The 57,129-nt window shown below is 66.3% G+C and carries 49 protein-coding genes, 3 tRNA genes and 1 pseudogene; 23 read left to right on the forward strand and 30 right to left on the reverse strand.

What is annotated here, in order from left to right; all coding sequences use genetic code 11:
- The 5 genes and pseudogenes from ftsY to ASD86_RS23480 all read left to right on the forward strand — a co-directional run.
- Window positions 1–887: pseudogene (gene ftsY / locus ASD86_RS28065) on the forward strand (signal recognition particle-docking protein FtsY); the annotation flags it as partial.
- 6 nt (window positions 888–893) lie between these two features.
- Window positions 894–2,198, forward strand: a complete 1,305-nt coding sequence (locus ASD86_RS23465; protein ID WP_056116678.1) for a hypothetical protein — start codon at window positions 894–896, stop codon at window positions 2,196–2,198.
- Window positions 2,199–2,219: 21 nt separating this feature from the next.
- Window positions 2,220–3,305: an A/G-specific adenine glycosylase gene (gene mutY, locus ASD86_RS23470; protein ID WP_056116680.1), complete on the forward strand. Its 1,086-nt coding sequence runs from the start codon at window positions 2,220–2,222 to the stop codon at window positions 3,303–3,305.
- A 67-nt stretch (window positions 3,306–3,372) separates the two neighbouring features.
- Window positions 3,373–3,642 (forward strand): oxidative damage protection protein, encoded by a 270-nt coding sequence (locus tag ASD86_RS23475; RefSeq protein WP_056116682.1) that lies wholly within the window; start codon window positions 3,373–3,375, stop codon window positions 3,640–3,642.
- A 136-nt stretch (window positions 3,643–3,778) separates the two neighbouring features.
- Window positions 3,779–4,048, forward strand: coding sequence for a DUF6289 family protein (locus tag ASD86_RS23480; RefSeq protein ID WP_056116684.1), 270 nt, complete (start codon window positions 3,779–3,781; stop codon window positions 4,046–4,048).
- 78 nt (window positions 4,049–4,126) lie between these two features.
- Here ASD86_RS23480 and ASD86_RS23485 read toward each other — a convergent pair whose 3' ends face one another.
- The 3 genes from ASD86_RS23485 to ASD86_RS23490 form a co-directional block, all read right to left on the reverse strand.
- Window positions 4,127–4,636 (reverse strand): N-acetyltransferase, encoded by a 510-nt coding sequence (locus tag ASD86_RS23485; RefSeq protein ID WP_056116687.1) that lies wholly within the window; start codon window positions 4,634–4,636, stop codon window positions 4,127–4,129.
- A 59-nt stretch (window positions 4,637–4,695) separates the two neighbouring features.
- Window positions 4,696–5,025, reverse strand: a complete 330-nt coding sequence (locus tag ASD86_RS27070) for a hypothetical protein (RefSeq protein ID WP_157477069.1) — start codon at window positions 5,023–5,025, stop codon at window positions 4,696–4,698.
- A 564-nt stretch (window positions 5,026–5,589) separates the two neighbouring features.
- Window positions 5,590–5,665: transfer RNA gene (locus ASD86_RS23490), tRNA-Phe, on the reverse strand.
- Between the two features lie 168 nt (window positions 5,666–5,833).
- On the opposite strand from ASD86_RS23490, the gene ASD86_RS23495 reads away from it, so the two are divergent.
- Together ASD86_RS23495 and ASD86_RS27075 are read left to right on the forward strand one after the other, a co-directional pair.
- Window positions 5,834–6,298, forward strand: coding sequence for a DUF6491 family protein (locus tag ASD86_RS23495; protein ID WP_056117352.1), 465 nt, complete (start codon window positions 5,834–5,836; stop codon window positions 6,296–6,298).
- A gap of 464 nt (window positions 6,299–6,762) precedes the next feature.
- A complete protein-coding gene (locus ASD86_RS27075) occupies window positions 6,763–7,278 on the forward strand; it encodes a hypothetical protein (RefSeq protein ID WP_157477070.1) in 516 nt (171 codons plus the stop codon).
- A gap of 796 nt (window positions 7,279–8,074) precedes the next feature.
- Here ASD86_RS27075 and ASD86_RS23505 read toward each other — a convergent pair.
- Window positions 8,075–9,466, reverse strand: a complete 1,392-nt coding sequence (locus tag ASD86_RS23505; RefSeq protein ID WP_056116690.1) for a S8 family serine peptidase — start codon at window positions 9,464–9,466, stop codon at window positions 8,075–8,077.
- A 271-nt stretch (window positions 9,467–9,737) separates the two neighbouring features.
- Between ASD86_RS23505 and ASD86_RS23510 the strand changes: the two genes are divergently transcribed.
- The 11 genes from ASD86_RS23510 (at window position 9,738) to ASD86_RS23560 (ending at window position 24,005) form a co-directional block, all read left to right on the forward strand.
- A complete protein-coding gene (locus ASD86_RS23510) occupies window positions 9,738–10,613 on the forward strand; it encodes a DUF6689 family protein (RefSeq protein ID WP_056116693.1) in 876 nt (291 codons plus the stop codon).
- A 78-nt stretch (window positions 10,614–10,691) separates the two neighbouring features.
- Window positions 10,692–11,693, forward strand: coding sequence for a GAF domain-containing protein (locus ASD86_RS23515; RefSeq protein ID WP_056116694.1), 1,002 nt, complete (start codon window positions 10,692–10,694; stop codon window positions 11,691–11,693).
- Window positions 11,690–15,043, forward strand: coding sequence for a serine/threonine-protein kinase (locus ASD86_RS23520; protein ID WP_235567880.1), 3,354 nt, complete (start codon window positions 11,690–11,692; stop codon window positions 15,041–15,043). The genes ASD86_RS23515 and ASD86_RS23520 overlap by 4 nt, the downstream gene beginning before the upstream one ends.
- Window positions 15,040–15,756, forward strand: a complete 717-nt coding sequence (locus tag ASD86_RS23525; RefSeq protein WP_056116696.1) for a sensor histidine kinase — start codon at window positions 15,040–15,042, stop codon at window positions 15,754–15,756. The genes ASD86_RS23520 and ASD86_RS23525 overlap by 4 nt, the downstream gene beginning before the upstream one ends.
- A gap of 82 nt (window positions 15,757–15,838) precedes the next feature.
- A complete protein-coding gene (locus ASD86_RS23530; protein ID WP_056117358.1) occupies window positions 15,839–16,486 on the forward strand; it encodes a response regulator transcription factor in 648 nt (215 codons plus the stop codon).
- Window positions 16,487–16,770: 284 nt separating this feature from the next.
- Complete coding sequence (locus ASD86_RS23535; protein WP_056116698.1) at window positions 16,771–17,253, forward strand: LEA type 2 family protein; 483 nt, start codon at window positions 16,771–16,773, stop codon at window positions 17,251–17,253.
- Between the two features lie 133 nt (window positions 17,254–17,386).
- A complete protein-coding gene (locus ASD86_RS23540) occupies window positions 17,387–19,177 on the forward strand; it encodes an acyl-CoA dehydrogenase C-terminal domain-containing protein (RefSeq protein ID WP_056116700.1) in 1,791 nt (596 codons plus the stop codon).
- 509 nt (window positions 19,178–19,686) lie between these two features.
- The gene (locus ASD86_RS23545) at window positions 19,687–20,199 is read left to right on the forward strand and encodes an HNH endonuclease (RefSeq protein ID WP_343123614.1); all 513 of its coding nucleotides are present in this window, start codon (window positions 19,687–19,689) and stop codon (window positions 20,197–20,199) included.
- Window positions 20,200–20,340: 141 nt separating this feature from the next.
- The gene (locus ASD86_RS27575; RefSeq protein ID WP_056116701.1) at window positions 20,341–21,564 is read left to right on the forward strand and encodes a hypothetical protein; all 1,224 of its coding nucleotides are present in this window, start codon (window positions 20,341–20,343) and stop codon (window positions 21,562–21,564) included.
- A 241-nt stretch (window positions 21,565–21,805) separates the two neighbouring features.
- Window positions 21,806–23,713, forward strand: a complete 1,908-nt coding sequence (dxs, locus tag ASD86_RS23555) for a 1-deoxy-D-xylulose-5-phosphate synthase (RefSeq protein WP_056116703.1) — start codon at window positions 21,806–21,808, stop codon at window positions 23,711–23,713.
- 13 nt (window positions 23,714–23,726) lie between these two features.
- Entirely contained in the window at window positions 23,727–24,005 is a 279-nt protein-coding gene (locus tag ASD86_RS23560; RefSeq protein ID WP_056116705.1) for a hypothetical protein, read from the forward strand.
- 39 nt (window positions 24,006–24,044) lie between these two features.
- On the opposite strand, the gene ASD86_RS23565 is transcribed toward ASD86_RS23560, so the two are convergent.
- From ASD86_RS23565 to ASD86_RS23575, 3 genes are read right to left on the reverse strand one after another with little or no spacing between them, the layout of a single operon-like run.
- Complete coding sequence (locus ASD86_RS23565; RefSeq protein WP_056116707.1) at window positions 24,045–24,377, reverse strand: DUF3325 domain-containing protein; 333 nt, start codon at window positions 24,375–24,377, stop codon at window positions 24,045–24,047.
- Between the two features lie 11 nt (window positions 24,378–24,388).
- Window positions 24,389–25,969, reverse strand: a complete 1,581-nt coding sequence (locus tag ASD86_RS23570; RefSeq protein WP_082578663.1) for a PepSY-associated TM helix domain-containing protein — start codon at window positions 25,967–25,969, stop codon at window positions 24,389–24,391.
- Window positions 25,970–25,988: 19 nt separating this feature from the next.
- Entirely contained in the window at window positions 25,989–26,339 is a 351-nt protein-coding gene (locus tag ASD86_RS23575) for a hypothetical protein (RefSeq protein WP_200957298.1), read from the reverse strand.
- A 257-nt stretch (window positions 26,340–26,596) separates the two neighbouring features.
- On the opposite strand from ASD86_RS23575, the gene ASD86_RS23580 reads away from it, so the two are divergent.
- Window positions 26,597–27,613, forward strand: coding sequence for a TraB/GumN family protein (locus tag ASD86_RS23580; RefSeq protein ID WP_056116712.1), 1,017 nt, complete (start codon window positions 26,597–26,599; stop codon window positions 27,611–27,613).
- 242 nt (window positions 27,614–27,855) lie between these two features.
- Here the strand turns inward: ASD86_RS23580 and ASD86_RS23585 are convergent, their stop codons facing one another.
- The 13 genes from ASD86_RS23585 to thrS all read right to left on the reverse strand — a co-directional run bounded on the left by ASD86_RS23585 (window position 27,856) and on the right by thrS (window position 40,642).
- Entirely contained in the window at window positions 27,856–29,469 is a 1,614-nt protein-coding gene (locus tag ASD86_RS23585; RefSeq protein ID WP_200957299.1) for a glycosyl hydrolase family 28-related protein, read from the reverse strand.
- Between the two features lie 470 nt (window positions 29,470–29,939).
- On the reverse strand, window positions 29,940–30,533 hold the full coding sequence (locus ASD86_RS23590; protein ID WP_056116716.1) for a class I SAM-dependent methyltransferase: 594 nt from the start codon (window positions 30,531–30,533) through the stop codon (window positions 29,940–29,942).
- 907 nt (window positions 30,534–31,440) lie between these two features.
- Window positions 31,441–31,707 (reverse strand): hypothetical protein, encoded by a 267-nt coding sequence (locus ASD86_RS23595; protein ID WP_056116718.1) that lies wholly within the window; start codon window positions 31,705–31,707, stop codon window positions 31,441–31,443.
- Window positions 31,708–31,981: 274 nt separating this feature from the next.
- A tRNA-Pro gene (locus ASD86_RS23600) sits at window positions 31,982–32,058 on the reverse strand.
- Window positions 32,059–32,206: 148 nt separating this feature from the next.
- Window positions 32,207–32,563 (reverse strand): MerR family transcriptional regulator, encoded by a 357-nt coding sequence (locus tag ASD86_RS23605; RefSeq protein WP_036101932.1) that lies wholly within the window; start codon window positions 32,561–32,563, stop codon window positions 32,207–32,209.
- Entirely contained in the window at window positions 32,544–32,858 is a 315-nt protein-coding gene (locus ASD86_RS23610) for an integration host factor subunit alpha (RefSeq protein ID WP_036101930.1), read from the reverse strand. Before ASD86_RS23610 ends, ASD86_RS23605 begins: the two co-directional genes overlap by 20 nt.
- A 57-nt stretch (window positions 32,859–32,915) precedes the next feature.
- Window positions 32,916–35,345, reverse strand: coding sequence for a phenylalanine--tRNA ligase subunit beta (gene pheT / locus ASD86_RS23615; protein WP_056116719.1), 2,430 nt, complete (start codon window positions 35,343–35,345; stop codon window positions 32,916–32,918).
- Between the two features lie 132 nt (window positions 35,346–35,477).
- Entirely contained in the window at window positions 35,478–36,488 is a 1,011-nt protein-coding gene (pheS, locus tag ASD86_RS23620) for a phenylalanine--tRNA ligase subunit alpha (protein ID WP_056116721.1), read from the reverse strand.
- A 15-nt stretch (window positions 36,489–36,503) separates the two neighbouring features.
- Entirely contained in the window at window positions 36,504–36,902 is a 399-nt protein-coding gene (locus ASD86_RS23625; protein ID WP_157477072.1) for a hypothetical protein, read from the reverse strand.
- Between the two features lie 174 nt (window positions 36,903–37,076).
- Window positions 37,077–37,436, reverse strand: coding sequence for a 50S ribosomal protein L20 (rplT, locus tag ASD86_RS23630; protein ID WP_036101921.1), 360 nt, complete (start codon window positions 37,434–37,436; stop codon window positions 37,077–37,079).
- A gap of 12 nt (window positions 37,437–37,448) precedes the next feature.
- Complete coding sequence (gene rpmI, locus ASD86_RS23635; RefSeq protein WP_027083463.1) at window positions 37,449–37,646, reverse strand: 50S ribosomal protein L35; 198 nt, start codon at window positions 37,644–37,646, stop codon at window positions 37,449–37,451.
- A gap of 496 nt (window positions 37,647–38,142) precedes the next feature.
- The gene (infC, locus tag ASD86_RS23640; RefSeq protein WP_198339052.1) at window positions 38,143–38,667 is read right to left on the reverse strand and encodes a translation initiation factor IF-3; all 525 of its coding nucleotides are present in this window, start codon (window positions 38,665–38,667) and stop codon (window positions 38,143–38,145) included.
- 73 nt (window positions 38,668–38,740) lie between these two features.
- Window positions 38,741–40,642: a threonine--tRNA ligase gene (gene thrS / locus ASD86_RS23645; protein WP_056116725.1), complete on the reverse strand. Its 1,902-nt coding sequence runs from the start codon at window positions 40,640–40,642 to the stop codon at window positions 38,741–38,743.
- Between the two features lie 658 nt (window positions 40,643–41,300).
- Here thrS and ASD86_RS23650 point away from each other — a divergent pair.
- Both ASD86_RS23650 and ASD86_RS23655 read left to right on the forward strand, forming a co-directional pair.
- Window positions 41,301–43,091 (forward strand): ABC transporter ATP-binding protein/permease, encoded by a 1,791-nt coding sequence (locus tag ASD86_RS23650; RefSeq protein ID WP_235567881.1) that lies wholly within the window; start codon window positions 41,301–41,303, stop codon window positions 43,089–43,091.
- Window positions 43,088–44,221, forward strand: coding sequence for a hypothetical protein (locus tag ASD86_RS23655; protein ID WP_056116730.1), 1,134 nt, complete (start codon window positions 43,088–43,090; stop codon window positions 44,219–44,221). Before ASD86_RS23650 ends, ASD86_RS23655 begins: the two co-directional genes overlap by 4 nt.
- Window positions 44,222–44,410: 189 nt before the next feature.
- Here ASD86_RS23655 and ASD86_RS27085 read toward each other — a convergent pair whose 3' ends face one another.
- Entirely contained in the window at window positions 44,411–44,578 is a 168-nt protein-coding gene (locus ASD86_RS27085; RefSeq protein WP_157477074.1) for a hypothetical protein, read from the reverse strand.
- Between the two features lie 895 nt (window positions 44,579–45,473).
- Here ASD86_RS27085 and ASD86_RS27090 point away from each other — a divergent pair.
- Window positions 45,474–45,680 carry a hypothetical protein gene (locus tag ASD86_RS27090; protein ID WP_157477075.1) on the forward strand — a complete coding sequence of 69 codons (207 nt, stop codon included), beginning with the start codon at window positions 45,474–45,476 and terminating at the stop codon, window positions 45,678–45,680.
- Here ASD86_RS27090 and ASD86_RS23660 read toward each other — a convergent pair.
- From ASD86_RS23660 to ASD86_RS23695, 8 genes are all read right to left on the reverse strand, one after another.
- A tRNA-Val gene (locus ASD86_RS23660) sits at window positions 45,651–45,725 on the reverse strand. The genes ASD86_RS27090 and ASD86_RS23660 overlap by 30 nt on opposite strands.
- 107 nt (window positions 45,726–45,832) lie before the next feature.
- Window positions 45,833–47,863, reverse strand: a complete 2,031-nt coding sequence (uvrB, locus tag ASD86_RS23665; protein WP_056116731.1) for an excinuclease ABC subunit UvrB — start codon at window positions 47,861–47,863, stop codon at window positions 45,833–45,835.
- 164 nt (window positions 47,864–48,027) lie between these two features.
- On the reverse strand, window positions 48,028–48,465 hold the full coding sequence (locus tag ASD86_RS23670) for a type IV pilin protein (protein ID WP_056116733.1): 438 nt from the start codon (window positions 48,463–48,465) through the stop codon (window positions 48,028–48,030).
- Window positions 48,466–48,477: 12 nt separating this feature from the next.
- A complete protein-coding gene (locus ASD86_RS23675) occupies window positions 48,478–52,281 on the reverse strand; it encodes a PilC/PilY family type IV pilus protein (RefSeq protein WP_056116735.1) in 3,804 nt (1,267 codons plus the stop codon).
- Window positions 52,282–52,291: 10 nt separating this feature from the next.
- Entirely contained in the window at window positions 52,292–52,813 is a 522-nt protein-coding gene (locus tag ASD86_RS23680; protein ID WP_056116737.1) for a PilX N-terminal domain-containing pilus assembly protein, read from the reverse strand.
- Window positions 52,814–52,821: 8 nt separating this feature from the next.
- The gene (locus tag ASD86_RS23685; protein ID WP_056116738.1) at window positions 52,822–54,048 is read right to left on the reverse strand and encodes a PilW family protein; all 1,227 of its coding nucleotides are present in this window, start codon (window positions 54,046–54,048) and stop codon (window positions 52,822–52,824) included.
- Window positions 54,045–54,530, reverse strand: a complete 486-nt coding sequence (gene pilV / locus ASD86_RS23690) for a type IV pilus modification protein PilV (RefSeq protein WP_056116740.1) — start codon at window positions 54,528–54,530, stop codon at window positions 54,045–54,047. Before pilV ends, ASD86_RS23685 begins: the two co-directional genes overlap by 4 nt.
- On the reverse strand, window positions 54,527–55,045 hold the full coding sequence (locus tag ASD86_RS23695; RefSeq protein WP_056116743.1) for a GspH/FimT family pseudopilin: 519 nt from the start codon (window positions 55,043–55,045) through the stop codon (window positions 54,527–54,529). Before ASD86_RS23695 ends, pilV begins: the two co-directional genes overlap by 4 nt.
- 225 nt (window positions 55,046–55,270) lie before the next feature.
- On the opposite strand from ASD86_RS23695, the gene ASD86_RS23700 reads away from it, so the two are divergent.
- Window positions 55,271–55,804 carry a GspH/FimT family pseudopilin gene (locus ASD86_RS23700; protein ID WP_056116745.1) on the forward strand — a complete coding sequence of 178 codons (534 nt, stop codon included), beginning with the start codon at window positions 55,271–55,273 and terminating at the stop codon, window positions 55,802–55,804.
- Window positions 55,805–56,366: 562 nt separating this feature from the next.
- On the opposite strand, the gene ASD86_RS23705 is transcribed toward ASD86_RS23700, so the two are convergent.
- On the reverse strand, window positions 56,367–57,023 hold the full coding sequence (locus tag ASD86_RS23705; RefSeq protein WP_056116746.1) for a hypothetical protein: 657 nt from the start codon (window positions 57,021–57,023) through the stop codon (window positions 56,367–56,369).
- Between the last annotated feature and the right edge of the window lie 106 nt (window positions 57,024–57,129).

A 57,129-nucleotide genomic window follows, 5' to 3' on the forward strand; every position in this document is an offset into this window, starting at 1 on the left:
GCAGCGCGTTCGCGCGCAGCTTCGGCGGCCTGTTCTCGCGCAATCCGCGCCTGGACGACGACCTGCTCGACGAAATCGAGACCGCGCTGATCACCGCCGACGTCGGCGTCGGCGCGACCACCGCGCTGATCGAGAACCTGCGCAAGCGCATGAAGTCGCGCGAGTTCGCCGATGCCAACGCGTTGCTGGCGGCGTTGCGCACCGACCTGATCGCGATGCTGCAACCGGTGGCCAAGCCGCTGGTGATCGACGTCAACGCCAAACCCTTCGTGCTGCTGACCGTCGGCGTCAACGGTGTCGGCAAGACCACCACGATCGGCAAGTTGGCCAAACGCTTTCGCGACGAAGGCCGTCCGCTGATGCTCGCCGCCGGCGACACCTTCCGCGCCGCCGCGGTCGCGCAGTTGCAGGCCTGGGGCGAACGCAACGGCGTGCCGGTGATCGCCCAGGGCCAGAACGCCGACGCCGCATCGGTTGCGTTCGACGCGCTGCAGGCGGCCAAGGCGCGCGGCACCCAGGTGCTGATCGCCGACACCGCCGGCCGCCTGCATACACAGACCGGACTGATGGCCGAACTGGGCAAGATCCGCCGCGTGCTCGGCAAGGTCGACCCGACCGCGCCGCACGAAGTGTTGATGGTGATCGACGGCACCACCGGGCAAAACGCCTTGTCGCAACTGCGCCAGTTCCATGCCGCGGTCGGCGTGACCGGGTTGGTGGTGACCAAGCTCGACGGCACCGCCAAGGGCGGCGTGGTGTTCGCGCTGGCGCGCGAGTTCGGCATTCCGATCCGCTTCGCCGGCATCGGCGAACGTCCGGAAGACCTGCGCGTGTTCGACGCCGAAGCCTTCGTCGACGCACTGTTGCCCGAAGCGCTCGGCGGCTGAGGCGCGATGCCCGCGGACACGACGGCGCCGCCCGCGCCTCGCCCGCCGCGGCCGCGACGCTGGCGCAGGAAACTGCTGATCGTCGCGGCGCTGCTGTTGCTCGCGCTGATCGCGCTGCGCTGGGTGTCGCGACCCAGCCAGGTCAGCTGGATCGTGCTCGGTCAGGCCGGCAAGGCGCTCGGACTGGAGATCACCGCCAGCGGCGCCAGCGAATACCGCCTGCGCGGCACGCCGATGCTGGAAGTGCGCGATCTGGTCGCGCGCGAACCCGGCGCGGCCACACCGCTGCTGCGCGCCGAACGCGTGTACCTGTCGCTGCCGTGGAGCACGATCCGCGCCGCCGGCGCGGCGCTGGACGTGGAACGCGTCGAACTCGATGCGCCGCAACTCGATATCGCAGCGCTGCAACGCTGGCTGGCGACGCGTCCGCCGTCGAGCGAGCCGCTGCGCCTGCCGTCGTTGAGCGATGGCTTGCGGGTGACGCGCGGCCGGGTCGCCGGCGCGGGCTGGTCGATCGACGACATCGCGATCGACGTCGCCGAACTGCATCCCGACCGGCCCTTGCGCGGACGTCTGCAAGGCCGCGTGCAAAGCAGCGGCGTGCAGGTGCCGTTCGATCTGGCCGCGACCTTGCAACGTCCCGCCGCCGCGCGCGGCCTCGGCCTCGCCGGCCGGGTCGCGGTCGACGCCAAGGACTGGAACCTGCCGATGCGCATCCGCCTGGGCGCGTTGCTGCATGCCGGCGACGACGGCCTCGGCCTGGACCGCATGCGTCTGGCCGCGCAGGCACGCTACCTCGCAGGCGACACCGACTTGCCGTTTGCATTCGGACTATTCGCTCCGCTGCGCTATCGCGACGGCGAAGTAAGTCTGGCGCCACTGGGCGCAGCCGTGCGCGGCGCCGGGGTGATACCTAACTTCGATGCAGCCGGGCGCTTCGCGTTCGGCGACACGATGCAACTACACCTCGACGGCCGCTTGGCCGCATGGCCGGAAGCATGGCCGGCGCTGCCGCCGCCGCTCGGCCAATCGCAATCGCCGCTACCGTTCGTACTCGATTACCGCGGCGCGGCCGATTTCTCCGGCGACACCGCGCTGCGACTGAGCCGCGACCAGACCCGTTTCGACGGCCGCTTCCGTCTGCCGCAGATGCTGCAATGGGTCGACGCGGGCGCGCAGGGCGCGCTGCTGCCCCCGCTGAGCGGAACCCTGAGCACGCCGAAGATCGAAGTCTCCGGCGCCAGTCTGGAAGGCGTCGAGATTCAGATCGAACAAGACGACCCGCCACCGGCGCCGAGCCCGACGCCTTAGCCGTTCACCACATCCGATTCAATGAAAGCCCCCAGCCATAGCGCCAAAAGCAACACCGACGACACCGACGCCTTCGCCGGCAAACTGCTGGCGTGGTTCGAGGTCAGCGGCCGCCACGACCTGCCGTGGCAACACCCGCGCTCGCCGTATCGGGTGTGGCTGTCGGAAATCATGCTGCAGCAGACCCAGGTCAAGACCGCCGCGCCCTACTTCGAACGCTTCGTCGCCGCATTGCCGACCCTGCCCGCACTCGCCGCCGCGCCGATGGATACCGTGCTCGGGCTGTGGTCGGGACTGGGTTACTACGCTCGCGCGCGCAATCTGCACGCCGCGGCCAAGCTGTGCGTCGAACACCACGGCGGCGACCTGCCGCGCGATCTCGATGCGCTGACCGCGCTGCCCGGCATCGGCCGCAGCACCGCCGCGGCGATCGCCTCGCAGGCCTGGGGCGATCGTCACGCCATCCTCGACGGCAACGTCAAGCGCGTGCTCAGTCGCTATCACGGCATCGCCGGTTATCCCGGCGTGCCGGCGATCGAGCGGCAATTGTGGGCGTTGGCCGAATCGCATCTGCCGCACGCGCGCATGGTCGATTACACCCAGGCGCAGATGGATCTGGGCGCGACCTTGTGCACGCGCACCGATCCCGCGTGCATCCTGTGCCCGCTGCAACACGAGTGCGTCGCGCGCATCGAAGGCCGCGTCGCCGAATTGCCGACACCCAAGCCCGGCAAGGTCGCGCCGCAACGGTATGCGCAAGTGCTGTGGCTGCTCGACGCGGACGATCGCGTGCTGCTGCAGCGGCGTCCGCCGGTCGGCATCTGGGCCTCGTTGTGGACCCTACCGCAGGCCGACGACGAAGCGCAGGCCGCGCACTGGTTCGCTGCCCACACGGCCGGCAGCGAGTTCGACGCCGGCGAAACCTTGCCGCCGATCGCGCATGCGTTCAGTCACTACAAACTGGAATTGCAGCCGCGACGCTGGCGTCGGGTCGCCTTGCGCGGCGCGGTCGGCGACAATGACGACCTGCGCTGGTACACCCGCGCCGAACTCGCCGCGCTCGGCATCCCCGCGCCGATCCGCAAACTGATCGAAGCGGCGAATTGATTTCCACTCGCAAACCTTGCCGCCCTCGCCGCGCGAGCGGCTCTCTTTCTCCAACCAGGACCATCCCATGAGCCGCAGCGTTTTCTGCCAGTACGAACAACGCGAGACCGAGGGCCTGGATTTCGTGCCCTGGCCCGGCGAACTGGGCAAGCGCGTATTCGCCGAGATCGGCAAACCCGCCTGGGCCAAATGGCTGGCGCACCAGACCATGTTGATCAACGAAAACCGTCTGTCGCCGCTGGACCCCAAGCACCGCGCCTTCCTGCAGGAAGAAATGGAAAAATTCCTGTTCGGCGGCGGCGCCGACAAGCCTGCCGGCTACGTGCCCGAAGCCTGATCGCCTCGCTCCGACCGCGGTCACGCTTCGCGATCGGAAATCTGCGACCCAGGCCCGCGGCGATCCTCGCGATTGGTGTATCACCGGTACTCCGGAGAAGTCCGGAATTCCCGGCAACGCCACGAAGGAGGGTCACATGTTGAATCGGATGTTCAAGACGCCCACATCGCTCAGGACCAAGCTGTCGCTGCTCGCCGCGGGCCTGGTCGTTTCGCTGACCGCCGCGGCGATTCCGCCCGCGGGTCCGGGTCAGAGTCAGACCTACACGTATTACTCCGACGCCGAGCACTCCGAAGTAGTGGGCGGCTGGTCGTACGGCTCCTGCGGCGAACCGTTCGACTGGGGCACGCACACCCGCTACTTCACCATCCGCACGGTCAACTGCGGAACCAATCCGCAGCCCTGAGCCGTCGGCTTGCTTGTATCGAACATGCATGCAGAAAAAAGCCCGGCGTATCGCCGGGCTTTGTGTTTCCGCATCGGCTCAATGACCGTCTACGATCCCGAACGCCTCGGGATACACGACCGTCCCCGCCTGGCCTTGCAGCGCGCCGTCGACCAGTTCGATCGCCATGAACGCATCGCCCGAGAACGGCGCGACCAGTTTTTCAGCGAGCTTCGGGCTGAAACCGAAACGCGGGTAATAGGCCGGATGCCCGAGCACGACCACCGCTTCGAAACCGGCCTGCGTCGACTGCCGCAGGCCTTCGCGGATCAACATCGAACCCACGCCGGAGTTCTGGTAATCCGGCCGCACCGACACCGGCGCCAGACACAGCGCGCGTAACGCACGTGCGTCGACCGTCACCGCCAAATCGGTGAACAGCACGTGGCCGACGACCTCGCCGTCTTCGACCGCGACCAGCGACAGCCGCACCAGACCGTCCGCGCGCAGGCGCTCGACCAAGTGCGCCTCGTCGTCGCCGGCGAACGCAGCGCGCGTGACCTCGAAGACTTGAGCGTGATGCCGTGGTTGTTCGATCGCGATCTGCATAAGCTCCTCCATGGCGCATGGTTTTGAGAGACAAGGCGTTCGGGCAAACATCAACAGGCTCAGCATGACTTCACCTCGCCATGACGATGAGCGGGAGGATGAGAACGCACCGGCTTCGGTTTGAGGTCGGGCGGAAACAGACGACGGTTGATCATCGGGATGTCGCTGCGCGGCCGGCTGTCTTCGGATCGGCAGAAACGTCCGCGGCAATGCCTGCGTGCCGCCGGCGAGCGCTGCGCCGCACCTGCTGGAACGCGGCAACCCGCCACGTCGACGGCTTGCTGGATCGTATCGGCGGCCAGGCGCCGGGTTTCGTTGGTTCGATGGAGCGACGCTCCACCCATGGCTCGCGCGCGCAATGTGCGCGGCTGTCGCTGGGAAATTTTCATATCGCATGTCGGTTGTAGCCGAAACGAACGCGACGACGCCCATTCGCATGGCGCGAACGGCGTAAGACTCGACGCGTTACCCACCTTCGCGCAGCGAAGGATTAGCGGGTGGCTACACTCTCAGACATGGTATCCCTCTGGGCCCGCCAATCAGCGGTGATGGGGACTGGGAACGTAATGTCCGTGTCCGGGGCTGTCAAGCCTGATGCGGGCGGGTCGTGGCTTAACTCCGCGGGCGGGGATTGGATGGATTACGGCAGCGCGCGGGAGTCGTCCCGCATCGGCCCCAGGCATTTGCCATCGATACGCGCGATACCGATCAAAAACGATTCCGGGACACGGGCGCGACACTTTGCCTGTTCGGTCGATCCAGCATGCGCGATATGCAAGCGGGGTTGCGCAGTCCGCAACGATGCGGATCGACGTTGCCCGCAGAGCCGTCGGCTGACGGATGACGGATGACGGATGACGCGACGAAGGAATCGCGCGATCCGATTCGGGCACGAGTCGGCCCGAAGCAAAAACAAAGGGCCTGGCATCGCTGCCAAGCCCTTGTTTCAAAAATGGTGGCCGGGGAGGGAATTGAACCCCCGACACGGGGATTTTCAATCCCCTGCTCTACCAACTGAGCTACCCGGCCATTTCACGGCAACCCGTGAGAGAGGCGGCATGATACGGACGGCAGGCGGGGATGGCAAGCCTCATGCGCGCTGAACGATCCTCGGCCGCATCGACGCCGCCTTTCGCGGGCGGGCGCATCATGCCGGAGAACGCCCGCAACGGCGGCCGCGCCGCCCGGAGATCGATCATGAAACGGCTTATTTCGCTGACTCCCGCGCTGCTTTCGGCCGTGCTCGCCGCGCTCGCGCTGGCCGGCTGCGCGACCGGCCCCAAGATGGACGACGACCAGCGGCTGGCGCTGTACCGCGCGCACGCCGGCGCGCCGGTCGACAGCTTCCAGTACTTCGGAAGCATCAACGGCTGGACGCCGCTGGGCGACAGCGCGCTCGCGCTGTGGACCAAGCCCAACCAGGCCTATCTGCTCGAACTCAACGGCGGCTGCCCGGACCTGGACTTCGCCCAGGCGATCACGGTCAGCAATCAGATGGGACGCGTGCATCAGCGCTTCGACAAGGTCCTGGTGCTCGGCCGGCAGTCGATCAAGATGCCGTGCTTCATCAGCCGGATCCTTCCGCTCGACGTCAAGGCGATCAAGCAGGCGCAGCAGGACATGCGCGCGGCCGGGACGATGCCGGAAGACGCGAAGCCCTGAGGGTCGGGTTTCGCGGTTCGCAGCGATCCGGGCATCGCGCTGCCCGAGTGCGCCGAGTACAGGCCCGGCGCATTCCGCAACGATCCCGATTAACGCCGCCACGCCGCGACGCGGTTGCAGCGCCGCGCGCCGCGCCAGGGCGCATCGACTGGTCGGATTGTTTAGCCGCACCCACGCCCATGACCGGGGTCAGAAAATTCCTACACCCCGCCGCGCCGTCGGCCTACTGCTTTCGCAGGGCGCGCGGCTCAATCTATGCGGGCCCCGGCAGCACGGTCGATGCGATGACACGGATGCCGCTCAGCAATGGAGAACAGGCCGTCACCCTTGAGCAGGTGAGCCAGCGGAGCCGGGGTTACTGATTGCAGAGGTTGGAGTAGCGGTATGCACGGCAAAAAGGAACTTGCGCCGACGGCCAGGATGGCCGGTCGGTTTGTCTCGCTGGGACGATGCGGGGCGCGTGCATGAAGGCAGCGATCTGGGTCCAGGATTCGGTCCGCGCGCTGCCCCGCTACCTCCTCGTACTGGCCGCTGTCTCGGCGCTGGCGCTGTTGGCCCGAGCAGCGGCTCCTTCTGCTTCACATCCTTCTGTTTTTCCCCTTTCTGATTCGCACCTGGCTGATTCGCACCTGCCTGATTCGCACGTGCTCGCTTCGCCAGTGTTCGCTTCGCCCGTTTTTGCTTCGGGCGTCTCCGCCGTGCCCGCGTCCGTTTCGGGTGCTGTCGTTCCTGCGCCGCACGCGGCTTTTACATCTGCGGGCTCCGCCACCGCTCATGGCCTCGCCGCTCGCACTCCGACCGCTTCGCGCACAGCTGCGCACCCGCACGAGCATGACGCGCTGATCGCGGCGCTGTCGCAGCGCGCGTCATCGATACCGGGCAATTCGGGCGCTTTGCGTCGCGACGAGGTATCGCCGTCAGCGGCGGCGCGGTTCAACATCGGAACAGGCGATCCTCGCGCTGGCGCAATCACGCGCTGAGCGATTCCAGGCGCGGGGCTTGCCAGCCGCACGCACCGTACAACTTCGGCCAGGGTTGAACGCCCGGCCACGGCCACGGCCACGGCCATGGCCATGGCCATGGTGAAAGCGTTCGCCGACCGATCGCTGCGCTAAACATCGGCTGGGTCGGCTTATCGACTTGGCGGCGGATCATCCCCCCTTCCCGACCACTCCTGTTGGTTTCGCGCAGCCACCTGATCGCCGGGCCATACGGCTTCGCCGTCGCGGCGCGCGCATCGACGCGAACGCCTCCGGCGGGGTCCGTATCTGCCCCGATAACCGATTGGCCCGTCGGGCGATACCGACATTCGCGTTTACCGTTGTCGACTGTCGACGCTTTGCACGCACCTGCGCGTGCACGTCCGCAAACCTGCACGCGCCGATGCAATCCGCCGCCGCAATCGCGATCCGGCATTCGCACTCGCCGCCATCGCCGGAATGCAGCTCCCGTTGCTCACTAGCGACCTCGCACGCCCGTCGCCGCGTTGCCTCGCTCCGCGTCGTGCTCCTGCGTCGCGACGCCACGTCTCCCACACAGCGCTGATCCGACCGACAAAGCCAAGCGACCGCGGCCATTCGCGACGAAATCAACGCGGCATCGCGCGACTCAGCCCCACTTCGCAAGCAAAAAAAACGGGTATCCGCACCCACCCGGATACCCGTTCATGACAACAGTTGCCGCGTTCGGAGAGAGACGCCCGCGGCATCGGGCACGCGAAGCCGCGGACGGGTGCGGACCGGCACGACGAGAGCGGCCGATCCGAACTCGGATGGATCAGTAGGCGTTCGCCACCCCGACCGCCTCGTAGGCGTCAACGTGGCCGCTGCCGACTTCGAAACGCTGCCGGCCCGCCATCGGATTGGCGGTCTGGCTGAGGATCTGCTTGACCTCCAGCGGCTTGAGCGAAGGCTTGGCCTCTAACAGCAGCGCGACGATGCCGGCCACGTGCGGGGTCGCCATCGAGGTGCCGCTCATGTGGGTGTAGAACGGCAGCCGCGCGCCGAGCGAGGCGTCCTGCTGGATCGCCAGCAGCGGCAGGGCGCCGGTCAGGGCGCGGGTCGAAACGATGTCGACGCCGGTCGCGACCAGGGTCGGTTCGTTGACGTAGGTCCAGCGCTGGCCGTCGGGCATGGTGAAGCTGCCGGTCTCGCCCGGATTGCCGCGCGAGGAGAAGTCGGCCAGGGTGCCGTCCTTGTTGCCGGCGCCGACCGAGATCACCCACGGCGCCTGCGCATAAGGATTGTGAGTATTGGCGCCGGGGCCGTCGTTGCCGGCGGCGAACACGCTGACGATGCCGTTCTTGTAGGCCTCGTACGTCGCCAGGCTGACCGGATCGGTCGGATCGAAGGTGCCAGAGGAACCCCAGGAATTGGAGATCACCTTGATCGGCGAGGCGAAGCTGTTCTTGTGCGAAATCGCGTAGTCGAAACCGCCGACCGCGTCGAGGATCGAGATCACCGCGCCCGAGCCGTAACCGACCAGATCCGCGCCGGTGGCGACGCCGCGGTACAGCCCGGCGGACTGCGCGCCGCTGCCGCCGACGGTGCCGGCGCAGTGGGTGCCGTGACCGGAGCTGATATCAGTATTGAGCTGGTTTTCCAGCACCGTCACCGGCAGGAAGTCGACGACCGAATGCAGATTGGTCAGCGCCTGCACGTTCTGGACCACGCGCTGGCCGTACTTGAGATCGGCGTGGGTGGCGTCGATGCCCGAGTCGTTGATCATCACCGCCACGCCCTTGCCGGTGAACGGCGTGGTGCGGCCGAAGTCGCCCGGATTGGCCTGGACGCGGTTGACGCCCGACAGCTCGCGCGCTTCCTGGTTGTAATAGGTCAGCGGCTTGTTGAGATGGATCGACAGCACGTCGCCGCGCTGGGCCAGGGCGCGGATCTGCGCCGGGGTGGCCAGGGCGCCGGCGATCGGCAGCGCGCGCATGCTCACGCCGGTGCCGATGCCGAGCAGCTTGAGCGCCTGCAGCTGGCTCGCGCGCAGCGGGCCGTTCTGGTTGTAGGAGACGATCACTTCCAGCGGCTTGGCGGCCTGGGCGGTGCTCAGCGCGGTTTCCAGCGCGGCGCCGAGGCGGGCTTCGGCAAAGCTCATGCCGCTGGCCATCATGCCGACGGCCAGAGCGGAGAATTTGATGAGGGTGCGGCGGCTGAGTTGCATGTTCGGCGAAACTCCCTGGTAGGCCCCCACGGCTGGGGTGGCTCACCTTGGCGCGCATGGCGGTTGCGGCGACATCCGGAAGACCGCTCAGCCGGCATAGGGAAAAACCCCTACAGACCGGCCGGGAAACCCGCAGTAGGCTGTGCAAACCCGGACCGGTACCGCAACATCGCTGCGACGGGGAACCCGGAATCCGACAAACACCGGGCTTGGCAGTCACACCGGCGCGGAAACCTGATACGCATCCGGTACGCAACAGGGGGTAAGGACCATGAGACACACGTTCGCGCTGTCGCCGGCCCCGCGCCGGGGCGCCGCCTGGCTCGCCTGGACACTCACCGCCCTGTGGCTGTTCGCCGCCAGCGCGCAGGCGCAGACCCTGCCGATCAGCGTCAGCGTCAGCGGCAACCACGCCGAGGCGAGCATCACCCTGCCCGGCCTGCCGGGTTCTCCCTTGGCCGAGGTCCTGCTGGATTTCGAGGACGCCAGCGGGCTGAGCGCCTACAGCCTGGGGATCAGCGCGCGCGCGGTCAGCCTCAGCGACGCCGACCTGCTCGCGCGCCTGCCCGACTTCGACCTGACCACCCTGCAGTCGTCGCTGCCGGTGATGGTCACGATCGAACCGCCGCGCTACGGCGGCCTGCGCTTCAACGGCACCGGCCGGGTCGAAGTGCACACCCACCTGCTGCCCTACACCGCCGGCAGCCGGCTGCGCCTGTTCAAGGCGCCGGTCGGCGGCGCGTTCCGCGACATCACCGACGAAATCGCCGCCGGCAGCGTGCGCGCGCGCGGCACTTACGGCGGGTTCTCGCAGTTCCTGATCCTGGCCGACCTGCGTCCGACCGGCACGGTCATCGCCAACAAGATCGCGCGCCTGCGCAACCGGGTCGACCTGCTGCCGCTGGCCGAGCGCGCCGGCTTCGACGACCTGCTCGACGATGTCGAAAGCGCCTTGGCGGTGGCCGACTACGCCGCCGCCCTGGCCGCGACCGACGACGTCCGCGGCCGCGCGCAGACCCGCGCCGGCAGCTACATCGCCGACACCTGGCGCGCGACCCGCACCCACCACAACCACGCCGGCGAACTCGCCGCCGGTGCCGCGACCCTACGCTTCAGCATCGCCTTCCTGCGCGACTACGGCCCGTAACGCCGGCGTTGCCGCGGCTGTCCGAAACACGACGGTGATCCGACGCGGGACGTCATGGCCGCGCGCTAAGATGCGGCCATGCCGGCTCGCCTGATCGCTTACCCGCCCGAAGCCGCCGCCATCAGCCGATGGATCGCCGACGGCTCGCGCGTGCAGATCGGCCGCGACAGCGACTGCGGGCTGCGCATCGATCACCCGACCGTGTCGCGCAGCCACGCCGAATTGCTGCACGACGAAAACGGCTGGCAGTTGCTCGACCTGGGCAGCAAGAACGGTTCGCACGTCGACGGCCTGGAGATCAGCCGCGCCCGCCTCGACCAGGGCGAATGCTGGCTGCGCTTCGGCGATGTGCTGTGCGAATTCTCGGCGGTCGACGAAGTGTCCGCGCACGATCAACAACAACGCCAGCGCGCGCAGCGCGACCTGTCGGCGGCGTGGACGCGCCGGATCGAGGTCGAGCGGCTCGGCATCGGCGCGACCGCGATCGCGGCGGCCGAACCGCGTGCCGCCCCTACCGTTGCGCCCACGTCCGGCGATGCCCTACCCGCAAACGCCGAACCCGAGCGCCGCGATCCCGGCGCCAGCCTCGCCGACGACATCCTGCGTGGGGTGGTCGAACTGGCCGGCTGCAGCCGCGGTTTCCTGCTGCTGGCGCAGGACGGCGACTTCATCGTGCGCGCCAGCCTGATGCTCGATCGCGACGCGCTGCAGCAGCGCGCGTTTTCCGGCAGCGTCGGCGCGGTCCAGCGCTGCCTGGCCGAACGCCGGCCGATCGTGGTCAATTGGATCGCCGACGAACTGTGGCTGGCGCGACGCGCCTCGGTCCTCGCCGGCGGCCTCAAGAGTCTGGTCTGCCTGCCGCTGCTGCACGCCGGCCGCGTGCTCGGCGCGGTCTACGCCGATCGCCGCGGCGCCGGCGAGGCGATCAGCGAATTCGACCTGGAACTGCTGTGCGCCTTCGCCGACAGCGCCGCGCTGTGGCTGCTCGCGCAGCGCGCGTTCGATGCGCTGGCGCCGGACCCGGCCGGGTCGGCGCAACGCTGGGGCCGGATCGTCGACGCGCAGGTCACCACGCCGTGAGCGAACCGACCGCGACCGGCATCTACACCCAGCACAGCCTCAAGCCGGGCGCGATGCTGGCCGGCCGCTTCCGCATCGAAGCGCTGCTCGGCGTCGGCGGCATGGGCGTGGTCTACCGCGCCCGCGACACCGCGCTCGATGTCGAGGTGGCGTTGAAACTGCTGCGGCCGGAACTGGCCGCGCGCGGCGACGCGTTCGAACGCTTCCGTCAGGAACTGCTGACCGCGCGCCAAGTGTCGAGCCCGCGGGTGGTGCGCATCCACGACTTGATCCGGCACGAACAGCAATGGCTGATCGGCATGGACCTGATCGACGGTGAGGCGCTGGACAAGCGCCTGGATCGCGACGGCGCCTTGCCGATCGACGATGCGATCGCGATCGCGCGGCAGATCGCCGAAGGCCTGGCCGCGGCGCATGCGCGCGGCGTGATCCATCGCGATCTCAAACCCGCGAACATATTGATCGACCGCGCCGGCGACGCCTACATCAGCGATTTCGGCGTGGCCCGTTCGCTCGCCGGCAGCGGCCTGACCCAGACCGGCACGATCGTCGGCACGCCCGATTACCTCTCGCCCGAACAGGCGCGCGGCGAACCGAGCGACGGGCGCAGCGACTTGTACGCGCTCGGCCTGATCCTGCACGAAATGCTGACCGGCAAGACGCCGTTCGACGGCGGCACGATCAGCGAAATCCTGGCCCAGCGCATGCTGCGCACGCCGCCGCCGGTCAGCCGCCTGCGCGCCGACACGCCGGTGTGGCTGGTGCGACTAGTCGACCGCCTGCTGCGTTCGCAACCCGCGCATCGCTTGCAAAGCGCGCAGGCGGTGATGCAGGCGATCGATACCCGCCACGTGGCGCGCGATTGGCGGCCAGGCAAGACGTTCTGGATCGGCGCGGTGAGCGCTGCGTTGCTTGCCGCGTTAAGCGTGGGCGCGTGGCTGTGGCGCTCGCCAGCGCCATCGCCCGCAGCGCCGGCGTCGGTCTCCGCCGCGCCAGTGGCGGCGGCGTTGCATCGGATCGTGGTGTCGCCGTTGCAGGCGCCGGCCGGCGCGATCGGCGCCGAAGAGTCGCGCGCGTTCACCGCCCTGCTGCGCGAAGCGCTCGCCACCCTGCCCGGCCTGGCCGTGGTCGACGACGAGCGCAGCCAGCAGGCGATCCGCCAGCTCGATCCCAGCGGCGCCGCGCCGCCGAGCGCCGCCGATCTGGCCCGGATCGCGCGCGCCGACCGCATCGTCTCGCTGCAACTGAGCCGGCACGAGGATAAGTGGCGAATGCAGGCACGGTTGCACGAGGGCGCCGCCGCGCCGCGCATCGTCGCGACCGGTGATGGCACGAGCGCGTTGCGCGCTTTCAATGAACTGATCGCCTCGCAGCGCCTGACCGATCTGCCCGGCGTGCAAGCCTCTCCGCCGCCGTTACCGCTGCCTTCGTCCGATGCGGCCTTGCGGGCGTACGGCGCGGGTTTGCTCGCTCGCCAGAACAGCGATATCGCTGCGGCCGTCGCCGGTTTCACCGAAGCCACCGCGCAAGCACCGAACTTCGTTTCGGCCTGGCTGGCCCTGGCCGATGCGAATCAGGCCGCCGGCGATCTCGACGCCGCCTATGCCGCGCTGGAAAACAGCGACCGCCCGGGCCAGGGCAACGAACCGATGCGCGCCTACGTATCGGCGCAACGCGCGCAACTCGACGGCGACGCCGAAGCGGCGACGAACTACTGGCGCCAGCGTCTGCGCACGACGCCCGACGACACCTACGCCGCGCTCGGCCTGACCCGCGCGCTCGGCGCCGGCGGCGATCCGCCCGCGGCGATCGCGCAGGCGCGCACGCTCAGCGAGCGCGATCCCGACGACCCGCGCGCGTGGTTCGAACGGGGTAAGTTCTCGATCCTGCACGGCCAGGCGCAGCAGGCGGTCGACGACTATCTGGTGCGCGCGCTGGTGCTGTACAAGCGCAGCGGCAATCGCTACGGCGAAGGCGAAACCGTCAACGCGCTCGGCATCGGCTACGCGCGACTGGGCCAGAACGATCACGCCCAGGCGCAGTACCGGCAGGCGGTGGAACTGCGTCGCGCGGTCGGCAATCGGCGCGGGCTCGCGACCAGCCTGCGCAATCTCGGCAACGTGCTGGTGCTGACCGGCCAGTTCGACGAAGCCCAACGCAGCCTGCAGCAAGCGCGCGAACTGCACGCCGCGCTCGACGATCGCCACGGTCTGGCCGCGGTCGAGAACGAACTCGGCCTGCTCGCCGAAGAACGCGGCGACTACCCCGGCGCATTGGCCGCGTTCCGTCGCGCGCTGTCGGCCTGGCAGCAGGCAGGCGATGCCGGCGGCACCGCGCAGGCGCTCAACGACATCGGCTTCGCCCATTACCAGCTCGGCGCCTACGACGACGCCGAAGCCTATCTGCAGCAATCGCAGGCCGCCTACGCCAAGCTCGACGACGAGACCGGGCGTATTCGCACGTCGCAAAATCTCGGCCAGCTCGCCGCCGCGCGCGGGCAATGGCCGCTGGCGCGCGAACGCCTGCAGACCTCGCTGCGCGACGCGTTGGCTAAGCAGATGATGGAAGAGGCCGCGGTAAGCCGGCGCAATCTGGCCGAATTGGAATTGATGCAGGGCCATCTCGGCGCGGCGCTGGAGCAGGCCGCGCAGGCCGATGCCTTGTTCCGCCAGCGCAGCGATGCGCGCGGCCAGGTCGATGTCGGCCTGCTGCGCACGCAGGCGCTGTCGCGCGCCGACGCAGACGATCAGGCGCGCAAGAGTCTGGCCGAACTGACCGCGCAGATCGCCGCGGCCTCGTCTGAGCAACGCGGCATCGCCGCCTTGTTGCAGGCCGAACTGGCGCGGCGCGCGAACGATCGCGACGGCGCGCGGCGCGCGTTGGCCGAAGCGCAGCGCGACGCGCAGGCCTCGGGCGTGCGTCTGCTGCAATTGCAGGTGGCGTTGCAGTCGGTCGGCGATGGTCGCTTGCCCGCCGCCGTGGACGCGCAGATCGCCGCGCTCGGCCATGCCGGCCTGCGCCTGCAATGGACCCAGGCGCGCATGCGCGAAGCGCTCGCTCGGAATGATTCGAGCGCCGCGCTGCGCCTGTATCGCGAGGTCCAACCCGCGCTGCGCCGCGGCGACAATCTCGAAGCGTTCGCGCTGCACACGCTGGCCGCCAGCGCCGCGCGCGCGGCCGGCGACACCACGCTAGCGGCCACGGCCGAGAGCGATGCATCGACCGCGCGGCAACGCCTGCGCGACCAATTGCCGCCGGCCTTGCGCGCCGGCGCGGATCGCGCGGCATTGGCGCAAACCCCGACCCACGCATCGCCGCAAGCCGCACCCGCCGCGACACCGCGCCCATGAACGACGCCGCCGAACTGCGCGAGCTGTACCAGCAACTGCTCGAGCGGCTGGAACGCAACGAGCGGGAGTTCCGCCGGCTCGGTCGCGCGGTGTGGAAAGTGCAAGAAGACGAACGTCGCCGGATCGCGCGCGAGCTGCACGACGGGGTCGGTCAGAACCTCACCGTGCTCAAGCATCGCCTGCACGAACTCGACGCGGCCTTGCCCGCGCAGCCGGCCGGCTTGCGCGACACCGTCGCCGCCGCGCTGGCGCTGTGCGGCGACACCCTGGAGGACACGCGCGAACTGTCGCGTCTGCTGCGGCCGCCGATCCTCGACGACCTCGGCCTGGAAGCCGCATTGCGCTGGCTGGTGCGCAGCCAGGGCCAGGCCAGCGGCGCGCGGGTCGATCTGCAGATCGACGCCCTGCCCGAACTCGACGGCGAACTGCAGACCCTGCTGTTCCGGGTCACTCAGGAAGCGCTGACGAACGCCGCCAAGCACGCCGCCGCGAGCCACGTGCAGGTGCGTCTGCAACGCCAGGGCGCGGCGCTGTCGCTGGAAATCGAAGACGACGGCCGCGGTTGCGATCCGACGCTCGCGCTCGGCAGCGGCGGCACCGGCCTGGGCGGCATGCGCGAACGCCTGCGCCTGTACGGCGGTCGCCTGCATTTGCTCGGCGCGCCCGGCGCGGGCCTGCGGGTGAGTGCGCAGGTGCCGCTGGATTACACATGAAATGCACTTGATCGACACATCGCCGATCTCCGCGCCGACGCTCGCGCTTGACGCCCGCCGCGCCCCTGCCCACCCTGCGACGATGCAGTCTCCGCCCGTACGCGTTCTGATCGCCGACGACCACACCATGGTCCGCGAAAGCCTGGTCCAGTTGCTGCGCGGCGGCGGCATCGACGTCGTCGCCCAGGCCGCCGACGGCCTGGACACGCTCAGGCAGGCCGAGGCCACGCGTCCGGACGTGGTCGTCACCGACCTGTCGATGCCGCGCTTGAGCGGGCTGGAAGTGATCCGCCGTCTGTACGAAACCCTGCCCGACACGCGCGTGCTGGTGCTGACCATGCACCAGGAGGACGAGTACATCCTGCAGGCGGTGCGGGCCGGCGCGACCGGCTACATGGTCAAGGACAGCCCGGCCGCCGAACTGCTCGCCGCGGTCCACAGCGTGCATGCCGGCAAGGGCTATTTCGGCCCGCAGGCGGCGCGTGCGCTGGCCGAGCAACTGCGTCATCCCGAACGCGACCTGGGCGATCCCTACGGCCGCCTGACCGCGCGCGAACGCGAGGTGTTCCATCTGATCGCCGAGGGGCTGACCACCAAGGAAATCGCGCGTCAGCTCAGCATCAGCGTGAAGACCGCGGAGAACCATCGGGCGCGGGTGCTGGACAAGCTGGGGGTGCGCAATACCGTGGAGTTGGTGCGATATGCGTTGCGCAAGCGGTTGTTGGATTGAGTCGGGTTGGCGAGTTGCGGGGTGAAGCGAATCCCCCGCGCTGTGCGATGACCTGATAGCCGTTTGCGCCGGGCGCTTGCCCCCCTTTTCCAAAGTGGGCACCGGTTAACGCGCGGCACCCCAGATCGCTGCGAATCAAACCGAAGACTTCCCCCCTTTAAAAAAAGGGGGGCCAGGGGGGATTTGCTTCACCCGCCGCAAACCGCCGATCCCGGCCCTGCCGGCCCCACCATGCGCCGTAGTATCCTCGCCTGCCAATCTGGCGATAGCGACGGAGCAGCGGCATGAAAGCAGGGGCCTGGGTGCGGTTAGTCGGTCTGACGATGATGGTGGCGTTGCTGGCCAGTTGCGGCACCGGGCCGGTGCGCCGCGTCTCCGAGCCGGCCGCGCGCATTCAGCAGCTGACCGTGCGCGCCAACGGCAGTTGGGCGGTGGAAGTGCGGATCGAGAACTTCAGCAGCATCCCGATGCGCTTCGACCGCTTCGATCTGCAGCTCAAGCTCGGCGAGGACGCCGCCGGCCAGTTGCAGGCCCAGCCGGGCCTGTCGATCGGCCCGGAATCGGCCGACGTGATCAAGGTCGAACTGACCCCGAGCGGCGCGGCCAAGCTCGCCATCGCCGACGCCCTGTCCGGCGGCCGCAGCCTCAACTACAGCCTCAAGGGCGACATCTTCGCCACCCCCGACGAAGGCAAGCAGCGCACCTTCACGATCGAGCGCAGCAGCGCGCTGAGCCCGGCGCCCGGGTTGCCCGGGGTGATGAGGTAATGCCGGGAATCGGGAATGGGGAGTCGGGAATCGGAAAAGCAAAAGCCGACGTCCCATCTCCCCTCTTCCACCCTCGACCGCCGGCTTTCGCTTTTCCGATTCCCAATTCCCTATTCCCCATTCCCGAGCCCTCATGAGCACCTACAAAGCCCCCCTAACCGACATGCGTTTCGTGCTGTTCGACCTGCTCGGCGCCGAAGCGCAGTTCGAGCGCCTGGGTTACGCCGACGCGACCCGCGACACGCTCGATGCCGTGCTCGAAGAAGGCGCGCGCTTCAACGAAACCGTGCTCGCCCCGCTCAACAGCATCGGCGACCAGATCGGTTGCAGCCACGACAAGGCCACCGGCGCGGTCACCACGCCGCCGGGCTTCAAGCAGGCCTACACCCAGTTCGTCGAAGGCGGCTGGTCGGGTCTCACCGCCGAAGTGAAGTTCGGCGGCCAGGGCCTGCCGCACGCGGCCGGCGTGCCGCTCAAGGAAATGATCGACGCGGCCAACCTGGCCTGGGGCAACTTCCCGCTGCTGTCGCACGGCGCGACCGAAGCGCTGCTGCACCACGGCGAGGAATGGCAGCAGGACGTGTTCCTCAAGCCGCTGGTCGAAGGCCGCTGGACCGGCACCATGTGCCTCACCGAACCGCATTGCGGCACCGACCTGGGCCTGCTCAAGACCAAGGCCGAACCGCAGGCCGACGGTTCCTATTCGATCACCGGCACCAAGATCTTCATCACCGCCGGCGAGCACGACCTCACCGACAACATCATCCACCTGGTGCTCGCGCGCCTGCCCGACGCACCGACCGGCAGCAAGGGCATTTCCTTGTTCATCGTGCCGAAGATCAAGGTCGCGCGCGACGGCAGCGTCGGCGAGGCCAACGCGGTGCGTTGCGGCAGTCTCGAACACAAGATGGGCATCCACGGCTCGGCCACCTGCGTGATGAATTTCGACGGCGCGCAGGGCTATCTGATCGGCCAGCCGAACAAGGGCCTGATGGCCATGTTTACGATGATGAATACCGCGCGTCTCGCGGTCGGTCTGCAGGGCCTCGGCCTGTCCGACCGCGCGTTGCAGAACGCGCTGCGCTATTCGCGCGACCGTCTGCAGATGCGTTCGCTGTCGGGCACCAAGTTCCCGGAACTGCCGGCCGATCCGATCATCGTCCACCCCGACGTGCGCCGCATGCTGCTGACCTGCAAGGCGCTGGTCGAAGGCGGTCGCGCGATGGGTTACGACGCCGCGCTGCAGGTCGACATCGCCCACGCCGCGCCGGACGAAAAGGAACGCGCCGAGGCCGATGCGCTGATCGGTTTCATGACCCCGATCGTCAAGGCCTGCCTCACCGAGTGGGGCGTGGAATGCACCTATCACGCGCTGCAATGCTTCGGCGGCCACGGCTACATCGCCGAGCACGGCATCGAGCAGCTCGCCCGCGACGCGCGCATCACCACCTTGTATGAAGGCACCACCGGCATCCAGGCGCTCGACCTGCTCGGCCGCAAGGTCATGCAGCTGCAGGGCGCGGGCCTGCAGGTGATGCTGGCGAAGATCGAAGCGTTCTGCGCCGAAAACGAAGGCAACGCCGCGGTCGCCGAATTCGTCGCGCCGCTGCGCAAGATCGCGGCCGAATGGATGCAGCTGACCATGAGCATCGGCAAGCGCGCCGCGGCCAATGCCGACGAAGTCGGCGCGGCGGCGTACGACTACCTGTTCTACTCGGGCTACGTGTCGCTGGCCTACTGGTGGGCGCGCAGCGTCGCCGCGGCCGAAGCCTCCAAGCAGTCGCAGGGCTTCAAGGACAGCAAGCGCGAGACCGCGCGTTTCTACTTCAGCCGCATCCTGCCGCGCACCCAGGCGCACAAGGCCGCGATCGACAGCGGCACCGCGCCGTTGATGAACCTGTCGGCCGAAGGCTTCGGCGACTGAGTTCGCCCGGCGCGGAAGCGTCGACGCCTGAGGTCTCGTGCAGAGGCTCTCAGGCTCGACGCTGCTGCATCTCGCCCAGATCACCGCGACAGCCGCACCTCCCGCTGTAGGAACTGCGCAAGCTGCGACCGCGAACCCGCAAGCCCCGGCGCAAGCTTCGATCAGGCGACCACCGACAAGCACAGCTCATCGTCCAGAGTGAGCAAGCACGATCGCCCACCGAGCCCGCCCGTGTGCCGCCGGTCGGTCGACAACAGGTCGCCCCGTCTACACAAAATGTAATCGAGAGGGTATAAGCTGGGTCCCCGATGGAGACCGATAGAGCGAAGATCCGCCTGGTCCGAACCGGAACCCACGCTGAAATGCTTCAGCGTGAGCCGGATGCCTCGGGTGTCCCCGATCCTTATTCGCCCTGGCTCGGTCCGCGCGCGGTACCGCGCAACGCCCTGGAACGACTCAACTCGGTGCGACTGCTGTCGCTCGACGCGCATGGGCGGGTGCTGGACTGGATGAACTGGCAGGAAGCCAGCTGCCTGTACGCACGCGGCGCGGTCGCCTGGACCCTCGGCGAACCCTGCCTGGAAGTGCATGGCGGCATCAACCGATTCACCGGCGAGCGCAGCGTGCTCGAACTGCATCCCATCGTCGCCGCGCGCGGCCATGCGCGTCCCGGCGCGCTCGATCCCACGCCGACCCTGACCAACGCCGCGCTGTTCGCGCGCGACGGCCATCTGTGCATGTACTGCGGTCACGACTTCCACCGCCCGCACCTGACCCGCGACCACGTCGTGCCGGTGTCCAAGGGCGGCCGCGACCTGTGGGAGAACGTGGTCGCCGCCTGCTTCGCCTGCAATTCGCGCAAGGGCAACCGCACTCCGCAGCAGGCGAGCATGCCGCTGCTGGCGGTGCCGTACCGGCCCAGTTGGGTCGAGCATCTGATCCTGTCGAACAGGAACATCCTGGCCGATCAGATGGCGTTCTTGAAAAACCAGCTGCCGAAGAAAGCCCGCCTCAACGGCTGAAGTCGTGAAGCGCGTCGCAGTATTCACAAAATAGCCGCACCGAATGTGCCAATCAGTGCGCATATGCGACGTCAAGCGCGCGTTGACGACAATCCAGTCGTCCCGGACACTCGTCGCCATCGACTTACGGATGTAATCAAGATGCCTTTGACCCTCGGTCTGACCGGCATGGACCCGGCGACGGAGTCTGCTTTGCAGACGGCCTTCAAGGTCGCCAACGCACAACTCGGCGGTCACTGGAATCTCGTGCCCGAGCAACAGGCCGATTTCGTCGTGGTCGACATGGACAGCATGTACGGCCCGATGAGCTGGCTGCGCCTGCACGCATCGGGCAAGTCGGTGATCGCGCTGACCGCCGCGCAGCGCACCCAGGCCGACTATCTGTTGGCGCATCCGTTCAGTGCCGACTCGATGTCGACCCTGCTCGGCGAGATCGCGACCCTCAGCGGCCACGCGATCGCCAAGCCCGCGCCCGCCGCGGCGCCGACCGCGGTCGAGATTCCCAAGCAGCCGCGCACCGATCCGACCGCGGCGCTGCCCGACGTGGTGGTGGACCTGCTCGAAACCGACCTGGCCCAGGCCAAGGCGGCCGCACAGCAAGCCGCGCCGGCGCCGGTGGCCGCACCGCCTCCCGCGGCGGTCGTTCCGGCTCCCGCCGCACCCACGCCTGCTGCGCCTGCACCGGTTGCGCCCGCTCCAGTCGCCGCGGCGCCTGCCGCACCCGCGCCGACGCCGATCACCCCCGCTGCCGCGCCCGTGGCCGCGGCGCCCGCCGCCGCCAACCCGGCCGTCCCCAGCATCACCGCGCGCGGCGATGGCCTGCTCGACTGGTTGGTCGCCGGCCGCCTGCGCGGCCTGCTGCGCGTGGGCAGCGGCGAAGAACGCCTGCTGATCGATGCCGATCAGCGCAAATACCACGGCCCGGCCGCGCTCAAGCCGCTGGCCGGCTTGTTCGACCGCGGCTTCGCCCCGTCCGAATTCGAACTGCTGCCGGCCGCGCAGTGGGACGCCGCCGCCGTCCAGCTCGGCGCGGCGATGCCGCTGACCCGGCTTGTGTGGTTCGGCAACCTGCTGGCCGGCCACGGCCGCCTCGCCCCGGGCTACGACCCGCAGCGCCGCTACCGCATGACCAAGTGGCCGCAGACCGAACGCGAATACCCCAAGCACTTCCGCATCGCCACGGTGATGATGAAAGCGCCGGCGACGGTGACCGAGATCGCCGAGGCCAGCGGCGTGACCGAGGCCGAAGTCGCCGATTTCATCAACGCCAACCTCGCCACCGGCTTCGCCGAGGCCGAGGGCGATCCGACCCCGGCCGAACCGGCCAAGTCCGGCGGCCTGTTCGGACGCCTGCGCGGTCGCTGAGGCGGCTGCGACGAACCGTCGCGGCCCCTCGCAGGCGCGGTCCGGACAACGTCCGGCAACGCCGCGATATATCCACGAACGCCGCTGAATCGAGCGGCTTGTCGGTCCGGACTGCGGTGCCAGTCGACGCAGACCGACTCTGGCGGCTTCGATTGGGCCTGAACATCAAACCGTCACACTTCTTGCTCGCCTCACGCGGGGGCGGGACAATGCCCGACTAGCAGAAAGCCAGATGGTCGGAATGATCGATTCGCAGCGCTACCCGCGTCTTTCCCGCATCCAGGTCCCCGCCGATCTGCGCCGCTTTCCTGAAGAGGAACTGCCGGCCATCGCCGAGGAGCTGCGTGCCTATTTGATCGAACAGGTCGCGCTGGTCGGCGGCCACTTCGGCGCCGGCCTGGGCGTGATCGAACTCACCGTCGCCCTGCACTGGCTGTACGAGACTCCGGTCGATCGTCTGGTCTGGGACGTCGGCCACCAGTGCTACCCGCACAAGATCCTGACCGGCCGCCGCGACGAGATCCACACCGTCAAGCAACAAGGCGGCGTCGCGCCGTTTCCGAAGCGCGACGAATCGCAATACGACACCTTCGGCGTCGGCCACAGCTCGACCTCGATCTCGGCCGCGCTCGGCATGGCGATCGCCGCGCAGCGCAAGAACGACGAGCGCAAGATCGTGGCGGTGATCGGCGACGGCGCGATGACCGCCGGCATGGCGTTCGAAGCGCTCGCCCACGCCGGCGGCATGACCGATCCGGAACCGAACCTGCTGGTGATCCTCAACGACAACCAGATGTCGATCTCCGAAAACGTCGGCGGCGTCACCAAGATGCTCGGCCGCCTCACCGGCAGCCGCACGCTCAACGCGATCCGCGAAGGCGGCAAGAAACTGCTCGGCGACAAGCGCAAGCCAGCGGCCAAGTTCGTGCGCCGCTGGGAAGAACACTGGAAGGGCATGTTCGTGCCGTCCACGTTCTTCGAGGAAGTCGGCTTCCATTACACCGGCCCGATCGACGGCCACGACCTGCCCGCTCTGCTTGGCGCGATGAAGACGCTCAAGGGCCTCAAGGGCCCGCAGCTGCTGCACATCATCACCACCAAGGGCAAAGGCTACGAACTCGCCGAGGGCGACCAGATCGGCTATCACGCGGTCGGCCCGTTCGATCCCGAAAAGGGCCTGATCAGCAAGCCCGGCGCGAAGAAGCCGAGTTACACCGACATCTTCAGCGAGTGGCTTTGCGACATGGCCGCCGCCGACGAGCGCCTGATGGGCATCACGCCTGCGATGCGCGAAGGCTCGGGCCTGGTGCGTTTCAGCAAGGAATACCCGCAACGCTATTTCGACGTCGCCATCGCCGAGCAGCACGCGGTGACGCTCGCGGCCGGCATGGCCTGCGAAGGCGCCAAACCCGTCGTTGCGATCTACTCGACCTTCCTGCAACGCGGCTACGACCAACTCGTGCACGACGTCGCGATCCAGAACCTCGACGTGCTGTTCGCGATCGATCGCGGCGGCGTGGTCGGCCCGGACGGCGCGACCCATGCCGGCAATCTCGATCTGTCCTACCTGCGCTGCGTGCCGAACATGGTGGTGATGGCGCCGGCCGACGAAGACGAATGCCGCAAGATGCTCAGCACCGGCCATCGTTACGAAGGCCCGGCCGCGGTGCGTTATCCACGCGGCACCGGCCCCGGCACCGCGATCCAGCCCGGCCTGGACACCTTGCCGATCGGCAAGGCCGAACTGCGCCGCCAAGGCTCGCGCATCGCCCTGCTCGCGTTCGGCGCGATCGTGCCCGCGGCCGAAGCCGTCGCCGCCGAACTCGGGCTGACCGTCGTCAACATGCGCTTCGTCAAACCGTTGGATCGTTCGCTGATTCTCGAGTTGGCCAAGAGCCACGAAGGCTTCGTCACCCTCGAAGACAACGTCGTCGCCGGCGGCGCCGGCAGCGGCGTGGCCGAATTGCTGGCCGCCGAAGGCATCGTGCTGCCGGTGTTGCACCTGGGCCTACCCGACGAATTCCAGCACCACGCCAGCCGCGAACAGCTGCTGGCCGAAGCGGGACTGGACGCGGCGTCGATTCGCGCGTCGGTGCTCAAGCGCTGGCCGCAATTGCTGGCGGTGCCGGCGCAGACCGCGATCAGGTGAGCGACGCGACCGGATGAGCGAACCGGCCGCATCGTCGATGGCGATGAAGCGGCTGCTCGCCCTGCTCGGATCGATCGCCGCCTACAACGACAAAGGCTGGCAGTGGTCCGGCCACGACGCCGCGCACAGCGAAGCCTTGCGCGCCGGCTGGTCGTTGGAGATACGCGGCTTGCTCGACAGCATCGAGGCCGATTCGCTGCCGGCGCAGCTCAGACAGGAACTGCTGACTCGCGCGCCGGTTCAAGACGACGACGGTGTCTATGTCGAGAAATTGAAGCGCTGGATCGCTTGAGGCGCGGACGACGGTCGCGTCGGCGCTGCGGTCAGCGTTTCAACCGGCCCAGAACGGAATCAGTACCACGGCGCTGAGCAGCGCGATCGCTGCGATCTTCGTGCTCGCACGCGGCAACATCGTCATCAGCAGACTCCACGCCAACGCCGAAATAATCAGCGCGGCGGTCCAGAAGATCGGCCCCTGCGCCCAGCCCCAGCCGTACACGAACAAGCCGAAATCCACCGCCAACAGCAGCCATCCGGCGGCGCGCAACACGCGCGCGCGCGAGGCGTCGAAGGCGTTGGCGAACACCTGCCGATGGTGCTTTTCCAGCCCCAGGCTCAACAGGCACCACGCGGCGATTCCCAGGCTCAGACCCAACCAAAGCATGCGCGTGTTCCTCAGCGATCCGCGAGCGCGGGCTGGTTGCCCGGCTCGTTGCCGCGCTCGGCGCGACGCGGTTTGCGCTCTGCGATCGGCTGACGCGCCTTGACGAAACTATTGCGCGCCAGCAGCGCGAACCCGGCGCCCAGCGCGAACGCGGTCAGGTCGACCGCGGCCAGCGCCCAGTCGCCGCGCGCGATGGTCGCGAGCAGATGACTGTTCGGCGCGGTCGCAAGATTCACCAGCGGAATCAGCGCGAACGCGGCCGCATTGATCGCGAAGAACTGGCCCCAGCCGCGCTTGTGCACCGCCGGGATCGCCGCGTACAGCGTGGCCACGATCCAGACTGCGCAGAACACGGTGATCTCGGCGTTGGCGCGCTGAGCGATCTCGGCCGGGATCAGGCGATTGGCGATCACCATCGCCGCGCTCGCCAACGGCAAACCGCCAACGACGCCGAGGTTGAGCGCCTGCACCAGACCGTAGCCCGATGCGCTGCCGGCCTCGGCGATCTTCTTCGCGCGTTTGCTCACCCACACCTGCATGCCGCTGGCGATCATCACGCAGCCGGCCAGGCCCATCACGAAATACAGCCAGCGCAGCGCGCTGCCGCCCCACTGCGCCATGTGCATGCCGCCGAGGAAGGTGTAGGTCTTGTAGCCGGCCTGCGGCACGCCCGACTGGTGCAGGAACTTGCCGTCGTTGGCGTCGTAGAACACCGAATCGAAATTCCAGGCCACATTGCGGCTGTGATCGCCGCCGAAGGAAATCGTCGCGCTGGTGTCGTCGGGGTGATGCACGCTGACCCAGGTGATCGGCTGGCCCAGACGCTGACGCGCGTCGGCGACCAGTTTGTCGACCGGATAAATCGTCTTCAATTCCTTGCCGGTTTCCGGACGCTCGTAACTGTCCGCGGCCTCGACGAAGAATTTCTCGACGTCGCCGTTGTACGCCGCGTTCAACCCGGCCGGCATGTAGTTGGCGACGAAGATCGCCACGCCGGTGTAGGCGATCATCAGATGGAACGGCAGACCGAGCACGCCGGTCAGATTGTGTCCATCCAGCCACGCGCGTTGGCCGCCGGTCTTCGGGCGGAAGGTGAAGAAGTCCTTGAAGATGCGCTTGTGGATCACGATGCCGGTGAGGATCGCGATCAACATGAACATGCCGGCGATGCCGACGATGTACATGCCCCACAGCGGCGAATGCAGGTTGTAGTGCAGGGTGAAGAAGAATTCGCCGCCAGCGGTTTCGGGAATTTTCTTGCCGGTCGCCGGATCGAGGTTGAGCAGGTCCGGATCGCCCGCATCGTAGTAAACGCCGCCTTCCAGCGACTTGCTGCGTTCGCTCGGCAAGGTCACGTAGTACGCATGCGGGTGCGGCTTGGATACTTGCTGCAACTGGACGATGGCCTGGTCCAGATCGATGCTTTCGCCGCTGCGTTCATGGCCGTGCAGCGCCGGCTGCATCCAGTGGGTGAGCTCCTTGTCGAAGCAGGCGATGGTGCCGCCGACGAAGATCACGAACAGCAGCCAGCCGATCACCAGCCCGGCCCAGGTATGCAGCCAGGCCATCGCCTGGGAGAAGGAATTCTTCATGCGTGCGCCCTCACGGTGCTCATGGCCGCGCCGCGGCTTCGGGAAACAGCAACGCCACCGCGTACATCGCGCCCGCCCACAGCGCCAGCACCCAGCACGCGCGCCAGGCGCTGCGCGCGGCGAAGGCGTACATCGCCGCCGCGCACCAAACGAAGAAGCAGAGCAGACTTGCCGCAACCACCCTATCGTTGCGATCAAACGGCAAAACCACGGTGCCGAACGCGGTGAACCCATACGCAACCAGGTAACCGATCACGATCGCGGCAAACGAGCGCAACGCGACACCACCGCGATACCCCCACGACAGGGCAGGACGCGGCTTGCGCGGAACAGCGGAGGCGGAGGCCGTGGGGGCGAGCGTGTCGGTCATGCGGTTTCGTAGGCGGACGAGGGCCGGGCCGGCTTCCTGCCGCGCGGTCGGACGCCCGCAGCGGCGGGCCAGCGCCCAGTCTAGTTGCCAATGGTTCTCATTTGCAAACCATTCGCGGTCGCGATTCGGATCGAACCGACGGCGCAAACCCGCCTTGCCGGAGCGGTCCGGTTACAGATGAGTACACAGCGGCGACCGGGGAACGGCTACGATCCGGCTTCCGCCGAGCCCTCATCCCCCGCTCAGGAGCGTTACGGATGCGTCGTGCCCTCATCGTCCTCGCCTTGCTGGCGCTGCTGCCCGGCGCCGCCGCCGCGCAGACCGCGCCGACTCAGCCCGCCGCCGCCCCGCCGAGCGGCGATATCCGCGACTTCGACACCCTGGTGGTCACCGGCGAACAGCCCGGGCCCGGACTGTGGAAGGTCATGCGCGGCGGCCACGTGCTGTGGATCCTCGGCACCCTGAGCCCGCTGCCCAAGGACATGACCTGGCTGTCGCGACAGGTCGAGGCGACCATCGCCGAATCGCAGGAAGTCATCGCTCCGCCCTCGGTCAGCTTCGGTACCGAACTGGGCGTGGTGCGCACCATGATGCTGATCCCCACCGCGCTCAAGGCGCGCAAGAACCCGGATGGCAAAACCTTGCAGGAAGTCGTGCCGGCCGACCTCTACGCGCGCTGGACCACGCTCAAGGCGCGCTACATCGGCCGCGACGGCGGAGTCGAGAAATGGCGTCCGATCTTCGCCGCGCAGGAGTTGTACGAAGCGGCGATCAAGCAGTCCGGGATGTCGCTCAAGGGCGTGGTCCAGCCGGTGGTCGACAAGGCCGCCAAACAGCACGACGTGCCGATCACCGAAGCGCGCGTGACCCTGAAGATCGACGATCCCAAGGCCACCTTGAAAGAGTTTTCGGCCAGCGCGCTCGACGACCGCGAATGCTTCGCCAAGACCTTGTCGCGGATCGAAAGCGATCTCGAATCGATGCGCGCGCGCGGCAACGCCTGGGCGATCGGCGACATCGCCACCCTGCGCACCCTGCCGCAGGGCGACCAATACCGCACCTGCCTGGAAGCGCTCGCCGCGACCGGCGTGGCCAAGCGCCTCAATCTCGGCGACCTGCGCCAGCGCGTCACCGCGCAATGGCTGGAACGCGCCGAGGACGCGATCGCGAAGAACAACAGCACCTTCGCGACCTTGCCGGTGGCCGACCTGCTGGAAACCGGCGGGCTGCTGGATAAGCTGCGCGCGGCTGGGTATACGGTCGAGGATCCGTAGGTCGGGATTCGGGATTCGGAATTTTCGAACCAGCGTCAGTTCGCAGCGCGGGCTACGCAATATTTGTGAACGGCCTTCAGCTCGCACGCTTTTCGATCCGATGCGCTAGATTTTCCGGCGCTCAGCCAAACGAATCGGACCTAAATACCGCTCACAAAACACCGCCTGCGTTATGACAGGCAACCACCAAGCGAACAGCGACCGGGCCAAAACGATCGCCCGATCGCCATTCGATCTTCAACTCAGTTGCGCGAGCGCGCGACCTCCCACCAAGTCGCGCCGTCGCAACGCAGAGTCAAGGTCGCGCCGGCGGCCGCCACGAAATGTCCGGCCAGCACCAGGTTCTGGCTCGCATCGATCACCGTCGGCGCCGCATCGAACTTCAGCGTGACCAGATGTCCCGAATAGGTCGCGTGGATACCGGCGATATTGCTGCCGCCGCTGATATCGACGAACTCGTGCCAGGGCGAAATCCGGATCGTCGTGGCGGATGCGACCACGTCCGAACTGCCGTCGTAACCGCTGGCCTTGGCCAAGGTGCCGGCGGGAACATCGGCGCCGTTGTCCAGGTCGACGTCCAACACGCGCACTTGACGCGCCAGTTCGCTCAGGCTCAGCCCCTTCGGGCCGTTGGCGACAAACGAACATGCCGACAGCAATGGGCCGGGCGCCGCTACGGCGGGGATGTACGAGAAGCCATGGCGCGGCGCGCCACCGCCGTTGGATTCAAACACACAGGTCTTGAATGCGATGCTGCCCGGATACTCCAAACGCGCACCGCTGCCGCTGTTGTTGAAAAACCGGCAACCGTTGAACTCCAGCCCCGCATAGGCGCCGACATTGCGTATCGCCACGCCGCAGGCTTCCACGTTGCCCTGCGCCAGCTTGCCGGCCGAGGCGAACCAGCAGTTGCTGAAACTGAATTGCCGTTTGACGCCGTCGCCCTCGATCAGCACACAGTGATTGGATCGGGTGGCGTCGAAGAAACACGAAGTGAGATAGAAATTCGCCGCCCGCGTGTTCGGCGCGATACGCATGTCACCCTGCACGAATCCACCGATGTCGCTGTCGATCATGTACAGCGCGTCGACATCGAACGCCTGCACGCCCCATAGCCCAGTCGGCGCGTTCTGAGAGATATCGTCGTTGCCGCGCAGGAAACAACCGATCACATGCAGGTTCGCGCCCTGCCCGCCGGCGCCTGGCGCGCCCAGCAGCAAAGCGGTGCCCGCACCTGAGGGGTTGACGATCTTGCAACGGGAAATCTCGCATTCCTCGAAGCCGCGCAGGCGAAATGCGTTGAACCAGCCGCTGAGCTTGAGATCCTGAAATATCGAACGTCGCTCGGCCAACAGATCGAAATGGGCGCCGTCGGTCTTGGCCACGGTGCTGCCCAGGGTGAAATTGCTGAACTTGCGATACTTGCGGTCGGCGCCGCAAAAGAAGATCGACGCCGTCGCCGAGGTCGTGCGGATGGTCGTGTTGTCCTGGCCACAGCCATCGATCCACAGGTGATCGATCGCGGACAGGTCGATCGCCGCGCCGACGTTGTAGGTGCCCGCCGGCAGGAACAAACGGCCACCGCCGAGTGACTGCAGTTGATCGATCGCGGCCTGGATCGCCGCGCGATCGTCGGCGACGCCATCGCCGACCGCGCCGAAATCCTTGACGCTGACCTGCTCGCGCAACTTGTCGCGCACGGTGCGCTCGACCGCGACCGCTCCCAGCGGCTGGTAACTGACCTGATCGGAGGAAAGCGCGGCGGCAGCCCGGCTCTGTCCTGGCGCGAGCGTCATGCAGGCCGCGGCGGCCCCCACAGTGCCGCCAATAAATAGTTTGCGTCGTTCGTTGTCCATACTCATCTCCAGGAAAACATCGGGTGTCCTTGCTATCGCGATGACGCATCGGCCGCGCCGCCGTCAGCCCAGTACGAAATCACGCGACCTCTGGAAACAAGCGCATGGGCATCACCGCCCATTTTCCGCACGCCGCTCGCAGCGGCCGCGACTGGATCGAACCGCCGAATTCATGCAGCCGATTTATCGATCAAGGCGATCACGACGCGAACGGGATGCGCACAACAAATCTAGCCACGCATAGGACGAGCACCAAGCAGTGGCGCTGCGCCGTCTCGCATCCTGTTTCGCCACGGCGCGCATGGCTATCGTCACTCGCGAGCCAGGCCGAGCACTGCACAGGAACACGCAGCCCCCGCATTCGCCGGGGCTGTGTTTACGCCTCGATCGGCGACCAGGACGACCGAACTTGAAAAATATTGATATAAAATAGCGACACCTGGACGAATCAATAAATCCGTTCAACCTCTTCAGTCGCTTATTTTCCGCACCCACACTTGCTGGGCCACGTCCAACACCTCCAGCTTGTGTGAATACATCTGCAAGAAGGCGTCGACAGCTGGCTTGGGGCAACCATGCTGGTTGTATTTAGGATCGTCCCAAAGATAATCATCGAAAGCGATGATGCCACCAACCTTCACGCGGCGAAACCCGAGCACGGCATCTTCCAGCACGTCGCAGGACCAATGACTGCCGTCAACGTAGACGAAGTCGTAGATTTCGACGGGAAGCGAAGCCAAGCCCCGGTGAGAATACCCCAATATCATTTCGACCTTGGCCCGCGCCCCGGTCTGCTCGACATTGGGCCAGAACTTTTCCTGCAGATGATAATCAATGCAAATCAAGCGCGCATCGTGATGCGTAAGGACGTTATCCAGCAGCCATGTGGTCGACCGTCCTTCGTGACTGCCTATTTCCACGACATTGATCGGCGTGTCTCGCAACGGCCCTAAGTGCTTCTCGAAAAGCGGAATATTCCAGCTAAACCAGTCATAAGTAAAATCGTAACCCATGCGCCTTCCCCGACCTGAAGCGATAAACGCCTCGAGCGTACTTGTTTTCATTGCATGTATTCAAGCCCGATCCGAATCGATTAACGGCATGTAGGTCGCATAACTGAGGCCATGAAATGCCTCGAGCGTGCATCCGTCAACTTGTTTACTGCACATAATTTACATGCTCGGCATGCAAAAAATCTTACGCGCACGAAGAAGTAGCTCCGGCGGCGGAGGAACCGAGCCAGATCAAAATATCTTCGAACAACATCGTTATCAGCAGCCCAGTAGTGGCGCCCTTTGCGGACACCAGTTCGGCGGCGACAAGCTGCGTCCGGACCTCGGATGTCCTGGCGCACATTTAACGCGCTAGATTCCGCTGAATGATTGACCAAGCGCAACTTATTTTTGTGCCCTCGCGATCAGCGACGTAGCAGGCGTTTTACCGGCAAGGCAGCGCATTCGGAATGATTGATTTAGGACGCGATCCAAGGATCAAGGCGCGACTCGCGACGACGCGATCGTGTTCGCATCGTGGACGAAGACGTGAGAGACGCGCCGCAACAGCATTGATATGTCTTGAAGAGTTATGGCGCGAACCGAATCCTTCGAAGCCCCCATACCGGCACAAGCCACCACCGATACACTAGTCTTCGTCGCTTCATCCGAAACCCGGACCAATGATCGCCTGCAGCGTCGTGCACCTTACCGCGCCGGCTCTAGCATGCGTCTGCGAGCCTCCAGCCCCTCGCCGACAATGATCTGACGCACGTTACCTAGAATAAAAACGAAACCCCGGCTTTCGCCGGGGCTTCGTTTACGACTCAAGTAGTGGGAATGTCCGGATTCGAACCGACATCGCACTACTTCAGGCCGGATCAAAACGTCGGGCAGCGATTGCGCAGAGGGCTTTGCGGACACGAATGAAAAACACGGTCAGTCGCGCCTTGTAAGAACCTTCTGCGTTCCGCGGACACTAGAAAACTTCGCTGATCTCCACCACGTGCCCATCACGAACCGTGATCAGCACCGTCTTATTGCCTACGTAGCACTCGAAGCGTTCGCCATTGTTGGCGCCGAACTTGTTCTGCAACTGCACGACGCGGTCGGGTTTGCCCGCGACTTGATAGACCTTGCCGGTGCTGTCGCCGACGGTGACCAGCTTGCTGCCGAAGGCGACCGACTGCGCCCAAGCGGGCACTGCCAGCAGCAGCGAAAGGACGATTGCGACCAGATAGCGCATTGGAACTCCTTTCCACATTGGGGGAGCGCCGAGCATACCCTCGCGGCTTCCGGGCTGTCGTCGACCAATAGTCGGAATCGATAAGGCCGGGAAGCGCCATCGGTACGCGATTCGGCGCCGACGCGCGGCGGGCGTTCGCGCACGGAAGGGCTCGCGCGGAAGGTCCTCGTATGCCCCCATATCTCCGCACCGGCATCATCGCGCGGCCGGCTCGCCGATCCCCAGAAACACGAAACCCCGGCTTTCGCCAGGGCTGCGTTTACGGCTTGATCAGTGGTCGGGACGGCCGGATTTGAACCGACGACCCTCTGCCCCCCAGGCAGATGCGCTACCAGGCTGCGCTACGCCCCGACATGGTGCTGATCCGCTCTTGCGAACGGGCCGCAAGTATAGCCGTAACTGCGGAGATTCGGGATACGGGATTAGGGATTCGTAGCAATTCGGCCCAAGCCGCCACCAATCCCGAATCCCCAATCACGAATCCCGTGTTGCGGCAGCTTCACCGCCGCAACAGCTGCAGCACTTCTTCCAGCTCCATACGCACCTGCTTGACGATCTGCGAGCTCAGCGCCGATTCGTCCTTGGCCGACTCGCCTTCCAGGCGCAGGCGCGCGCCGCCGATGGTGTAGCCCTGTTCGTACAGCAGGCCGCGGATCTGCCGCACCATCAGCACTTCGTGGCGCTGGTAGTAGCGGCGGTTGCCGCGACGCTTGACCGGATTGAGGGTCGGAAATTCGGTTTCCCAGTAACGCAGCACGTGCGGCTTGACGTCGCACAGCTCGCTGACCTCGCCGATGGTGAAGTAGCGCTTCGCCGGGATCGGCGGAAGTTCGCGGTTACTGCCCGGATCCAGCATGCTCGCCTCCGCTGTAAGCCTCGACGCGTTCCTTCAGCTTCTGGCCCGGACGGAAGGTGACCACCGTGCGCGCCGAGATCGGAATTTCTTCGCCGGTCTTGGGATTGCGGCCGGGTCGCTGGTTCTTGCGGCGCAGGTCGAAGTTGCCGAAGCCCGACAGCTTGACCTGACGGCCCTGCTCCAATGCTTCGCGCAGCGCATCGAAGAACGCGTCGACGAACTCCTTGGCCTCGCGCTTGTTCAGCCCGACTTCGTCGAACAACCGCTCCGCCATTTCCGCTTTCGTTAGTGCCATGTTGTCCTCTGCGCGACGTCCGGGCTGGGACATCCATGCCAGTGATGCCGGATCGGGTCAGGCGCGCAGTTTCGCGCCGTGTTCCCGCTCCACCGCGGCCGTCACTTCAGCCACGACCGCATCCACATCCCGGTCAGTCAGGGTGCGCGATTCATCCTGCACAATCAAGCCCATAGCGAGACTCTTGAATCCGGTTTCCACCCCCTTGCCCTGGTAGCGGTCGAACAGCACCAGCTCGCGCAGGATCGGGCCGGCGGCCGCCTTCACGGTGGCCTGAATGGCCGCCCAGGGGACCGAATCGGCGACGATGAACGCGCGATCGCGGCGCACCGACGGGTACTTGGACTGTGCCCCGGCCTTCGGGATGGCGCGCTCGACCAGCGGCGCGAGATCCAGCTCGAACGCGAGCACGTCCTGATCCAGGTCCAGCGCGCGCTGCAGGCGCGGATGCAGCTGGCCGATCCAGCCCAGCCGCTGCTCGCGGCCGCCGTCGATCCGGTACACATCGGCGGAACGGCCCGGATGCGCCCAGGCCGGCTGCGACGGCCGGTACTCGAGCTGCGCGCCGGCGCTGACCGCCAGACTGTCCAGATCGCCGCGCAGGTCATGGAACCCGACCGGCGCCGAAGCGACCGCCCACTGCTCCGCCCGCGCCGCCCCGCACACCGCCGCGGCCACCCGCTGCGTCTCGACCGGCGCCAGGCTTTGCTGTTCCGAATCCCGACTGCCGACTCCCGAATCCCGGCTCAAAAACACATTGCCCAACTCGAACAATCGCACCCGATCCTGCTGGCGCGAGGCATTGCGGCCCAGTGCCGCGACCAGACCCGGCAGCAGCATCGTGCGCATGACGCCAAGTTCGGCGCTGAGCGGATTGGCCAGCGGCACCGCGCCGGCCTCGGCTTGCCACAACTGCAGCCAGGCGGCGTCGACGAAGGCGTAGTTGATCGCCTCCAGATAGTCGCGCGCGGCCAGCTGGCGGCGCACGGTGGCGCTGTCGACCCGGGTCTCGGTCGGCGCGATCAAGCGCGCGGCGCCGCCGGGCAAGGTGGTCGGGATGGCGTCGTAACCGTGGATGCGGGCGATTTCCTCGATCAGGTCTTCCTCGATCGCGATATCGAAGCGGCGGCTCGGCGGGGTCACCCGCCAGCCTTCGTCGCTGCGCTCGACCGCCAGGCCCAGCGCTTGCAGGATGCGTTCGACGTCGGCGTCGGCGACATTCAGGCCGAGCACCCGCGCCAGGCGCGCGCGACGCAGCACAACCGGAAGCGGATGCGGCAAGTGATCGGGCAGCGCCGATTCGACCACCGGGCCGGGGGTGCCGCCGGCGATGTCGAGGATCAGGCGGGTCGCGTATTCGATCGCGGTGCGCGGCAGTTCCGGATCGACGCCGCGCTCGAAGCGGTGGCCGGCGTCGGTGTGCAGGCCGAGCTTGCGGCCGCGGCCGATGATCGCGGCCGGCGCGAAGTGCGCCGCTTCCAGGAACACGTTGCGGGTCGCGTCGGTCACCCGGCTGTCGAAGCCGCCCATGATTCCGCCGAGCGCGATCACCCGCTGCGCGGCGCCTTCGCCGTCGGTGATCGCGATGAACTGTTCGTCCAGGCTCGCGTCCTGGCCGTTGAGCAGCTTGGTGACCTCGCCCGCGCGCGCATGGCGCACGCCGACCGGGCCGCTCAGGGTGTCGCGGTCGAAGGCATGCATGGGCTGGCCGAGATCGAGCATCACGTACTGGGTGACGTCGACCAGCAGCGACACCGGACGCACGCCGCTGCGGCGCAGGCGCTCGGCCATCCACACCGGGGTCGGCGCGGTCGCGTCGACGCCTTCGATCACCCGTCCGCAGTAGCGCGGCACGTCCGCGCCGGCGCTGAGTTCGACATGCAGCGCCGAGTCGGTTACCGCCGGCACCGGCGCGATGTCGAGCGCGGCCACGGTGCTGCCGGTCGCCGCGGCGACGTCGAAGGCGATGCCGCGCACGCTGAAGCAGTCGGCGCGATTGGGCGTGAGCTTGATCTCGATGCTGGCGTCGGGCAGGCCGAGGTACTGCGCCAGCGCGGTGCCGGGCGCGGCATCGGCCGGCAATTCCAGCAGGCCCGAGGCATCGGCGTCGATGCCGAGTTCCTTGGCCGAGCACAGCATGCCGAACGACTCCACGCCGCGCAGCTTGGCCGCCTTGATCGCGATGCCGCCGGGCAGCGTGGCGCCGACCGTAGCCAGCGGCGCGACCAGACCGGCGCGCGCATTCGGCGCGCCGCAGACGATCTGGACCATGCCGTTGCCGGTATCGACCTGACACACCTGCAGGCGATCGGCTTCGGGATGTTTTTCCGCGCTGACGATGCGCGCGACCACCACGCCTTCCAGCGCCGCGCCGAGCGCGGTGACTTCTTCGACTTCCAATCCGATCGCGGTCAGGGTCGCGGCGAGCTGCTCGCGCGTGGCGGCGGTCGGGACGTGCTGGCGGAGCCAGTTTTCGCTGAATTTCATGGGAGTGGGGCCGGGAATCGGGAATCGGGAATGGGGAATCGGAGAGCGCTACGCAGGAGGTCGGGAGGGAATCGGAAACGCAGCGCCGTAGCTCTTACGATTCCCGATTCCCCATTCCCGATTCCCGGTTTCTCAGGCGAACTGCCTGAGAAACCGCACATCGTTCTCGAAGAAACTGCGCAGATCGTCGACGCCGTAGCGCAGCATGGTCAAACGCTCCACGCCCATGCCGAAGGCATAGCCGGTGTAGCGCTCCGGGTCGATGCCGACGTTGCGCAGCACGTTCGGGTGAACCATGCCGCAGCCCAACACTTCCAGCCAGCGGGTGCTGCCATCGGGCTGCTGCCAGGCGATGTCGACTTCGGCCGAGGGTTCGGTGAAGGGGAAATAGCTCGGCCGGAAGCGCATTTCGAAATCGCGCTCGAAGAACGCGCGCACGAATTCGGCCAGGGTGCCCTTGAGGTCGGCGAAGCTGGAATGCTCGTCGATCAGCAGGCCTTCGCACTGGTGGAACATCGGCGTGTGGGTCTGGTCGCTGTCGCTGCGATACACCTTACCCAGCGCGATCATGCGCAGCGGCGGCTTGTGCTCGAGCATGTAGCGCACCTGCATGCCCGAGGTGTGGGTGCGCAGCAGGCGGGCTTCGCCGGCGCTGTCGGGCGCGAAGTAGAAGGTGTCGTGCATCGCCCGCGCCGGATGGTGCGGCGGGAAGTTCAGCGCTTCGAAGTTATGCCAGTCGTCTTCGATCTCGGGGCCGTCGGCGAGTTCGAAACCCAGACGGCCGAAGATGTCGGCCATGCGCTCCATGGTCCGGCTCACCGGATGCAAACCGCCGCGCACCGCATCGACGCCGGGCAAGGTTACATCGATGGTTTCCGACGTCAGGCGCGCGTCGAGCGCGGCATCGTCGAGCGCGCTCTTGCGTTCGGCCAGCGCGGCGGTCAGCGCGTCGCGCGTCTTGTTGATCGCCTCGCCCGTGGCCTTGCGCGCGTCGGCGGGCAAGGCGCCGAGCTGCTTGAGCTGGGCGGTGACGCTGCCGGACTTGCCGAGCAGCGAAACGCGCAGCGCTTCGATGGCGTCGGGAGAGTCGGCCGCGGCGATGTCGGCCAGCGCGCGCTGCGTCAGTTGCTCGATCTCAGCCATGTGCTGTGGTTTCCTTCACTGTGCTCTGCGTTGTGTGTCCCGCGATCGAACCGGGCGGATCTCGCTCGCCCAATCCCTCGCCTGTTCGCTGGCCGCCTCGACGGCCTGCCTGGTCGCTTCGTCGCAGTCCGCGGCATGCTCCGGCGCAGCGGTCGCGACCGAGGCGTTGATGACCACCCCGAGCAGTTTCTCACCCGAGACCTGGCGCTCCAGCTTCCTGGTGATCGTGGCCACGTCGTCCGAATATTGCTTGCTGCGCGCCTCGTCCAGCACCTTGCACTGTTCGTTGCGCGCCATTCCACCCATCACGTCACCGAACCGCTTGAGCGCATCGGCTTCGCGCTGTTGGCGCGCGCTCAAGTCCTGCGCCGATACCGACATCGACAGCAGCGCCAGGCCCAGCAGCGCCGACAATCGGTGGTTCAAGATTCCTTTCATCGCATATGTCCTGGAGTTGATGCCGCGCCGGGCAGCCTGTTTGCCGGGTCCAGAAACGACAATGGGGAAGGACTTGCGCCCTTCCCCATGCCTAAGCTCCTCGCTGAAAGCCCGCACACGAGGGTGCGGGCTCTCGCGGAGGGATCCGCATTAAGCCGCGAGCGCGCTCTTCGCCTTTTCGGCCAGCGCCGCAAAACCCACCGCGTCGTGCACGGCGATGTCCGCCAGCACCTTGCGGTCGAGGGTGATGCCGGACTTCAGCAGGCCGTTCATGAAACGGCTGTAGCTCAGACCGTTGATGCGGGCCGCCGCGTTGATACGCGTGATCCACAGCGAACGGAAATTGCGCTTCTTCTGCTTGCGGCCGATGTAGGCGTACTGCAGCGCCTTCGTGACCGCCTGCTTGGCGACGCGGAAGACCTTGCGACGGGCGTGATAGTAGCCCTTGGCCTGCTTCAGGATTTTCTTGTGGCGGCGACGCGCCGTAACACCACGTTTAACTCGTGCCATTGTTCAGTCTCCTCACAAATACGGAAGCATGCGGTCCAGACGGCCAGCGTCCTCGGCACGAACATGGTTCGTCTGCCGCAGGTTGCGCTTCCGCTTGGTCGCTTTCTTGGTGAGGATGTGGCTCTTGTTGGCGTGGCCGCACTTGTACTTGCCGGAAGCGGTCTTCCGGAAGCGTTTGGCTGCCGCCCGATTGGTCTTGATCTTGGGCATTGCGATGTCCTTTCGGAGGTTTATGTCACTGGCCTGGGCGGTGGCACGATGCGCGGTGAAGCGCGGCCACTCTTTCCGTCCTGCCCTTGCCGGCTTGTAAGTCGTTGATTCAAAAGGAATCCACAACAGGTCCGTGATGCAGCAAACAACAAACCCGGAGAACCGGGCCGCACATTATGCCTACCGGGCTATCCCCTTGCAAATCAGGGGCTTGATGCGGGGACGAATCGCCGGAAGCGGCCGGGGCGGCGCGCTGCGCTGAACCGCGCTGGCTGGCCGCAGCGATAGTGCGCGGGACCTTTAGAGTGCGCAGCACCTCGAAAGTGCGCGGGACCTCGAGCGTGGGCGGCGCCCGCCGCGGCGTTTTGCGCGGCACCGGCGATCGCCGGCGCGTCGGGTTGGTGCGCCGACAGGACCGCGTCGCACCCACGGCCATGCATCCATCGCCCACAACGAAACAGCCCCCGGGGTTGCCGGGGGCTGCTGCATTCGAACTTCAGATCTTCTTCTTCGGCGCGATCATCATGACCATCTGCCGCCCTTCCAGGCGCGGACGCGATTCGACCACGATGTCCTCGCCGAGGTCGGCCTCGATCCGGGCCGCCATCTCGCGACCGAGTTCCTGGTGGCTCATTTCGCGACCACGGAAACGGATGTTGACCTTGACCTTGTCGCCTTCTTCCAGGAAGCGGCGCATGTTGCGCAGCTTGATCTGGTAGTCGCCCTCGTCGGTGACCGGACGGAACTTGAGTTCCTTGATCTCGACCTGTTTCTGCTTCTTTTTGGCCTCGTTGGCCTTCTTCTGCTGCTCGAAGCGGAACTTGCCGAAGTCCATGATCTTGCAGACCGGCGGATCGGCGTTGGGCTGAATTTCGACCAGATCCAGTTCTTCCTCTTCGGCCATGCGCAGCGCTTCGTCGCGCGTGAGCACGCCGATCATTTCGCCATCGCTGCCGATCACGCGCACGCGCGGTACACGGATTTCCTGGTTCTTACGATTCGGCTTCTCGGGGGTACTGATTGTTGAATCTCCAAAGTGGTTCACGCCGTCCCGGACTGCCGCCGGGACGGGATCTTTTGCACGCTGTGCGCGGTTAGAAGGCTGACTCAGCGTTCAAACGCGAGGCGAACTCGGCGACGGTCATCGTCCCCAGGTCTTCCCCTGCCCGCGTACGCACTGCAATCATGCCATTGTCCTTCTCGCGGTCGCCGGCCACAAGCAGGTACGGCACGCGATCGAGCGTGTGCTCGCGGATCTTACGGCCGATCTTTTCGTTGCGCAAATCGGCCTCGACCCGGAACCCTTGATTTGCAAGGATTTTCCGGACATCCGCCACATAATCGGCCTGAGCGTCGGTGATATTCATGACCGTGGCCTGGATCGGAGCCAGCCAGGCCGGGAACTGGCCGGCGTGGTGTTCGATCAGGATGCCGATAAAGCGCTCCATCGAGCCGACGATGGCCCGGTGCAGCATGACCGGGGTCTGGCGCTGGCTGTTTTCGTCGACGTATTCGGCGCCCAGGCGGCCGGGCATCATGAAATCGACCTGCATCGTGCCCAACTGCCAGGTGCGGCCGATCGCGTCCTTGAGGTGGTATTCGATCTTCGGGCCGTAGAACGCGCCCTCGCCCGGCAGCTCCTGCCACTCCACGCCGCAGGCCGACAGCGCGCTGCGCAGGGCGCCTTCGGCCTTGTCCCAGGTCGCGTCGTCGCCCAGGCGCGAGTCCGGGCGCAGCGCGATCTTGATCTGGATCTCGTCGAAGCCGAAGTGCTGGTACACCGCCAGCGCCTGCTGGTGGAACGCGGTCACTTCCGCCTCGATCTGGTTTTCCAGGCAGAAGATGTGGCCGTCGTCCTGGGTGAAGCCGCGCACGCGCAGGATGCCGTGCAGCGCGCCGGACGGCTCGTTGCGATGGCACGAGCCGAACTCGCCGTAGCGGATCGGCAGGTCGCGGTAGCTGTGCAGGCCCTGGTTGAACACCTGGATGTGGCCCGGGCAGTTCATCGGCTTGAGCGCGTAGGTGCGCTTCTCCGACTCGGTGAAGAACATGTTCTCCTTGTAGTTGTCCCAGTGGCCGGATTTCTGCCACAGCGACACGTCGAGGATCTGCGGGCAACGCACTTCGCCGTAGCCGCTGTCGCGGTAGACCTTGCGCATGTACTGCTCGACCACCTGCCACACCGACCAGCCCTTCGGATGCCAGAAGATCAGGCCCGGGGCTTCTTCCTGCAGATGGAACAGGTCCTGCTGCTTGGCGATCTTGCGGTGGTCGCGCTTCTCGGCTTCCTCGACCCGCTCGATGTAGGCGGCGAGCTGCTTCTTGTCGGCCCAGGCGGTGCCGTAGATGCGCTGCAGCTGTTCGTTCTTGGAATCGCCGCGCCAGTACGCGCCGGAAATGCGGGTCAGCTTGAACGCCTTGAGAAAGCGCGTATTCGGCACGTGCGGGCCGCGGCACATGTCGACGTATTCCTCGTGGTAGTACAGGCCCATCGACTTTTCGTCGGGCATGTCCTCGACCAGGCGCAGCTTGTAATCCTCGCCGCGCGAGGCGAACACTTCGATCACTTCGGCGCGTGGCGTGACCTTCTTGATCACGTCGTAGTCCTTGTCGATCAGCTGGACCATGCGCGCTTCGATCGCGGCCATGTCCTCGGGCGTGAACGGGCGCTCGAACCAGATGTCGTAATAGAAGCCTTCCTCGATGACCGGGCCGATCACCATCTTCGCGCTCGGGTACAGCTGCTTGACCGCGTGGCCGACCAGATGGGCGCAGGAGTGGCGGATGATCTCGACGCCTTCCGGGTCCTTGGGCGTGATGATGCGCAGCTTGGCGTCGTGGTCGATGCGGTCGCTGGCGTCGACCAGCTTGCCGTCGACTTCGCCGGCGACGGTGGCCTTGGCCAGACCGGCGCCGATCGAGGCGGCGACGTCCATCACGGACACGGGGTTTTCGAATTCGCGGCGGCTGCCGTCGGGAAGGGTAATGGCGATCATGGCGTTGAGGTCTTGATTGGGCAGGCGTGGCGATGAGGTGGCCGCATCGGCTGGCGCCGACCCGGGGTCGGCTGCGCGGCGGGTGCGACGACCCGGGATCGGGCAATCGAAGCGGTGATACGGCAGAGCAGGTCGTTTACCGACCGGCCGGCGCGTGGGGTCGAGCGAATCGGCGGACAAGAAAAAAGCGCCGCGAGGGCGCCTGCGCTTGCGGGAGCCTGCGGCGGTTCAGCGATGGGCGCGGGTAGTGTCCATGTCGCACGCTCGGCCGGCGATCGGTCGCGGGCCACCTCGATTCGGGACACGGCCGGATGCCATGTCGCAGACGTCAATAGTTGGGGACACCGCCGGGCAAGTCAACCGTCGGCGCAATCGCCGGCACTGTGATGCCCGTACACGATCGGCCTGACGCCGACATGTGCCGCCGATATGCAATAACCCAGCCTTCCGGTACCGTAAACCGCACAGGGAAGCCATCTGCTTGGGGCGTGATGGGACATAACAAAGCCAGCCGCGACGGACGCGGCCGTTGCCACGACACGCGCGCGAAGCCCACTCAGCCGGGCCAGGGATGAGCGCGGACGCACCTCTTCCAACCTCAGCGCCGGACGACACCGCAGCGCCCTCCCCGCCTGCGTCCCGCGGCGGCGCCGGCGCGATGACGCTCATTCGCCGACTGTGGCCGACGATCTGGTATTACCGCGGCCGGGTCGTGCTGGGCGTAAGCCTGGTGCTGGCGACCAAGCTGGCGACCACCGGCGTGCCGCTGCTGCTCAAGCAGTTGATCGATGCGCTGGATCAAAAACCCACCCCGCTGACCGTGCCGGTGCTGCTGCTGTGCACCTATGGCGCATTGCGGCTGGCGTCGTCGGTGTTCCAGGAACTGCGCGGCATCGTGTTCGCGCGGGTGCTCGCGCGCACCTCGCGCGAGGTCGCGCTGCGGGTGTTCGCGCACGTCCACATGCTGAGCCTGCGCTTCCATATGGACCGGCGCACCGGCGCGGTCATCCGCGATCTCGAACGCGGCATGTCGTCGGTTTCGGAACTGCTCGACACCGCGCTGTACACCGTGGTGCCGACGGTGATCGAGATCGTGCTGGTCACCGCGATCCTGGTCGGCCGCTACGACATGAGCTTCGCCGCGATCACCCTGGGCACGCTGGCGGCCTATCTGCTGTTCACCGTGCGCATGACCGAGTGGCGCCAGCGCTACTACAAGGCCATGAACGAGGCCGACACCGAGGCCAACGCCAGCGCGGTGGATTCGCTGCTGAACTACGAAACGGTCAAGTACTTCAACAACGAAGGCTTCGAAGCCCGTCGTTTCGACCAGCGCCTGCGCAGCCTGGAGGACACCGGAGTCAAGAGCCTCAAGGCCGCGTCGCTGCTTGGCATCGGCCAGGCCGCGATCATCGCCACCGGCCTGAGCTTGCTGCTGTGGCGCGCGACCGACGGCGTGGTCGCCGGACGCATGAGCCTGGGCGATCTGGTGCTGGTCAACGCGTTCTTGCTGCAACTGGCCGCGCCGTTGAGTTACCTCGGCATGATCTACCGCGAGACCAAGCAGACCCTGGCCAACCTGGAGCGCATGTTCGCGTTGCTCGACGAACCGGTCGAGGTGCGCGATCGCGACGGCGCGCCGGAACTGGCCGTGTCCGGCGGCGAAGTGCGCTTCGAGCAGGTCTCGTTCAACTACGGCGAACGCGAAGTGCTGGCGGCGATCGACTTCGTGATTCCGGCCGGCCGCACCGTGGCCGTGGTCGGCAGCACCGGCGCCGGCAAATCGACCCTGGCACGCCTGCTGTACCGCTCCTACGACGTCGCCGGCGGACGCATCACGGTCGACGGCCAGGACCTGCGCGAAGTCACCCAGGATTCGCTGCGCCGACAGATCGGCGTGGTCCCGCAGGACACCGTGCTGTTCAACGATTCGCTGTACTACAACATCGCCTACGGCCGCCCCGACGCCAGCCGCGAGGAAGTGTTCGACGCCGCCCGCGCCGCGCACATCCACGAGTTCATCCAGACCCTGCCGCAAGGCTACGACACCAACGTCGGCGAGCGCGGGCTGAAATTGTCGGGCGGCGAGAAACAGCGCATCGCGATCGCGCGCACCTTGCTCAAGCGGCCGGCGATCCTGATCTTCGACGAAGCGACCTCGGCGCTGGACACGCATACCGAACACGGCATCCAGCGCGAACTCGATCAGGCCGCGCAAGGCCGCACCACCCTGGTGATCGCGCACCGCCTGTCGACCGTGGTCGGCGCCGACGAAATCCTGGTGCTAGAACGCGGCCGCATCGTCGAGCGCGGCAGCCACGCGTCGCTGCTGGCCGCGTCCGGCCGCTACGCCGCGCTATGGGCGATGCAGCAACGCGGGCACGACACCGGCGAATCCGAACCAAACACCCCACCCTCCTCCACCGTTACGACACAGGACCTGTCATGACGACATTGATAGTCAGCGATCCCTGGGACATCCACGCGCGCGCCGTGGCCTGGGCGCTGGAACACGAAGGCGAGACCGTCCACGTCTGGTACACCCACGATTTCCCGCAGAAACACGGGGTCAGCCTGCGCGTGGACGGCGCCGGCGCGAACGCCGATCCGGCACAGGTGACGCTGCATTGCGCGCGCCATCATCGCGACTTCGGCTCGCACGACATCGACACCGTGTGGCTGCGGCGCTGGTATCTGCCGCAGGCATCGCCCGACCTGCATCCGGCCGACACGCGCTTCGCCCAGACCGAGGCCAACGAGTTCATCCGCGCGACCGTCGGCCTGCTCGACGAAAGCCCGCGTTTCTGGATCAACCCGGTCGCGGCCAAGGCGCGCGCCGACCGCAAGGCGGCGCAGCTGAAAGTCGCGGCCGATGTCGGCCTGCCGGTACCGAGCACCTTGATCTCGAACGACCCGGCCGCGATCCGCGCGTTCTTTCACGAGCACGGCGGCAAGCTGATCTACAAGCCGATGACCGGGGCGTCGTGGGTCTCGGACGAAAAGGCGATGGCCACCTACACCGCGGCGATCAGCGAGGAACTGCTCGGCAACGACGCCTCGCTGTCCAATGCGCCGGGCATCTACCAGCCCTTGCTCGACAAGAGCTACGAACTGCGGGTCACGGTCATCGGCCGCACGGTGATCGCCGCGCAGATCAAATCGCAGAATTCCGGCGGTTATCTGGTCGACTGGCGCGCGAACGATTTCAGCGAATCCATGGGCTACGAGCGCTACGCGCTGCCCGAGGCGATCGAACAACGCTGCCTGGCGCTGATGGCGCGGATGGGCCTGGTGTTCGGCTGCATCGACTTCGTGGTCACGACCCAGGGCGAGTACATGTTCCTGGAAGTCAACGAGATGGGCCAGTTCCTGTGGCTGGAAGGGGTCAACCCCGAACTGCAGCTGCTCGATTGCTTCGTGCAGTTCAGCCAGAGCCGCGATCCGAACTTCGTCTACGACTGGCGCCGGCCGCTGTACCGCTATCGCGATTACTGGGATTCGATGGAGCAGCGCGGCGATGTCGATCCGGCCGAGCACCTGCACCTCGCGCTGCCGCGTTCGTTCGAAATGCGCGAGTGAGCGCGCGGCGGGCGGCGGCGTTCCGCGTCGCCCGCTTCCGTCGGGGCCGAAACGTTCGGCGCGAGCGGTGGCGGCGGCTTGCGCGGCACCTGGCCACGGGTAATCCGCAAGCCGGCCGATGCCGCATGCAAATAGAGCCGGGAGGCATGCCTCCCGGCTCTATCGTCTTGATAATCCGGAGTGCGCGGATTACGGAATCTGATCACCGTTGTCGGCGCGATCGATCTCGTTGAACGGCTTGGTGCGGACAAACGTCGACGCGGCGGCGAAAGAGACTTCGTTACCAGCGTCTTCGGACATCGAAACCTCGATGGCGACCATGCGGCCGATCAAGCGGGTCTGTTCGTTCTGCGACATTGCCTACTCCTTAGCTATGCGCGGCGGGATGGCCGCAGCTTGAGCATAGGAAGCAACGCAGAGGCTTAACAAGACATCGCGTGCCGTTTCGACACCTGATCTATGTGATGCAACTCAAGAAACTCACAAACAATCCGTGTCTTAGCTGATCTTTGACCACAATTTGCGCACATCGAATTCGGCATACGAGGCTAGTTTGACCATGCGATCGCGCGTCGGCGGCGGGTCGCCGGAGCGTCTCGACGAGCAGTTTCGACGAATGGATGCGAGCTTAGGTCCGGCGGCGGTGCTTGCGTCTCAATTGTCTGGAATATGGGGAAAATCGCGCACGCATCCGCCGTGCTCGCATCGCAACCCGGGCGAGATGCGACGACGCGTTGAAGCAATCGCTCTCGGCGGCTTCGCCCGTCGCGCGAACCGCGACCACCTCCGGCACGGAGCGCCCGGCGCGCGAAGAAGCTGACCACTGCCGCGCGATTCACCGGCGTGTCCGAAGCCGGAGTGACGTCTGCCGGCTCGCAACGGTTACTCGGCGGCATCGCGGCTTCCTTCGCGTGTGTGTCGTCGATGGAACCGGGCGTCGCCGCCCTGCCGTGGCGATGCCGTCTCGCCGCAAGCGACGCGGATACCGATCGATGCGAAGCGTTTGGTGGCAACGCGGCAATCCGCGCGTCGCCGATTGCCGGCGTTCGATGCCCAGCGCTCGCTGCGCGGGTTCGCATCCGCGCAACGCCATGGCCGCCGAAGCGAAACGATGACGGAGATCGGCGAGATCGCCTTCGCAAGCGCGGCGGATCGGTTCGCCCTCGCGGGTCGGACACGGTTTGAGTCGGCTTAAGGAATGTCACGGGAAATCAGTCGCGGCACATGCGCAGCCTCAAGCCCGGGGCGAGCAATGATTGAGTTGCGTGGCCATGCCGGCATCGGCGTGTGCGCGGCGCGCGTGGGCGCGCAGAGGCGCCGGACGGTTCAAGCGACGGCCAAAACGAAAAACCGCCGCTTCGGGGCGACGGTTTTCTGGATACTTTGTTTTGTTCCAACCTCATCCGGCGCGAACAGCCCGGAGATCGGTTGGTGGGCGGTACAGGGTTCGAACCTGTGACCCCTACCATGTCAAGGTAGTGCTCTACCGCTGAGCTAACCGCCCGCATCGCCGCATTGCTGCAATTCCCCGGCGAAGGGGGCGCAGTTTAGCCCAGCGCGCGGCGAGCGACAAGCCTTTTTGTCGTCGCCCTGCGGGCCGGGCCGGCCGGCTCAGGCGCCGAGTCCGGCGTCCTTGAGTTTGCGCAGTTGATCGCGCACCGCCGCGGCCTGTTCGAACTCCAGATCGCGGGCGTGCTGGTACATCTGCTGCTCCAGCGCCTTGATCCTGGCCGCGAACTGGGCCGGGCTGAGGCTCGCGACGTCGGCGGCGTCCTCGGCCACCCGACGGCCCTTGCCGCGCGCCTTGAGCGCTTCGGGATCGACCCGGGCGCCTTCCATGATGTCGACCACCGCCTTGTCCACCGACTTGGGGGTGATGCCATGGGCTTCGTTGTACTCGACCTGCTTCTGCCGGCGGCGATCGGTTTCCTCGATCGCGCGCTGCATCGAGTTGGTGATGCGGTCGGCGTAGAGAATCGCCTTGCCGCGCAGGTTGCGCGCGGCGCGGCCGATGGTCTGGATCAGCGAACCGGTCGAACGCAGGAAGCCTTCCTTGTCGGCATCGAGGATCGCGACCAGCGACACCTCCGGCATGTCCAGGCCCTCGCGCAGCAGGTTGATGCCGACCAGCACGTCGAACTTGCCCAGGCGCAGGTCGCGGATGATTTCCACCCGCTCCACGGTCTCGATGTCCGAATGCAGGTAGCGCACCTTGACCCCGTGTTCGCCGAGGTATTCGGTGAGGTTTTCCGACATGCGCTTGGTCAGAGTGGTGATCAGCACACGGTCGCCCATCGCCACGCGTTCGCGGATCTCGCCGAGCACATCGTCGACCTGGGTCGCGACCGGGCGGATCTCGACCACCGGGTCGATCAACCCGGTCGGGCGCACCACCAGCTCGGTGATCTGCCCTTCGGATTTCTTCAGCTCGTACGGACCCGGCGTGGCCGAAACGTAGATCGCGCGCGGCGACCGCCCTTCCCACTCCTCGAACCGCAGCGGCCGGTTGTCCAGCGCCGAGGGCATGCGGAAGCCGAATTCGACCAGGGTTTCCTTGCGCGAACGGTCGCCTTTGTACATCGCGCCGATCTGCGGAATGGTCACGTGCGATTCGTCGACCACCAGCAGCGCGTCGGGCGGCAGGTAGTCGAACAGGCACGGCGGCGGTTCGCCGGGCATATGCCCGCTCAGATGCCGCGAGTAGTTTTCGATACCGTTGCAGTAGCCGACCTCAGCCAGCATCTCCAGGTCGAACTGGGTGCGCTGGGCCAGGCGCTGCGCCTCGACCAGCTTGTTGTTGGCGTACAGATATTCAAGACGCTCCCGCAGTTCTTCCTTGATCGTCTCGATCGCGTCGAGCACGGTGCGGCGGGTGGTGACGTAGTGCGAACCGGGATAGATGGTGAAGCGCGGTACCCGCTCCAAGGTTTCGCCGGTCAGCGGGTCGAACAGGGTCAGGTTCTCGATCTCGCCGTCGAACAGCTCCACGCGCAGCGCCTGCGAATCGCTTTCGGCCGGATGCACATCGATGACTTCGCCGCGCACGCGATAGGTCGCGCGGCGCAGTTCGGTGTCGTTGCGGGTGTATTGCATCTCGGTCAGGCGGCGGATCAGCTCGCGCTGGTCGATGCGCTCGCCGCGGACCATGTGCAGGACCATGCGGAAGTATTCGTTCGGATCGCCCAGGCCGTAGATCGCCGATACCGTGCACACGATCAGCGCGTCGCGACGCTCGAGCAGGGCCTTGGTCGCCGACAGCCGCATCTGTTCGATGTGCTCGTTGACCGAGCTGTCCTTCTCGATGAAGGTGTCGCTCGACGGCACGTAGGCCTCGGGCTGGTAGTAGTCGTAGTAGCTGACGAAGTACTCGACCGCGTTGTGCGGGAAGAACGCCTTGAACTCGCCGTACAACTGCGCGGCCAGGGTCTTGTTCGGCGCCATCACCAGGGTCGGCTTCTGCACCGCCTGGACCACGTTGGCGATGGTGTAGGTCTTGCCCGAGCCGGTCACGCCGAGCAGGGTCTGCTGCGCGAGGCCGCCCTCGAAACCGGCGACCAGCTTGTCGATCGCCTGCGGCTGATCGCCGGCCGGCGAATACGGCGAAACCAGCTGGAAACCGGCGGACTGCTGACTGTCGTCCATCGTGCTACCCGAGCGATGCGAATCGGGCAGTTTATCCAACTCGGTCTCAGCGGGTGAGAATGGCGGCTGTCTGATGGGGCATGCGGCGCGCTGGCCGGAGTTCGCAAAATGCAAACGGCCCGCTCCGGTGAAGGAGCGGGCCGTTGCAAGCTGAACTGGTCAGGTTATTGCAGGTTCCAGCATTCGGGCATGGTCTGCGCATCCGGCGTTTTCGCGCCGGTATTGCTCAGGGTCAAGGTGCCGCATTTGTCGCCCACCTGCCCGCCCACCGGCTGCGCGCTGAGGGTGAACGTGCTGTCGGTCGGGTTTCCTACGAATGAAATCCGGTAGCGCGCTTCTCCGTCCTTCGGCGACTGATTCATCCGCATCGCCGCCAGATCCGCGCCGGTATATCGGTTCTCTACCGTGTAACGCCGCTCCATCGCCTGCGCGACCTCGGCCAGATCGGCCTTGGCTTGGCCACGACGGCTCTTGCGCACGCTGTCCTGGTAGGTCGGCACCGCGATGCCGACCAAGATGCCGATGATGGCCACCACCACCATGAGTTCGATCAAGGTGAAACCCCGGATCGATCGCGCGCCCCTGTAGTGAAACTGCTTCATGTCGCTTCCTCGTTATCGAATCTGGCGCCAGGACTGGCGACCGCAGGGACGTGGCAGGTAAAGCGGTTGCGAACCGGAGGTCTGCACCATGATCGAGCACTTCGACGCCACCGCCTGAGCGATCTGCTCCTGGGTCGCGGTCGCCGGCAGGATGTCGCTCTTGGGCGTCGCCACCACCACCACGTCCTTGACCGGCGCCGAACCGCCGTTGAGCTTGGCCGCGCCGACCCCGGCGCCGAGATTGTTGCCGAGCGCCGAATTGACCTTGGCATTGGCCAGCGCCGAACCGCCGCTGAGCGCATCCAGGCCGTACAGCCAGTTGTTGCCGTCGGTCGAACAGCCGTCGGTGCTGGTCGGGTCGTAGGTCGGGAAGAACAGGATGCCGTTCTGCAGTCGCAGGTTGCCGACCGAGCGCTCGCCGGTGCCGACCGGGTTGCCGGTACGTCCGGGATCCACGCCCAGGTCGAGGTACCAGCCCTTCTTGGTCGCGTCCAGGCGCTCGCCGGTGATCATGCGCACCTGCAATCCCTGCGAGGTGGTCTGCTCGAGGATGTACTGGCGCTGCAGTTCGCTGCGACCGACCACCTGCGAACCGCGGTCCATCACGCCGTAAATCGTCTGCATGGTGCGATCGCTGGGATCGCCGGTGAACGAGAACGCACCGGTGCCGAAGAACACCATCACGTTGTCGCCGGCCATGGTCGCTTCCAGGCCGCCGACGATCGGCTGACGTTCGTTGAAGTTGTCCTTGTTTCGGGCGATGAACAAGGGCTTGTTGGCGTTGGCCACGGTGTTGTTGCGCAGGTCGAACTTCCACACCGCGCCGTTGAGATCGGCCGCGTACGCCGTGTCGGCGTAACCGTCGCGGCCGACCGTCGCGCCGGTGCCGTCGAAGCGATCGATCACCACCAGGTTGCCCAGGCCGTTCTTGGTCCGGGTCGGCAGCGGCGCATCGGTTTCCTGCGCCTGGATCCGCTCCACGGCGCCGGTGGCGATATCGACCAGGAACAGCACGGCCTTACCGTTCACGCTTTCGTAGCCGTTGCCGAACACCGCCTTCCACTTCACCACGCCGCTGCTGAGCTTGACCGGCACGATCGCGATCTTGCCGAGCACGCTACCGATGTCCTTACCGCCATTGGCGTCGGACACCTTGTCGTTGATTTCCCACAGCACCCGCAAGCTGTTCTGGTCGGTCACGTCGAGCGCGAACACGCCGCGGCCGCCGGCGCCGACGCTGGCCGCGACCACGGTCTTCCAGGCACTGCCATCGTGCGCATCGGACACAGTGGCCAGGCCATCGACGTAGTAACGGTGCTGGAACACCTGATCGTTACGGTCCTCGGCGCGATACGGGAACAACAGATTGCCCATGTGGCCGACCGAAGTGGCCGGGATGTAGGCGAACACTTCGCGGCCGGTGTCGCCGTTGAAGGCATGGAACATGCCGTCGTTGGCGCCGACATAGACGAACGCGCTGCGGGTGTTCTGCTTGGTCCGCAGGTAATTGGCGTAATTGAGCGCGTCGGCGGCGCCCGCGCTGGTGCGCAGGCCGCGATAACCGTAGTCGTCGCCCTTGGCCGAAACCAGCGGCGTCGAATTGACGATGTCGCCCAGCAGCGTGGTGCGCTTGCGCAGCTTGCCGCCGTTGTTGCCGTCGTTGGCGCGCGAACCGCGCAGGTAGGCGACCGCTTCGGCTCCGGTAACGCCGCCGACGATGCGGTTGAACTTGCCGGCGCAGTTCTGCAAGGCATCGCTGCACAGCGCGGCGAGCACGGCGGTATCGCTGCTGCCGAGCGCGGCGACGGTGAAGTCGCTGACCAGCGGCAGCACGTTGCCCGACAGGGTCTTGCCGAAGTTGATCGTGCGACCGCCCGTTTCCAGGCCCGAAGCCGCTTCCCACAGATTGGTGAAGGTGATCGTGCCGGTCACCGCGTCGTGACTGGCCTTGGACGCGTTCAAGCGGCTGAACCAGTCGGTGCCGTTGTTGGCCGACTGATAGGTCGGCTCGACCGACAAGGTGTTGCTGCCGATGCGCGAACCGGTCAGGCCGATCGTGCCCGACGGCGTGTTCGCCGCGCCCACCGAGGCCAGGATCTCGCGCATCGCCGAGGTGATGTCGGCCGGCGTGGTGGCGTTGATGAACTTGCCGCGCGCGTTCATGGTCGCGTGCCAGATTTCATCGACCGTGCTCGGCGCATCGTTCTGATACGCGCGCCACGCCGGTGCGTTACCGGCGGTGTAGGGATCGGGCGTGTTGGTGAACGGATCGTAGGTGCGGCCGTAGATCTCGCCCTTGGCGCCGAGGGTCACGCCATAGAAATTCATGTGCGGGTCGGCGCGGCAATCGAGCTTGGGATCGTTCGGCGTGGTCTTGCACTGCTCCGGCACCGGCACCTTGCCCAGGCCCAGGTCGGTGCGCAGCGTGTCCTTGTAATAGAACGCGGCGGTGTCGGCCAGGGTGTTCGGGAACGCATCGGCCAACGGCGCGGGCATGTCGGCGTCCTGCGAGCCGACCGTCGGGCCGTCGGTATTGCTGTAGCCGTCGGTGAACAGCATGCCCGCGTTGATCTGGCAGGCGAACTTGACCGGCGCGCCGGCGTCGGTGCGCTTGAACTGGCGGCCGATGTGCTGCACCGCCCAACGGTTGGGCGTGCCGCCGCTGGCGCCGATCCTGAGCAGCTGATCGTTGTACAGCGAGGCCTTGTCGGTCGCGACCGACATGTCGCGCATCGTCACGTTGGCGTAGTTGTAGCTGCCGCCGCCGCTGTTGATGGTGAACATGCCGACGCGCATCTTCTCGGTCTTTTCCAGCGACAGCGTCAGCGCGGCGCGCATCGCGCGCACGCGGTTGCCGTAGAAGCTGAACCAGTTGGCGAAATTCTGGATCGCCTTGTTGTACTGGGCCGCGCTGCCGAAATTGCCGGGACGGATTTCGTAGCGATACAGATTGCAGCCGTCGCCGCAGGCGTTGGTGGCGGTGACAGGCGTGGCGGAATAACCGAACAGATCGGCGGCCGGCGTGCCGGCCGGCTGCACCACGGTCGCGGTCTTCAGATAGAACGATGCCGGGTAATAGCGGATGGCGACATTGCAGTTCGCGTTCAAGGTCACCGCGTTGGTCAGCGTGCGCCAGTTGTTCGAGCCGCTGAGGCCGCCGCAGGCCTGATCGATCCAATACACGGTGTTGCGCGGCAAGGTCGCGCCGTTGGGCACGTAGAAACGCTCATCGCCGTTGTTGGCCGACCAGTCCGAGGCCAGGCCGATGGTGGGCGTGGCCGAATCGGGATTGACCCGGGTCGCGCCGACATCGGCTTGCGGATAATCGACGATCTCGTTCGCCGCGTTCGGCCGCTTCCACGGCGAATACGTCACCAGCGGACTAAAATACGCTGGGTTGTAGTCGGGCGAGCGGGCGAAGCCGAAATTGTCGATCGGCGCGATCGCCACGCGCGAGGTGTCGATGCGATAGCCGACCGACGGGATGGTGTGGTGATAGCCGCGCGAATCGAAGCCATCGGCCTGGGTGCGCAGGCGCGCGTTGGCGCCGCTGCCGGTGAAGTAGCCGTTGGTCGCGCGCGAGTCGTACTCCCAGAACGCGGCGCCGTCGGCGCCCGGGAACAGGGTCTGGAAGGTCATCGAGCCCGAGTCGTCGACCGCCATGACGAACGCCGGCGGAATAGTGACGCTCGAATTCAACGGCGCCTGCGCCAACGTGCCGTCGGCTTGCAGGGCGTTGGCGTTGTACAGCCAGTACCCGGCGCCGGCGGCGGCCAGCATCAGCGGGATCGCGAGATAAACGCGGGGGGATGCCATGGCGGAACCCTCAGGGTACGAAGATGGTGTCGATGACGGCGTCCGAACCGGGGTTCGTGCCGCGGTCCACGGCATAGGCCGTGACCTGGAAGATCAGGTTGGTGTTCTCGCTGATCGGAACGGTGCCCATGCCGATGCCGGTGCCGCCGGAAACGCATTCGTCGATGCGGCGGGTATGGCTGAGCTTCGCCGGCAACGGATCGGAGTACTTCATCGTGCGCGCCCAACCGCTGGGATCGAAGCCGGCCACGCAGAACGGTTCGTCGATGGCGATCACCTCGGCGCCGCCGCTCTGCACCTGACGCTGCAGATCGGCCTCGTTGCTGCGCGCGCGGCCCTCGGCATTCTGGAAGGCGTTGTTGGTCGAGCGGTAGCTCGAGGTCATGCGCTCCTGCAGGCCGGTCACCTGCAACGCGGTGATGCCGATCAGCGCCAGCAGCACGAGCATCATCAAGGCGACATACAGTACGGCGCCGCGCTGCCTGCGCAGCGGGCTGGTGGAGACGGAACGACGGCTACGGACGATAGTCATGGCGGGCCTCAATTTCCGTACAACCGGTTGCGCAGGGCGATATTGGTTTCGTAGACGCTGCGGTAGCGTCCATCCGCGGGCAGTTGCAGACGGGTTCCCAGCGAGCGGGTCGGCGCGGTCTTCTGCGCGGCCGCGGCGCGATCGTTGCCGCGCACCAGCAAGCCCACCTGGACGCCGCCGACGCGCTGCCAGCCGGCCTGGCTTTCGCTGTCGGGCAACATGCCGGCCGCGGTACGGATGCCGTTGATCACACCGGTGGGCGCCTGCGCCGGATCGGTGACGATGTCCTGAGCGAACAGCAGTTGCATGTTCTCCACGCCTTCGACCACTTCCTCAGCCAACCCGGTGTCGAGTTCCACCGCGCCCGCGCCGGGCGGCACGTTGAGGCGCGCACGGAACAGCGAGGGCTCGCCGGCCGCATTGAGACCGATGTAGTAGACGAAGCTTTCGGCGCGGTACAGGCGCGCTTGGCCCGAGGCGAAGGTGTCGGAACCGTCGAACCCGATCTGGTTCACGCCGGTGTTGCGCACGGTGATCTGCACCGTGCCCGCGCCGGTGGCGATCGCGCTGGCCTGGAACATCACCGCCGAACGGCAGTCGGCGATGCCGAATATGCCCGGCGTGGGCATGGCGGCGGTCAGTACCGGCCATTGCGCGCCGTTGACCAGGATCGTGGCGGGATTGCCGGTGGTGAAACCGGTGACCTCGGCGCTTTCCGGCGACAGGAACCGCAGCATCAGGATGTCGCTGCCGCGGATCGGAGCGGGTTGCAGACGCTGGGTACCGGTCAGGAACGCGTTCGGCAATGCCGGCGACCAATCGGCCGACGCGCCCGCGGTCGGCGTGGCGCTGATCGCGACGCTGTCGTTCGGCGCGCTGGCGAGCGCTTCGTAGCCGCGGATCGAGTAATCGAAACGCAGGGCCTCGCGCACGGCCGGGATGGTGTTGAAGTCGGCGCGGTTGGACAGGAACAGCTCGCCGAATTTGCCGTTGCCGGCGTAGAAATGCGCCTGGTCGGACACGCAACCGAAGTGACCGCTCATGCGCACGTCGCGCTGCAGCGAATCGATCGCGAAACGCGAGCTTTCCTGCGCGCGCGACAGCCCCTGCGCCATCAGGTACGAGGCGCGCGAGGCCGAGAAGATTTCGATCAATCCCAGCACCAGCACGGTGCTCAGCAGCAACGCCACCATGAGTTCGATCAAGGACAAGCCTGCTTGCAGACGACGGTTCATAGCGCGCTGTCCATTTCGAATTCGGTGACTGGCTTGGTCGGATCCCAGCGTTGGGCATCGCCCCATCGGATTCTGATGTTGACGGTCTTGTCGGTGCGCACGTCCACTATCGCCACCCCGGTTTCGCCCAATGCCTCACGCATGCGGCAAGTGAACGCGGTCTTGCGCTGATCCGGGGTGACCGTGTTCAGCACCGCGCACGAGGTATTCGCAGCGACCGACGACGCGTTGTACGTGCCGGTGTACTGCGCCGCGAGCAAGCGGTTGGAACGGATGTCGTCGAGCAGATCGCTCGACAGATTGGTCGCGATCGTGCGCTGGTTCGCGCTCTGCGCCAGACGCAGGTTGGTCGCCTGCAGCATCGCCAAACCAAGCAGGCCCAGGCCGAGCACGAGCACGGCCACCAACACTTCGATCAGGCTCAGGCCGCGACTCCGGCCAGAGGTTCGCGGCGCGCGCCGCCGCACGGCCCAGGCATTCACTGGCAGGTCTCCTTGGTCACCGCGACCCGGCCGATCCGGTTGATCGCGAACGAGCGCCGGTTGTAGACGCCGGGCTTGCATTCGTGCGCTTGCAGCGCGAAGGAATAGGTGGCCCGGTCCAAGGTGCGGCCACGCTCGTCGAAGCTGATCTGGGTCACTCCGGTCGGCGGGGTGAAATCGATGCTGCTTTGCGGATCGACCACCCGCTTGATCTCGTTCGCGGTCAGCGCGCCGTCGCCGTTCTCGTCGGTCCAGATCAACAGGCCGGTGTTCCAGTCGCTGCCGCAGCCGGTTCCGTTGTTGTTCGGGCAGATCCGCGCGCTGCTCTTGCTGCGCACCGCTTCGGAGCGAGCGAAGTTGAGCGTCGCCAGCATCTGGTTGGTCGCGGTGGAAACGCGGTTGGCGCGTATGGATTCGGTGAAGGTAGGAAGTGCCAGGGCGAGCAGAATCGCGGCGATCGCGATCGTCACCAACAGTTCGATCAATGTGAAGCCGGCGGACCGACGCAGAGCCATAGCGCTTCTCTTCCCCAGAGGACGCCTGGATGCTAACAGTCGGAATTACCTAGAAAAGGTGCCACACCGACGAGCGGTCGGGCGGAGTTGGTCAAAGGTTTTGTGCCTAGGAATACTCCGACACCGGTCACGCCTGGGCCCCTACCCGCGAACGCGGCGCCACCTGCTTCCGATCACATTCCGCGCCGGCGACTCTGTCCACCCCGCGACCGCCAAGGAATGGCCATGCGAATCAAAGGCTTCGCTCTGCTTGAGTTCCTCTTCGCAATCGTCTGCACCGGCGTGCTGACCTTGATCGCCAGCTCGATCTTCGGCGCCCTCGCCGGCACCTCCCGCGTTGCCGCGGTGCGCAGCGGCCTGGCCGACAGCGTCGAGCAGGCCCACCAGTATGCCGCCGAGCACGCCAGCACCGTCTGGCTATGCCCTTCCCGCGAGGGCTTCGCCTGCGCGGACGACTCCGACTGGAGCCACGGCTGGCTGGGCTTCGCCGATCGCAACGGCAACGCCCGCTTCGACGAGGGCGACGAACTGCTGCACAAGACCCCGCCCCTGCTCGACGGCCTGCGCCTGTGCAGCGCCCGCCGCCAGACCCGGATCCGGTTCCGGCCCCGGGACGGCCGCCCGGACTCGGCGATCGGCTTCACCTTGTGCGACCTGCGCTGCCCGCAGGAGGCGGTCGCCCTCGCTCTGACCGTAGAGGGCCGGATCAGCGAGCGTCCCGCGAGCCTGCGCGCGGCGCAGGAGTGCCAACTGGAATGACCGCGCGCGGCGGTGCGCGGGCGGGCCCGGCACCGTCGACAGACAGGCAAGCGCTAATGACCCATGAGCGGAGTCGGATTTGGCGAGTTCGGCCGCGCCGCGCTCCATCGACTCGATGCGTCGTCGCTGCGACAACCACCGCGACGAAAATCCAGGCAATCGGCGCGCGGCACGATCGGCGCAAGCCGTCGCAGATGAAAAACCGCGGCCAATGAAAAAGGCCGCGATTGCTCGCGGCCTTTCTCGTATTTGGCGCCCTAAGTTGGACCTCGAACCAACGCCACCTGATTACGGCCAGCTGACTAAGTAACGCCAAGTGGCTAATACATGTAAGAAACCAATAGCAAGTCGCTTAAAAAGCGGCGCCCAGGGTTGAAGCTCCGTAATATTCAGAGGATTTAACTCTGATTTTGGACGTTTGGCTGTTCCGGTACGCGCCGGCTAGCGGCCATGGCTTCATCGACTATGAGTTGACCCAGCGCCATGCCGATACGAAGCGCGAACATTTAGTGCGTCGTAACCACTCAGCGATCGATAGATTTCCATCAGGCGATCAAAGCGCTTAAGCACCAGTGCCCCAATCGTAGATCCCATAAGTCTCTGGCGTTACGTAAAACACGTCGACTGAATTCCACTTCGATGATAAAAACAGGCCGCAAAGCACGGGCGAGCCCGGCATCTCTTCTATTCGACTAAGGCCGGCCTTTTGCCCATTGATGTGCAATTCGCTTGCCCATGCATGGTTTGCCCTTTCCAACGCGCACTCGCGCACGGATTCAAGGGACCCATTGATCAGATCCCGAGCCTTGGCTCCGGATACCGCCACCAGTTCGCTTTCACGAAACAATGGAGTGAGCCACAGATCGGCAAACCCCTCAAAGTCCTCCACCCGGGTTTCTGTGATTTCCCATTCCTCCAGCCAATACAGACGCCGGGTAACCAGCATCACCAAGGCTTCGAGCTCGGAATCGGCCGATGTCCTGGGTATTTCCATGATGTGGGCGGTACACCACATTTCGTCCCGCGTGGATATCTGCAAAGTCGTCACCGATTGCGAGAGCGACTTGAGCATCATCGACTCCAACGCAATCGTTCCGGCCCGTAGCGACTCCAGTGGCAACTTCGGCAGGGTGATTTCATGGCCGACTTGTGCGCGCTCACGATCGCTCTTCTTGCCGAGTTCCAGCCGTGAGAACAGTCCCGTTAATTTTCCCAGCATGCTATATCCCTAGTTCACCCGTTAACGGCACTACCGCGCCACGGTGGGCACCATCTGGAAAAGCGTACACCGGCATGGACCGACGTTTCGCCAAAACTGCGTCGTG

It is taken from the genome of Lysobacter sp. Root690, assembly GCF_001427785.1.
Classification (GTDB): Bacteria; Pseudomonadota; Gammaproteobacteria; order Xanthomonadales; family Xanthomonadaceae; genus Lysobacter.

What these genes read in the sequence shown, in the direction of transcription:
- ASD86_RS23465 (WP_056116678.1), top strand. Translation starts at nt 894, where the DNA reads ATGCCCGCGGACACGACGGCGCCGCCCGCGCCTCGCCCGCCGCGGCCG.
- mutY (WP_056116680.1), top strand. Translation starts at nt 2,220, where the DNA reads ATGAAAGCCCCCAGCCATAGCGCCAAAAGCAACACCGACGACACCGAC.
- ASD86_RS23475 (WP_056116682.1), top strand. Translation starts at nt 3,373, where the DNA reads ATGAGCCGCAGCGTTTTCTGCCAGTACGAACAACGCGAGACCGAGGGC.
- ASD86_RS23480 (WP_056116684.1), top strand. Translation starts at nt 3,779, where the DNA reads ATGTTGAATCGGATGTTCAAGACGCCCACATCGCTCAGGACCAAGCTG.
- ASD86_RS23485 (WP_056116687.1), bottom strand. Translation starts at nt 4,636, where the DNA reads ATGCAGATCGCGATCGAACAACCACGGCATCACGCTCAAGTCTTCGAG.
- ASD86_RS27070 (WP_157477069.1), bottom strand. Translation starts at nt 5,025, where the DNA reads ATGAAAATTTCCCAGCGACAGCCGCGCACATTGCGCGCGCGAGCCATG.
- ASD86_RS23495 (WP_056117352.1), top strand. Translation starts at nt 5,834, where the DNA reads ATGAAACGGCTTATTTCGCTGACTCCCGCGCTGCTTTCGGCCGTGCTC.
- ASD86_RS27075 (WP_157477070.1), top strand. Translation starts at nt 6,763, where the DNA reads ATGAAGGCAGCGATCTGGGTCCAGGATTCGGTCCGCGCGCTGCCCCGC.
- ASD86_RS23505 (WP_056116690.1), bottom strand. Translation starts at nt 9,466, where the DNA reads ATGCAACTCAGCCGCCGCACCCTCATCAAATTCTCCGCTCTGGCCGTC.
- ASD86_RS23510 (WP_056116693.1), top strand. Translation starts at nt 9,738, where the DNA reads ATGAGACACACGTTCGCGCTGTCGCCGGCCCCGCGCCGGGGCGCCGCC.
- ASD86_RS23515 (WP_056116694.1), top strand. Translation starts at nt 10,692, where the DNA reads ATGCCGGCTCGCCTGATCGCTTACCCGCCCGAAGCCGCCGCCATCAGC.
- ASD86_RS23525 (WP_056116696.1), top strand. Translation starts at nt 15,040, where the DNA reads ATGAACGACGCCGCCGAACTGCGCGAGCTGTACCAGCAACTGCTCGAG.
- ASD86_RS23530 (WP_056117358.1), top strand. Translation starts at nt 15,839, where the DNA reads ATGCAGTCTCCGCCCGTACGCGTTCTGATCGCCGACGACCACACCATG.
- ASD86_RS23535 (WP_056116698.1), top strand. Translation starts at nt 16,771, where the DNA reads ATGAAAGCAGGGGCCTGGGTGCGGTTAGTCGGTCTGACGATGATGGTG.
- ASD86_RS23540 (WP_056116700.1), top strand. Translation starts at nt 17,387, where the DNA reads ATGAGCACCTACAAAGCCCCCCTAACCGACATGCGTTTCGTGCTGTTC.
- ASD86_RS23545 (WP_343123614.1), top strand. Translation starts at nt 19,687, where the DNA reads ATGAACTGGCAGGAAGCCAGCTGCCTGTACGCACGCGGCGCGGTCGCC.
- ASD86_RS27575 (WP_056116701.1), top strand. Translation starts at nt 20,341, where the DNA reads ATGCCTTTGACCCTCGGTCTGACCGGCATGGACCCGGCGACGGAGTCT.
- dxs (WP_056116703.1), top strand. Translation starts at nt 21,806, where the DNA reads ATGATCGATTCGCAGCGCTACCCGCGTCTTTCCCGCATCCAGGTCCCC.
- ASD86_RS23560 (WP_056116705.1), top strand. Translation starts at nt 23,727, where the DNA reads ATGAGCGAACCGGCCGCATCGTCGATGGCGATGAAGCGGCTGCTCGCC.
- ASD86_RS23565 (WP_056116707.1), bottom strand. Translation starts at nt 24,377, where the DNA reads ATGCTTTGGTTGGGTCTGAGCCTGGGAATCGCCGCGTGGTGCCTGTTG.
- ASD86_RS23570 (WP_082578663.1), bottom strand. Translation starts at nt 25,969, where the DNA reads ATGAAGAATTCCTTCTCCCAGGCGATGGCCTGGCTGCATACCTGGGCC.
- ASD86_RS23575 (WP_200957298.1), bottom strand. Translation starts at nt 26,339, where the DNA reads ATGACCGACACGCTCGCCCCCACGGCCTCCGCCTCCGCTGTTCCGCGC.
- ASD86_RS23580 (WP_056116712.1), top strand. Translation starts at nt 26,597, where the DNA reads ATGCGTCGTGCCCTCATCGTCCTCGCCTTGCTGGCGCTGCTGCCCGGC.
- ASD86_RS23585 (WP_200957299.1), bottom strand. Translation starts at nt 29,469, where the DNA reads ATGGACAACGAACGACGCAAACTATTTATTGGCGGCACTGTGGGGGCC.
- ASD86_RS23590 (WP_056116716.1), bottom strand. Translation starts at nt 30,533, where the DNA reads ATGAAAACAAGTACGCTCGAGGCGTTTATCGCTTCAGGTCGGGGAAGG.
- ASD86_RS23595 (WP_056116718.1), bottom strand. Translation starts at nt 31,707, where the DNA reads ATGCGCTATCTGGTCGCAATCGTCCTTTCGCTGCTGCTGGCAGTGCCC.
- ASD86_RS23605 (WP_036101932.1), bottom strand. Translation starts at nt 32,563, where the DNA reads ATGCTGGATCCGGGCAGTAACCGCGAACTTCCGCCGATCCCGGCGAAG.
- ASD86_RS23610 (WP_036101930.1), bottom strand. Translation starts at nt 32,858, where the DNA reads ATGGCACTAACGAAAGCGGAAATGGCGGAGCGGTTGTTCGACGAAGTC.
- pheT (WP_056116719.1), bottom strand. Translation starts at nt 35,345, where the DNA reads ATGAAATTCAGCGAAAACTGGCTCCGCCAGCACGTCCCGACCGCCGCC.
- pheS (WP_056116721.1), bottom strand. Translation starts at nt 36,488, where the DNA reads ATGGCTGAGATCGAGCAACTGACGCAGCGCGCGCTGGCCGACATCGCC.
- rplT (WP_036101921.1), bottom strand. Translation starts at nt 37,436, where the DNA reads ATGGCACGAGTTAAACGTGGTGTTACGGCGCGTCGCCGCCACAAGAAA.
- rpmI (WP_027083463.1), bottom strand. Translation starts at nt 37,646, where the DNA reads ATGCCCAAGATCAAGACCAATCGGGCGGCAGCCAAACGCTTCCGGAAG.
- thrS (WP_056116725.1), bottom strand. Translation starts at nt 40,642, where the DNA reads ATGATCGCCATTACCCTTCCCGACGGCAGCCGCCGCGAATTCGAAAAC.
- ASD86_RS23650 (WP_235567881.1), top strand. Translation starts at nt 41,301, where the DNA reads ATGACGCTCATTCGCCGACTGTGGCCGACGATCTGGTATTACCGCGGC.
- ASD86_RS23655 (WP_056116730.1), top strand. Translation starts at nt 43,088, where the DNA reads ATGACGACATTGATAGTCAGCGATCCCTGGGACATCCACGCGCGCGCC.
- ASD86_RS27085 (WP_157477074.1), bottom strand. Translation starts at nt 44,578, where the DNA reads ATGTCGCAGAACGAACAGACCCGCTTGATCGGCCGCATGGTCGCCATC.
- ASD86_RS27090 (WP_157477075.1), top strand. Translation starts at nt 45,474, where the DNA reads ATGATTGAGTTGCGTGGCCATGCCGGCATCGGCGTGTGCGCGGCGCGC.
- uvrB (WP_056116731.1), bottom strand. Translation starts at nt 47,863, where the DNA reads ATGGACGACAGTCAGCAGTCCGCCGGTTTCCAGCTGGTTTCGCCGTAT.
- ASD86_RS23670 (WP_056116733.1), bottom strand. Translation starts at nt 48,465, where the DNA reads ATGAAGCAGTTTCACTACAGGGGCGCGCGATCGATCCGGGGTTTCACC.
- ASD86_RS23675 (WP_056116735.1), bottom strand. Translation starts at nt 52,281, where the DNA reads ATGGCATCCCCCCGCGTTTATCTCGCGATCCCGCTGATGCTGGCCGCC.
- ASD86_RS23680 (WP_056116737.1), bottom strand. Translation starts at nt 52,813, where the DNA reads ATGACTATCGTCCGTAGCCGTCGTTCCGTCTCCACCAGCCCGCTGCGC.
- ASD86_RS23685 (WP_056116738.1), bottom strand. Translation starts at nt 54,048, where the DNA reads ATGAACCGTCGTCTGCAAGCAGGCTTGTCCTTGATCGAACTCATGGTG.
- ASD86_RS23695 (WP_056116743.1), bottom strand. Translation starts at nt 55,045, where the DNA reads ATGGCTCTGCGTCGGTCCGCCGGCTTCACATTGATCGAACTGTTGGTG.
- ASD86_RS23700 (WP_056116745.1), top strand. Translation starts at nt 55,271, where the DNA reads ATGCGAATCAAAGGCTTCGCTCTGCTTGAGTTCCTCTTCGCAATCGTC.
- ASD86_RS23705 (WP_056116746.1), bottom strand. Translation starts at nt 57,023, where the DNA reads ATGCTGGGAAAATTAACGGGACTGTTCTCACGGCTGGAACTCGGCAAG.